Below are 54,840 nucleotides of genomic sequence, written 5' to 3' on the forward strand. Positions count from 1 at the left end.
GATCTCGCTCCGGCACCGCTGGCTCCGCCCGCGCCGGTCCCCCCGGCCCCGCCGGCCGACGGCGCGGTCGTCGCCGCCGAGAACTGGGACGTCGCGGCCCCGCCGGCACCCGACGCACCGCAGACCTGGTCGTTGAACGGCGCTCCGCTTCCGATGCAGCCGGCGCCCGTGCCGCCAGCTCCGGCTCCCGCGCCGGCTCCGGCTCCCGCGCCGGCTCCGGCTCCGGCCCCGGTCGCCGCCCCGGATCCGCTGGCCCCGCTCAACGCGGTCAACGTCCCGCAGCCGGTCTTCGACGCCGCCAACCAGGCGGTCAGCGGTGAGGTCCCGGCGATGCCGGCCGGCCTGCCGCCGGTGCCCGCCGAGATTCCGCACCTCGCAAGCCCGGAGAACCTGCCGCCCGGCACGACGGTCAACCCGGCTCAGGTCCCCGGCCAGAGCCCGAACGTCACCTACCTCAAGGAGCTGTGGCACGCGATCCAGACCCAGGAGGTCTCGGGTGCGGATGCGCTGCTGGCGCTGACCCAGCGTCCGCTCACCACCCCGGACACCCCGGGTGGCGCGGCGCCGATCCCCGTCGGCACGCCGCCGGCCCCGGCGCCCGCCCCGGGCGCACCGGTGCCGGCGCCCGCTCCGGTCCTGCCGCCCGCCTGATCGGGCTCAGGCCGAGTTCACCCACTCGTCGGAGCCGTCACCGAAGAACTGGTGCTTCCACACCGGAATCCGGTCCTTGACGACGTCGACGAGACGGGCACAGGTGTCGAACGCCGCCCTGCGATGGTCCGCTGCCACAGCGGCCACCAGGGCGGCGTCGCCTATCTCCAAGGGCCCGACGCGGTGGCTGACCGCGATGGCCCGCACACCGTCGGCCTCGGCCGCGACCTCCGCGGCCACCTCGGCTAGCACCGCCTCGGCGCTCGGATGCGCCGAGTACTCCAGCCGGGTGACGCCGCGGCCGCCGTCGTGGTCGCGCACCACTCCCGAGAAGCCGACCACCGCGCCGGCGGACTGGTGGGCCACCAACTCTTCGTGCTCGGCCAGGTCGATCGGATCCTCGGTGACGGCGGCGCGCAGCACGACGGGGTTCATCGCGGGTGATCCTTTCCGGCCAGTTGGTCGAGGGCATGGTCGAGGATGCCGGCGAGCACGGACAGCCCGTCCTTGACCCCGCCGGGCGATCCCGGCAGGTTCACGATCAGCGTCCGTCCGGCCACGCCGCAGAGCCCCCGGGACAGGACGGCGGTCGGCACCCTCGGCAGCCCGGCCCGCCGGATGGCCTCGGCCAGTCCCGGGATCTCGTAGTCGAGCACCGCGGCGGTGGCCTGCGGGGTGGCGTCGGTGGGCGAGATGCCGGTGCCGCCGGAGGTGATGAGGATGTCGACGCCGTCGGCGACCGCGGTGCGCAGCGCCGGCCCGACCGGGTCACCGTCAGCGACGACGACCGGGGCCGGCGTGGCGATTCCCCGGTCGGTGAGCCAGGCGACGATGAGCGGGCCGGTGCGGTCCTCGTAGATCCCGGCCGCGGCGCGGGTGGAGGCGATGACGACCCGGCCGGTGCGGGTGCTCACGTCGGGGTCCAGGTGCCGGTCTTACCGCCCTCTTTGCGCAGCACCGCGATGCCGTCGATGCGGGCGGCCGGATCGACGGCCTTGATCATGTCGTAGACGGTCAGCGCGGCCACGCTCACCGCGGTCAGCGCTTCCATCTCCACGCCGGTGCGGTCGGTGGTCCGCACGGCGGCGGTGATGCGCACCTGCTGGTCGCCGATCTCGAAATCGACGTCGACCCCGGTCAGCGCGAGCTGGTGGCACAGCGGGATGAGCTCACTGGTGCGTTTGGCGGCCATGATGCCCGCCACCCGGGCCGTCGCCAGCGCATCGCCCTTGGGCAGCCCGGCCGAAGCGATCAGCGCGACGACGTCCGGGCGGGTGTGCAGCGTGCCCGCCGCCACGGCGGTCCGTTTGGTGACGTCCTTGGCGCTGACGTCGACCATGTGTGCGGCACCCGACTCGTCGACGTGGGAGAGTCGTGGCAGATCAGGCGAGTGCCCGGCGGTCACTTACTTGTTGACGACCGTGACGGGGTGCGTGTACGGAAGCTCATCGGCCGGCAGCGGGAACGTGATGTCACCGAAGGGGGACAGTGCGCCGGTGCGGTCGGCGGCGAGCTCGCTGACGGCGTGCTCGTCGCCGTCGAGGTGCACGGGCCACCCGTTGTCGACGTAGTGCTTCTTCGATTTCTTGTCAGCCACGCCCTCATTGTGGCAAATGCCGCGCCCGATGGTGCGGTTGGGCGGCTGCTTTACGCTGGTCAGCAATGACCGAACACACTCCGCCCGCGGGCCGGAGCGACGCGACCCGGGGCCCGTCAGGCGTCCCGTTGGCCGCCTGGTTGGCCCACCTCCCCGACGAGCGGCTCATCCGGCTGCTGGAGGTGCGGCCCGACCTGACGCAGCCGCCGCCGGGCACCATCGCCGCGCTGGCGGCGCGCGCCACGTCGCGGCAATCGGTCAAGGCCGCCACCGACGAGCTGGACTTCCTGCGGCTGGCGGTGCTCGACGCGCTGCTGGTGCTGCACGCCGACACCACCGCGGTGCCGCTGACCAAGCTGGTCGAACTGCTCGGCGAGCGCGCGGCCGAGGCGGACGTGGCGGTGGCTGTCGACGACCTGCGGGCGCGAGCGCTGGTGTGGGGGGACGACGACGCGGTGCGGGTGGCCGCGGAAGCGGCGTCCGGGCTGCCGTGGTACCCCGGCCAGGCGGTGGTGGAGATCCCGACGCTGACCTCTGAGGAAGTCGCCGGAGCGCTGGCCGGCCTGGACACCGCCCAGCGGGATCTGCTGGACCGGCTGCTGGAGGGATCCCCGGTGGGGCGCACCCGCGACGCCGCACCCGGAACCCCCGCCGACCGTCCCGTGCAGCGGCTGCTGGCCGCGGGGCTGTTACGCCACCTCGACACCGACACCGTGATCCTCCCCCGGATCGTCGGGCAGGTGATGCGCGGCGAGACGCCGGGGCCGGTCGAGCTCACCCCGCCCGACGCTGTCGCGTCGACCACCGCGCAGGCCGACGTCGACGCGGTGGCGGCCGGCGCAGCGATCGATCTGCTGCGCGAGGTCGACGTGCTGCTCGAGACGCTGTCGAGCGCGCCGGTGCCCGAGTTGCGCAGCGGCGGCCTCGGCGTCCGCGACGTCAAGAGACTCACCAAGGCCACCGGCATCGACGATGCCCGGCTCGGCCTGATCCTCGAGATCGCCGCGGCCGGCGGCCTGATCGCGGCCGGCGTCCCCGAACCCGACCCGGGTGACGGCACGGGCACGTTCTGGGCGCCGACGGTGGCTGCCGACCGGTTCATCGAGTCCCCGACCTCGGTGCGCTGGCACCTGATGGCGTCGACATGGCTGGACCTGCCCGGCCGCCCCGGTCTCATCGGCAGCCGCGGACCCGACGGGAAGCCTTATGCAGCGCTGTCGGATTCGCTGTACTCCACGGCCGCGCCGCTGGATCGCCGGCTGCTGCTCGGCGTGCTGGCCGACCTGCCGCCGGGTGCGGGCGCCGACGCGGCGACCGCGTCGCGGGCGATGATCTGGCGCCGGCCGCGGTGGGCGGTGCGGCTGCAGCCCGAACCGGTCGCCGGCCTGCTCACCGAGGCCCACGCGCTGGGCCTGGTCGGCCGCGGCGCCATCGCCTCGCCGGCCCGCCGGATGCTCGCCGGCGAGCCCGTCGAGGACGTGGTCGCGGCGATGGCCAAGGTGCTGCCCGCGCCCATCGACCACTTCCTCGTACAGGCCGACCTGACCGTTGTCGTCCCGGGCCCGCTCGAACGCGACCTCGCCGAACAGCTCTCGGCGGTGGCCGCCGTCGAATCCGCCGGGGCGGCAATGGTGTACCGGGTCAGCGAGGCCTCGATCCGCCGGGCCCTGGACACCGGCAAGACCGCCAGCGAGCTGCACGCGTTCTTCGGGAGGCATTCGAAGACGCCGGTCCCGCAGGGGTTGACGTACCTGATCGACGACGTGGCCCGGCGCCACGGGCAGCTGCGCGTCGGGATCGCCGCCGCGTTCGTGCGGTGCGAGGATCCGGCACTGCTGGCCCAAGCGGTGGGCGCCCCGGCCACCGAGGCCGTCGAGCTGCGCCTGCTGGCCCCGACGGTCGCGGTGTCGCAGGCCCCGATCGCCGATGTGCTGGCCGCGTTGCGCGCCGCCGGGCTGGCCCCCGCCGCCGAGGACTCCTCGGGCGCGATCGTCGACATCCGGGCGCGCGGCGCGCGGGTGGCGGCCCCGCCCCGGCGGCGGGTCTACCGGCAGGCCGCGGCCCCGACGGGCCAGACGCTCAGCGCGATCGTCGCGGTGCTGCGTCGGGTGGCCGCCGCGCCGACCGGGAACATGCGGCTCGATCCGGGCGTTGCGATAACGCAGCTGCAGGAAGCGGCCCAGCGGCAGACATCGGTGGTGATCGGCTACGTCGACCCGGCCGGAGTGGCCACCCAGCGGGTCGTGGCCCCGGTCAACGTCCGCGGCGGGCAGCTGACGGCCTATGACCCGGCATCCGGGCGCGTGCGCGAATTCGCCATTCACCGCGTGACCTCGGTGGTGTCGGCCGACGCCGATTGACTCGGAATAATGGGGCGATGAGCTCCGAGGGAGAAGCATGACCTTTCAGCGAGGAACCGGGGCGGATCGCGCATGACTGACGGCCCCCTGATCGTGCAGTCCGACAAGACGGTGCTGCTCGAGGTCGACCACGAACAGGCCGGTGCGGCCCGCGCGGCCATCGCCCCGTTCGCCGAACTCGAGCGCGCGCCCGAGCACGTGCACACCTACCGCATCACGCCGCTGGCGCTGTGGAACGCCCGCGCGGCGGGGCACGACGCCGAGCAGGTGGTCGACGCGCTGGTCAGCTTCTCCCGCTACGCGGTGCCCCAACCGCTGCTCGTCGACATCGTCGACACCATGGGGCGCTACGGCCGGCTGCAGCTGGTCAAGCACCCGGCGCACGGGTTGACGCTGATCAGCCTGGACCGCGCCGTGCTCGAGGAGGTGCTGCGCAACAAGAAGATCGCCCCGATGCTGGGCGCGCGCATCGACGACGACACCGTGGTGGTGCACAACAGCGAACGCGGCCGCGTCAAGCAGATGCTGCTCAAGATCGGCTGGCCGGCCGAGGACCTCGCCGGCTACGTCGACGGCGAGAAGCACCCGATCGATCTGCAGCAGGACGGCTGGCATTTGCGCGACTACCAGGAGATGGCGGCCGACTCGTTCTGGTCGGGCGGGTCCGGTGTGGTGGTGCTGCCGTGCGGGGCCGGTAAGACGCTGGTCGGTGCGGCGGCGATGGCCAAGGCCGGGGCCACCACGCTGATCCTGGTCACCAACACCGTGGCGGGCCGGCAGTGGAAGCGCGAACTGGTGGCGCGCACGTCGCTGACCGAGGAGGAGATCGGCGAGTACTCCGGTGAGCGCAAGGAGATCCGCCCGGTCACCATCGCGACCTACCAGGTGATCACCCGCCGCACCAAGGGCGAGTACCGCCACCTCGAGCTGTTCGACAGCCGCGACTGGGGTCTGATCATCTACGACGAGGTGCACCTGCTGCCCGCGCCGGTGTTCCGGATGACCGCCGATCTGCAGTCGCGGCGCCGGCTCGGGCTGACCGCGACGCTGATCCGCGAGGACGGCCGCGAAGGTGACGTGTTTTCGCTGATCGGGCCGAAGCGCTACGACGCGCCGTGGAAGGACATCGAGGCCCAGGGTTGGATCGCACCGGCCGAGTGCATCGAGGTCCGGGTGACGATGACCGACAACGAGCGGATGCTCTACGCGACGGCCGAACCGGAGGAGCGCTACAAGCTGTGCTCCACCGCGCACACCAAGATCGCGGTGGTGCGCTCGATTCTCGAGAAGCACCGGGGTGAGCAGACGCTGGTGATCGGCGCGTACCTCGACCAGCTCGAGGAACTCGGTCAGGCGCTCGACGCCCCGGTCATCCAGGGGTCGACGAAGAACGCCGACCGCGAGGTGCTGTTCGACCAGTTCCGCCGCGGGGAGATCTCCACCCTGGTGGTGTCCAAGGTCGCGAACTTCTCCATCGATCTGCCGGAAGCGTCTGTGGCCGTGCAGGTCTCTGGCACCTTCGGGTCGCGTCAGGAGGAGGCGCAGCGGCTGGGCCGGCTGCTGCGGCCCAAGCACGACGGCGGCGGGGCGGTGTTCTACTCGGTGGTGTCGCGCGACAGCCTCGACGCCGAGTACGCCGCGCACCGGCAGCGGTTCCTGGCCGAACAGGGCTACGGGTACGTCATCAAGGACGCCGACGATCTGCTGGGCCCGGCCATCTAGTTCACGCGCGGAGCCGTGAGGCGCTAGCCTCGACAACCATGATCGGACGACTGCGCCACGTGGTGCTCGCCGGTGTGGCCGCCGGTGCGGGTGCGCTCGCGCTGGCAGCCACTGCCGCCGCCCAGCCCGCGCCCCCGCCGGGACCGCCCCCGGTCCCGGGCCAGCCGGTCGCGGTGGCCGCCGAGGGGCCGGTGCCCCCGCCGGCCCCGCCGCCGGTGGGTCCGCCGCCGGTGCCGCAGGTGCAGAACCCGGTCTACGGGTCCGGCGACGGCCCGCTGGGCTTCCTGCGCGACGCGTGGCATCAGGCCCGCGACCCGTACGGGATGGGCATGCCCGGCGGAACGCCGGTGATCACGCCTCCCCCGCCGGGCGCCGGTCCCCCGCCGCCGCTGCCGCCCGGGTACACGTCGTTCACCGCGCCGGAGTCGTCCACTCCGGCTCTCGCGCCGGAGCCGGGGGCAGAGCCGGCCGGACCGCCGCTGCCCCGGGGCTACTACCCGCTCGACGGGCCGCCGCCGCCCGGTTACTTCGACGCGCCGCCGGCTCCGGCCGCCCCGCCGGCACCACCCGCACCGCCGAAGATCATCGCCGGGCGCTGATCGCGCGTCAGGTGTAGGGGCCGACGGCCTTCACGACGGTCAGCAGCACCACCGAGTCCTCGAGCGCGGCCAGGTCGTGCCGGGCTTTCGGGATGACGATGAGGTCGCCGGCCGAGCCTTCCCAGTGCGACGTGCCGTCGCCCAGCCGGACCCGGCCCTGCACCACGTAGAGCGTGGCCTCCTCCGGCGCTTCGTGCTCGTCGAGCCCGTTGCCCCCGGCCAGCGCGATCAGCGTCTGCCGCAGCGAGTGTTCGTGCCCGCCGTACACCGTGTGCGCGCTGCGGCCGCTGTTGTGCGACCGAGCCAGTTCGAGGTGTTCGCGGGCCAATGCGGTGAGGGAGATTTTCTCCATGGGTGGATGATTTCCCACTCCGGGCCGATGCAATCGCAATCAGACGTTCGCGGTGGACAGCTGCGCCTTGACCGTGCGGGACAGGTCGTCGGCGAGGATCTCCGGTGCGCCGGCGAGCAGCCCGGCGACCGCCTGCTTGGCGACCAGCGCCGGATCGATCTTCTGATCGGCCGGAATGTAGCTGACCATGTCGGTGTCCATGTATCCGACGTGCAGCGCCGCGACGTGGATGTTGCGCGGCGCCAGTTCGGCGCGCAGCGCGTCGGTGAGCGCCCACGCGGCGGCCTTGGCGGCGGAGTACGCGCCGGAGGTGGGCGGATGAACCCAGGCCAGCACCGACAGGACGTTGAGGATCGCACCGCCGCCGTTGCCCTCGATGATCGGTACGAACGCCCGCGCCATGGCCAGCGTGCCGAAGAAGTGGGTGTCCATCTCCAGGCGGATCTCCTCGACCGTCCCGGTCAGCAGGCCCGCGCGGGTGGAGACGCCCGCGTTGTTCACCAGCACGGTGACGTCTTTCGCCGTCTCGGCGGCGCGCCGCACCGATTCGGGGTCGGTGATGTCGAGCTGGATCGGCACCACACCGGGCAGGTCGATGGTCTCCGGCTTCCTGGCCGCGGCGTAGACCTTGGCGCCGCGGGCGACGAGTTCGGCGGCGAGTTGGCGCCCGAGCCCGCGATTGGCCCCGGTCACCAGGGCGACGATGGTGTTGTCGGTCATGGGAGTGCTCCTCTTCTTCCGATCACGCTCTCCTGTTTCGCGACAACAGCGCGGACGGCGTTTCGCGTCCCGACCGGTGTGAGCCGCTTCCTCGCAGCTGCGAGCGCAGTGGTCGTGGCCGGTGCTGTCAGCCGCCGCGGTGGCCGCCGGTGCGGTACGGATCGTCGGCGGGCAGCCACACCGATTCGTCGCCCAGGCCCAGATCGCCGACACCGGAGGTGAATTCGTCGATCACGGCGTGTACCGCGGGATTGGTCTCCGCACGCCGCCACACCAGAGACCAGGTCCACACCGGTGACGGATTCACCACCGGGCGGCGCACCAGCCCGCGCGGCAGCGGATCGGTCTGCCCCTTCGGGTTGTTGAGGACGGGGCGGCGCAATTGGCGGACGTGCTCGAAGAAGGTCGGCCCGGTGACCCCGCCGTCGTCGGTGCGCATGACGCGCGCTCCGGTGGCCGAGGCGAACTGCTTGCCGTACCGATTCCACGACGACCAGCTGGCGGCGTCGGCGTCCACCAGCACCAGGACCTCGGCGGCGTCGACCGGCTGTTCCCCGCCGTCGACGTCGACGGCGTACAACCGGTCGGCGCCGAGCAGCCGGGCGCCCAGCGACAGCGCCTCGATGTCGGCCTTCTGCACCCAGCAGATCGCGAGGTCGAGGGTGCCGTCGGCGACGCGGGCGGCCTGTGCGTGCGAGGGCATGACCCAGGTGTCGACCCGGACCTGCGCGACACCGGCCGCCCGCTCGGCCCAGTCGGTCGGGCACCAGTTGACGTAGCCGATCCGCACCGGCTCCGACACCGCCAGACCCGTTGCGCGCCTGCGTAGCTGGTCCGCCTGCGCGATGAGCGCGCGGGCGTCGGGCAGCAGCGCGGTCCCGGCGGCGGTCAGGGTGACCGATCGGCGGTCCCGGTCGAACAGCGTCACCTTCAGATCTCGCTCGAGCGCCTTGATCTGCTGGGACAGCGACGGGCCGGCGATGCGCAGCCGTTCGGCCGCCCGGCCGAAGTTCAGCTCCTCGGCGACGGCCACGAAGTAGCGCAGCTGACGCAGCTCCACCGGTGCAGCGTAGTAGGCGAAGCCTTCCACCAGGGAGGTGTTTCGTCCCGGCGCGCGGACATGGCCGGCCCCGGCCGCGCGGTTGAGTCGGGTACCACTTCCGACGAAAGGGATCCCATGAACGCTTCGACACCCGTTGCCATCATCACCGGCGCCTCCCAGGGCATCGGCGCCGGCCTGGTCGCGGCCTACCGCGGGCTGGGCTACGCCGTGGTCGCCAACTCGCGAAGCATCGGTGACAGCGACGACCCCATGGTGCTGACCGTGGCGGGCGACATCGGAGAACCCGGTGTCGGACAACGCATCGCCGACGCCGCACTCGAGCGATTCGGCCGCATCGACACCGTGGTGAACAACGCGGGCATCTTCGTCCCGAAAGCGTTCACCGACTACACCGACGACGATTTCGACGCGGTGAGCGGTGTGAACGTACGCGGGTTCTTCGAGTTGACCCGGGCGGCGCTGGCGGCGATGACCGCCGGGGGTCTCGTCGTCAACATCTCGACCAGCCTGGTGGATCACGCCGATTCCCACGCGCCCTCGGCACTGGCCTCGCTGACGAAGGGCGGGCTCAATGCGGCGACGACGGCGCTGGCCGTCGAGTACGCATCCCGCGACATCCGGGTCAACACGGTGGCGCTCGGCGTCATCGACACCCCGATGCACGACCCGTCCACCCATGCCGCCCTGGCCGGACTCAACCCGATGGGACGGCTCGGCACGGTCGACGACGTCGTCGCGGCGGTGCTCTACCTGCAGTCCGCGACGTTCGTGACCGGTGACATCCTGCATGTGGACGGTGGTCAGAGTGCCGGGCGCTGAGGACAGCACCCGCATCCTCGGCGGTGTGCTCGACGAGTGGAGAGCCGGAATCGATGCGCACGACCCCGCCCGGGTGTCGGCGCTGTTCACCGACGACGCGATCTTCCAGGGTCTGCGCCCGTACACCGTCGGCACGGCCGGTGTCGCGCGGTACTACGACGCGCAGCCATCGGGATTGGCGGTGCGGTACCGGATTCTCGAGACCCGCCGCCCCAGCGCTGACGTGGTCCTCGGTTACCTGGCCGCCGACTTCTCCTTCGCCGACCGGGATCCGCTGCCGCTGCACGTGGCCGTGGTGGTGCTGCGCACCGCGCGGGGCTGGCGGATTGTGTCGTACCAGGCTAGCTCAGTGCCGGGATGACCTGCTTCTCGAACATCTCGATCCCGGAGCGGTCGTAAGCCGCCTCGGGGAAGTACAGAATCGCGTACTCGCAGCCGAGGTCGCGCATCCGGGTCAACTGTTCGATCGCCCGTTCGGGAGTACCGCTGGCCGACGACGGCGTGGTCACGCCCGACAGCATGCCGTCGACGGCGCCCTCGTCGGCCACCGCGACCAGCCGCTCACGCACCCGCTTGACCCGGTCGGCGACGTCGGCCTCGGAGTCACCGATCACGACGTTGAAGTTGGCCGACCGCACGATCGCGTCGAAGTCGGTGCCCACGTCGCGACAGTGGCCGGCCAACACGGTCGACTTGTGCTCGAAGCCCTCGGGATCGGACGTGTAGTTGGTGTACTGCGCGTACTTCGCGGCGATCCGCAGCGTGACCTTCTCGCCTCCGCCGGCGATCCACAGCGGAATACCGCCGTCCTGCAGTGGCTTCGGCTGCACGATCGCGTTGTCCACCTGATAGTGGCTGCCGTTGAGGCTGACCCGGCCGTCGCGCCAGGCGTCGCGCATGATCCGCACGCCCTCGTCGAGCCGGCCCAACCGCACGCCCGCCGTCGGGAAGCCGTAACCGTAAGCGCGCCATTCGTGTTCGTACCATCCGCCACCGATGCCCATCTGCACGCGGCCACCGGAGATGATGTCGACGGTGGCGGCGACCTTCGCGAGATAGGCCGGGTTGCGATAACTCATCGCCGTGCACATCTGGCCGAGTTTGATCCGCGACGTAATCGCCGCGTACGCCGACATCAGCGACCACGCCTCGTGGGTGGCCTCCGTGGTGGGCACCGGGACGGTGTGGAAATGGTCGTACACCCACAGCGAGTCCCACGCGCTGTCGTCGGCGTAGGCGACCAGATCGGACATCACCTGCCAGTGCTCCTCGGCGGGAATGCCGACGAGGTCGAGCCGCCAGCCTTGCGGGATGAACAGACCGAAGCGCATGGCACCCGACTCTAGCCCGCGCGGATGGGCAGCGACTCACATTCCGAGGGCGGCCAGTGCGCCGGTGACGACCGCGGCACGCAGCGCATCGGCGGGGGCGTCCGGGAACTGCAGGCAGCAGTCCTGCAGGCCGCCCAGGGCGATCACGGCGCGCGCCGCCTCGTCGAGCGACGGGTCGGGCCCGAAGAGCAACGCGCACAGGCGCTCCCGCCACGCCAGCATGCTGTCGATGAGGCCGAGGTCGGCGAGCGTGCTCAGCTCGGAGACCACCAGGACGAGATCGGCGCGGTGGCGGTAGTGGTAGTCGAAGTAGCCCTCGAGCAGTTCCCGGGGCGTGAGATCCCGCCGCTTCTCGCAGTCGCGCACATAGCGCTCACCGGCGTCGATCAGCGGCTGCACGATGCTGCGCACCAGGTCTTCGCGCGAGGAGAAGTGGTAGTAGAGCGCGGGTTTGGTGATGCCGAGCCGCGCGGCGATGTCCTGCAGGCTGGTGCGTTGCACTCCCTTGACGGCGAAGAGCTCGCGTGCCACCTCCTGGATCCGCTGGCGGGTGTCCGAACGAGGCATGGTCACGAAGCCACCATAACTGACCGATCGTTAAGTAAGCTGGCGGTGTCGCTTACCGATCGTTAAGTAAGGAGTCCGTCATGAAGGTCCTGGTTTCCGGTGCGAGCGTCGCCGGTCCCGTCGCCGCGTACTGGCTGAGCCGCCGTGGTGACGAGGTGACCGTCGTGGAGAAGGCGCCGGCGCTGCGCAAGACCGGCGGTCACGCCATCGACCTGTTCGGACCGGCCATGGCCATCGCCGAACAGATGGGCGTGAGAGACCGGGTGTTGGCCCGCGCCACCGGCACCTCTGCACTCGTGATGCATCGGGCCGGCGCAACTCGCCCGACTCGCATCGACTACCGCAAACTGTCGACCGCCATCTCCGACCGGCACGTCGAGATCATGCGCGACGACCTCAGCGAGATCTTCTACGACGCCGGCCGCGACGACGTCGAGTACGTGTTCGGTGACCACATCACCGCGATCGACGACGACGGAGGCGTCAGCTTCGCCCACTCCCCGGCCCGCCGGTTCGACATCGTGGTCGGCGCGGACGGCCTGCACTCCGGGGTCCGGCGCCTGGTGTTCGGCGAGGACGCCGGGTACACCGAGTTTCTCGGTGCATACCTTTCGGTGGTGTCGGTGCCCAAGGCGCTGGCCCGCGACGGCGAGATGAGCGGCTTCGTCGACGTCGACCGGATGGCGATGATCTACACCGCCGACCACCTCGACGACGCGCGGGCGGTGTTCATCTTCCGGCCCGCCGCGGCGTACCGCTCCGCCGCCGTAGACCACCACGACCACCGCGACACCGCTGCGCACCAGGCGCTTCTGCGGGACCGCTTCGCCGGGTTGTCACCGACCGTCGACCGGTGGCTCGGCGAGCTGGACCGCACGCCGGCGTTCTACTTCGATGCGGTGACCCAGTTGCAGCTGAACACCTGGACGCGCGGCCGGGTGGCGCTGGCCGGCGATGCCGGCTACTGCCCCGGTCCGGCGGTCGGCGGCAGCACCAGCCTCGCCGTCATCGGTGCCTACGTCCTGGCCGGCGAGTTGGAACGCGCCGGCGGCGACCCCGCTGCCGGTTTCGCGGCCTACGAACGGGTGATGCGCGAGCCGGTGCTGGGCAGCCGCGCACTGGCCAAGGGCGTGGCGAAGGCGATCCTGCCGTCCTCCGGGTTGGGTGTGCGGGCGCTGCTGGGCGTCGGCCGGCTCGTCTCGATCCTGCCCACCTCGGTGTCCGGCGCGCTGGCCCGACTCAATGACAAGGGAATCGGCCTGTACGACTCGATCGCGGTGCCCGACTATCCGCTGCCCGTCCGGTGAGCCCGCGGTGTCGGTCGGCCGGGTTAGCGTGAGCCCATGGCGCTCTCGAAAGACGACCGCGAACAGTTCCTGGCCGAACCCCACGTCGCTGCCCTGTCGGTGTCCGCAGGCGCGGGCCGCGGCCCGCTCACCGTGCCCATCTGGTACCAGTACTCGCCCGGCGGTGAGCCGTGGGTGCTCACCGGTGACGGCTCCCGCAAGCACGGGCTGATCGAGGCGGCGGGATTCTTCTCGCTGATGGTCGACCGGGTCGAGCCCACCACGCGCTACGTCGCGGTGGACGGCCCGGTCAGCCGCATCGAGCCGGCCACCGACGCCCAACTCGAGGAGATGACATACCGGTACCTGCCGGGCGAGGCCGGGCAGCGATACCTGGACTTCGCCCGAGCCAACCTCGGCGCCAACGTCGCGGTCTACCTGCGCCCGGAGCACTGGCTGTCGGCGGACCTCGGCGCGTTCTGAGGCCGCCGCGTCAGGCGCTCCGCCGTCGCGTGCCGGCCCACATTGCCCGTCGCCCCTGCGATCACGATCCTCATCTGTCGCCTCCGTTCGTTGTTCACGCAACGAACTCTCGCAGCGGCGGCGTTTCGGCGGACCCCGGGAAGTCCGTAGTCGCCGGTGCATACACGAAGCCCCCGCGACGCCGTTGTCGCGGGGGCTCGTGTGCCGGTTGACTACTTGGTGAGCGACTCCGGCGGGGTGAACCGGTCGCCGTAGCGCTCGGCCAGTTCCTTGGCGCGGGCCACGAAGGCCTCCTTGCCCGTACCCAGCGCACCCTGGTAGCCGACGATGAACTGCGCCGAACCACCGGTGTACGGCGGGAAGCCGATGCCCATGATCGAGCCGATGTTCGCGTCGGCGGTCGAGGTGAGCACACCCTCGTCGAGGCACTTCTGGGTCTCGAGCGCCTCGGCGAACAGCATGCGATCGATCATGTCCTGCAGCGGGATCTCGGCCTTTCCGGAGCCGAACGTCTCGCGCAGGCCCGGCCACAGGCCGGCGCGTTTGCCGTCGACGTACTCGTAGAAGCCGGCGCCCTTCAAGCGCGACGGGCGGCCGATCTCGATCATCTTCTCGACGACCGCCTCGGCCGGATGCGGCTCGTAGGTGCCGCCCGTCGACTCGACGCCCTTGCGGGTGGCCACGGCGATCTTGTGCATCAGCTCGAGGTTGAGCTCGTCGGACAGCTGCAGCGGCGCGGCCGGGTAACCGGCCTGCGCGCCCGCCGCCTCGATGCTGGCGGGCTCGACGCCCTCGCCGAGCATGGCCAGCGCCTCGTTGACGAAGGTGCCGATGACGCGGCTGGTGAAGAAGCCGCGGCTGTCGTTGACGACGATCGGGGTCTTGCCGATGGCCAGCGTGTAGTCGAACACCCGGGCCAGCGCCTCGTCAGACGTCTTCTCGCCCTTGATGATCTCCACCAGCGGCATCTTGTCGACCGGGGAGAAGAAGTGGATGCCGATGAAGTCCTCCTGGCGCTTCACGCCGGTCGCCAGACCGGTGATCGGCAGTGTGGAGGTGTTGGACCCGAGCAGCGCGTTGGGTTCGACGATGTCCTCGATCTCCTGGAAGACCTTGTGCTTGAGGTCCTGGTCCTCGAAGACCGCCTCGACGACGAAGTCGACGCCCTTGAGGTCCGCCGGATCACCGGTCGGGGTGATGCGGCCGAGCAGCGCGTCGGAGCGCTCCTGCGTGGTGCGTCCGCGCTCGAGCGCCTTGGCCTCCAGCTTCTCGGAGTAGCCCTTGCCCTTCTGCGCGGCCTCCAAGCTGACGTCTTTGAGCACCACCTCGAAGCCGGCCTTGGCCGACACGTAGGCGATGCCGGCGCCCATCATGCCCGCGCCGAGCACGCCGATCTTGCGGATCTCCTGCTTGGCGATGCCGTCGGGCCGCGAGGCGCCGCCGTTGATGGCCTGCAGGTCCAGGAAGAACGCCTGGATCATGTTCTTCGCGGTCTGACCCGTCACCAGCTGGGTGAAGTAGCGGCTCTCGATGCGGCTGGCCGAATCGAAGTCGACCTGCGCGCCCTCGACGGCGGCGTCGAGGATCGCCCGCGGCGCCGGCATCGGCGCACCCTTGAGCTGCTTCTTCAGCAGCGCCGGGAAGGACGGCAGGATGCTGGCCAGGCCGGGGCTGCTCGGCGTGCCGCCGGGCATCTTGTAGCCCTTCTGATCCCACGGCTGGGTGTGGGCCTCGGGATTGGCCTTGATCCAGGCCTTCGCGGCGGGGACGAGCTCCTCGACGCTGCCGACCAACTCGTCGACCAGGCCGGTGTCCTTGGCCTTGGCGGGCTTGAACCGGGTGCCCTGGCTGAGCACCTCCATGAACGCCTTCTGGATGCCGAACATGCGCACGGTGCGGGTGACGCCGCCGCCACCGGGCAGCAGACCCAGGGTGACCTCGGGCAGGCCGATCACCGAACCCTTGACGTCGGCGGCGATGCGGTGGTGACACGCCAACGCGATCTCCAGCCCACCGCCGAGCGCGGCGCCGTTGATCGCGGCCACGACCGGCTTACCGAGCGTCTCCAGCTTGCGCAGGTCCGCCTTGATGTACTCGACCTCGGCGAACGACTCGGCCGCGTTGTCGGGGCCGACGGTCATCATGCCCTTGAGGTCACCGCCGGCGAAGAAGGTCTTCTTCGCGCTGGTGATGACGACGCCGGTGATCGAATCCTTCTCCTCCACAAGACGTTCGACCGTCTTGTGCATCGACTCCTTGTAGTGCTCGTTCATCACGTTCGCCGAGCCGGTCGGGTCGTCGAGCGTGAGGGTGACGATGCCGTCGTCGTCCTTGTCCCACTTGATGGTGTTCTCTGCCATGGCTTCTCTCCTAGACGCGCTCGATGATGGTGGCCACGCCCATGCCGCCGCCCACGCACAGCGTGATCAGCGCGCGCCGCGCGTTGCGGCGCTCGAGCTCGTCGACCATGGTGCCGGTGATCATGGCGCCGGTGGCGCCGAGCGGGTGGCCCATCGCGATGGCGCCGCCGTTGACGTTGAGCTTCTCGTCGGGGATGTTCAAGTCCTTCTGGAACTTCAGAACCACCGAGGCGAACGCCTCGTTCAGTTCGAACAGGTCGATGTCGTCGACGGTCAGCCCGGCGCGGTCGAGCACCTTCTTGGTGGCCGGCGTCGGGCCGGTGAGCATGATGACCGGATCGGAGCCGCTCGTGGCGGTCGCGACGATCCGAGCGCGCGGGGTCAGGCCCTGCGACTGGCCCGCCCGCTCACTTCCGACGAGCACCAGTGCGGCGCCGTCGACGATGCCGGAGCTGTTGCCGCCGGTGTGGACGTGGTTGATCTTCTCGACGTAGTGGTACTTCTGCAGCGCCACGTCGTCGAAGCCGCCCATCGCGCCGATGCCGTCGAACGCGGTCTTGAGCTTGCCGAGGCTCTCGACGGTGGTGCCGGGCCGCATGTGCTCGTCGTGGTCGAGGATCACCAGGCCGTTCTGGTCACGCACCGGAACCACCGACTTGGCGAAGTAGCCGCCCGACCAGGCTGCCGCGGCGCGCTCCTGCGACCGCGCGGCGTAGGCGTCGACGTCCTCACGGGAGAAGCCCTCGATGGTGGCGATCAGGTCGGCGCCGATGCCCTGCGGGACGAAGCCGATGGTGTAGTTGGTCTCCGGATCGGTGGCCCAAGCGCCGCCGTCGGAACCCATCGGCACGCGGCTCATCGACTCCACGCCGCCGGCCAGCACCAGGTCGTCCCAGCCGGAGCGGACCTTTTGCGCAGCGGTGTTGACGGCCTCGAGGCCCGAGGCGCAGAAGCGGTTGAGCTGAACGCCACCGGTGGTGTCGGGCAGCCCCGCGGCCAGCACCGCGGTGCGGGCGATGTCGCCGCCCTGGTCGCCGACCGGCGAGACGACGCCGAGGATGACGTCGCTGATCAGGGTCTCGTCGAGGTCGGGATGGCGACGGCGGATCTCGTCGATGAGACCGGTCACCAGGTTGAGGGGTTTGACCTCATGCAGCGACCCGTTCTTCTGCTTGCCGCGAGGCGTACGAATCGCCTCGTAGATGAAGGCTTCTTCAGACATGCCCGCGAGCGTAACAGGCTAAACCAACCAGATGGTTGGGCGGTCCCCGCGTTCGCCGAGTGGCCACTCATCCGACGCCTACGCGACGATGGCGCGGCATAACTGGCCACTCGGTGAGGACTGTCAGGCGAGTCGGCTCTCGGCGTAGGCCAGCATCGCTTCCCGCAGATAGTCGGCCAGCCGCGGATCCTCGGCGTTGTAGTGCGAGCGCAGCTCCGACGGCTCTTGGAGCGCTTCGGCCAGGCCGATATAGCCGGCCTTGTCGGGGTTCGCCCGACACCCGGGCCACGTGCTGAATCGACCAACTCACCGGACCACAACCTCCCACGATGACCGCGTCTCACGCTAGAAGTTGCCGTAACGCGAAGGTCAAGAAGGCCTCTCGCGCGAGTAGACGCAAAAATGCCCCGAAAGCGACGTTTCGGGGCACTTCTGCGTCTGCTCGCGCGAGCAGGAACCGGTCAGGCCGACTTGGGCTCCGCCAGCTCAGCCAGCGTCGGGTAGTCGATGTAGCCGGCCGGACCGGGCGCGTAGAACGTCGCCACGTCCGGTTCGTTGAGGTCGGCGCCGACCCTCAGCCGCTCGATCAGGTCAGGGTTGGCCAGGAACGGGCGGCCCACCGCGGCGGCGCTGATCACGCCCCAGTCGGCGAGTTCCTCCAGCTGGCAGAAGCTGTCGTCGCGATCGCGGCCGGTGTTGAGCACCACCGGGCCGGGCCAGGCTCCGCGCAGCGCGCCGAAGGCGGGGTCCTCGGGGTGGATCAGCAGGTGCAGATACGCCAGACCGAGCGGGGCGATGCGCTCCAGCAGAGCGTCGTAGGTGCTCACGGTGTCGTTCTCGCGCATGTCCCCGGCGGTGTTTCCCGGTGAGATCCGCAGGCCGACGCGCCCGGCGCCGATCTCGGCGGCGACGGCCTCGACCACCTCCGCGGTCAGGCGGGCGCGGTTCTGCGGCGAGCCGCCGTAGGCGTCGGTGCGCTGATTGACCACATCGGACGAGAACTCGTGCAGCAGGTAGCCGTTGGCCCCATGGATCTCGACACCGTCCATCCCCGCGTCGATCGCCCGGCGCGCGGCGACCCGGAACTGGTCGACGATCGACTCGATCTCGTCGATCCGCAGCGCGCGCGGCACGGGGAGCGGCTGCTTGCCGGTGGGCGTGTGGGTCAACATGTCCGCGGCGATCGGTGACGGCCCCACCGTCTCGAATCCGCTGATCTCGGGGTGCGCCATCCGGCCGACGTGCCACAGCTGGACGAACATCTTGCTGCCGGCGTTGTGCACCGCGGAGGCGATCTCGGCCCACTTGTCCTGATGCCGGTCGGTGTAGATGCCGGGCGTGTTCATGTAGGCGCCGTTGGCCTGCTCGCAGATGGCGGTGGCCTCGCTGATGATCAGGCCCGCTTCGGCGCGCTGCGAGTAATACAGCGCCGCGAGGTCGGACGGCGCGCCGTCAGCATGGGCGCGGGACCGGGTCAACGGAGCCATGAAGATTCGGTTCTCGGCAGCGGTGTCACCGATCTGGATGGGCTTCAGCAATGCGGACTCGTCGGCCAGGGAGAAGGTCATGCTCGACTTAAGCGCAGCTTCGACGCGGTTCATTCCCGGGGAGCTCGCAGTCGCCGACGATCGCCGTCACCCGGATCTCGACCCGCATCTTCGGCGCTCCCAGTGCGGTGACACCGGTCTCGGTCCAGATCGGCGCCCGGTCGGGCATCCACTTGCGCAGCTGCGCGGTCATGACCTCGTTGTGCGCGTCGCCGATCTCGTCCGGTGCGCTCGCCACGCGCCGTGCGCCCGCCGAGCGCGTCCACCTACGCTCGCAACCATGACGGTCTCGAGGCTGCGACCCTACGCGGTGACGGTGTTCGCCGAGATGTCCGCGCTGGCGGCCCGCATCGGCGCGGTGAACCTCGGTCAGGGTTTCCCGGACGAGGACGGCCCACCGGCCATGCTCGAGCTCGCGCGGAAGGCGATCGCCGACGGCGTCAACCAGTACCCGCCGGGCCCGGGCATCCCAGCGCTGCGCGAAGCGATTGCGGCACAACGCAAACGACGGCACGGTGTCGACTACGACCCGGACACCGAGGTGCTGGTCACCGCAGGGGCCACCGAGGGCATCGCCGCGGCCGTCCTCGGCCTGGTCGAACCCGGGTCCGACGTCCTGCTCATCGAACCGTTCTACGACTCGTACTCACCCGTGATCGCCATGGCGGGGTGCCACCGCGTCACCGCACCCATGGTCGCCGACGGGCGCGGATTCGCGATCGACGCCGACGCGCTGCGCCGCGCCGTCACCCCGCGCACCCGGGCGCTGATCCTCAACACCCCGCACAATCCCACCGGTATGGTCGCCACGGAGGACGACCTCGCGGCGATCGCGGAGGTCGCGATCGCGCACGATCTGCTGGTGATCACCGACGAGGTGTACGAGCACCTCGTGTTCGACGGCGGCCACCACCGGCCGCTGGCCGCGCTGCCCGGGATGGCCGAGCGCACCGTCACCCTCTCGAGCGCGGCCAAGATGTTCAACGTCACCGGCTGGAAGATCGGCTGGGCCTGCGGACCGGCGGACCTGATCGCTGGAGTGCGGGCGGCCAAGCAGTACCTGACCTACGTGGGTGGGGCGCCGTTCCAGCCGGCGGTGGCGCACGCCCTGGACAACGACGACGCCTGGGTGGATGAGCAGCGGGCGTCGCTGCAGGCCCGTCGAGACACGCTGGCCGCGGCGCTGGCCGACATCGGTTTCGGCGTGCACGACAGCGCCGGCACGTTTTTCGTGTGCGCCGACCCGCGGCCGCTGGGCTTCGAGGACAGCACCGCGTTCTGCGCGCAGTTGCCGCACACGGTCGGCGTGGCCGCGATCCCGATGTCGGCGTTCTGCCGTCCCGACGCCGGTGAACTCAACCACCTGGTGCGCTTCACGTTCTGCAAGAAGCAGGACACCCTCGACGAGGCGATCCGCCGACTCGAAATGCTAAGGCGGCTCTAGGGCTTCAGGCCCCGAACACTGACGGACGGTGGTCCACACCGTCGGAACCACCATCGACGAGCAGCCGCGCCGTACTCGTTGACCGGCGGCGGAGCGTATCCGCCGCGCCCGAGGATCGGTTCCGCCGGAATTGCCGAATCCGGCACACGATGTCCGCGCAGGTCTACTCTCCCGCCATAGCGGTCGCGAGCTCCTCTCACCGGTCGCGAAGGGGGCAGCCATGCACACCACACAGCGCTTCGCCATCGCGCTTCTGCTTCCGGCTTTGCTACCCATCTCATCGGTGTTCACCGCACCCACCGCGCAGGCCGACTGCAGCAGCGCCGGGGGCGCCACCGTGTGCGCGCAGGGCGAGGTGCGCGGATCCGACGGGGTGCCGAGGGCGGCTACCCCGGTGGTGCCGTACCCGTGCGACTACGACTGGTACTGCGGCACCGACTGGGACCTCGACGTCGTCTGGGACCCCGGCCGCCCCGGCATCGGCGGTCCCGGCGGTCCCGGTGGACCGGGCGGTCCTGGTGCGCCCGGCCGGCCAGGGGGCCGCGGCGGCGGCGGACGACGTTGACCCCTCGAGGCATCACCCACCGGACGAAGGAGCCACCATGGTGCATCCAGTACGACTGCGCGTGTTGAGTGCGGCGATCGGCGCCGGAGCCGTCCTCCTCGGCGCCGCGAGCGCGGGAGCCCAACCGCTGCCGCCTCCCCCGGTTCCGCCACCGTGCACGGCAGCCGAACTGGCGCGCGTCATGTCCGGCGTCACGTTCGACACCTCTAACTATCTGACCACCCATCCTGACGTCAACAACTTCTTCACCAGCCTCAAGGGCCAGCCCAAGGATCAGATCGGGGAGCAGGTCCGCGTCTACCTCGATGCCAACCCGATGGTCCGCGACGAATTGCAACGGATCCGGCAGCCCTCGGTGGACTTCCGCCAACGCTGCGGCGTGCCCGCCACCCCGTGATCCATGGGCGGTCTGAACCTTCCGGGACTGTCGGCGTTCCTGGCGTTGGTGATCGCCGCCTCGATCGCACTGGCGGTGCTGAGTGTCTGGCTGGCGGACAGAACTGTCAACCGGCCGGGCGGGCGCAAGGAGACGGGCTCGCTGTCATCCTTCGTGACGACGGTGGCGCTGGTCTACGGCGCCCTGCTGGGCTTCACGGTCGTGGTGGCGTGGGAACAGTTTTCGTCGGCCGAGGAGAACGTCACCAACGAGTCGTCGACGCTGGCCACCATGTACCGGCAAACCGTCAGCCTGCCGGCGCCGCAACAGGAGACCATGCGCGGTCTGCTGCGCAGCTATACCGACGCCGTGGTGGCCGAATGGGATCACCAGGGCAACGCCTCCGCCAGTGCGGACGCCCGGGCCTCAATCACCGAGATGTACCGGGTCCTGGGCGGCCAGCCGTCGGTGACGTCGAATCCGATCGCCGGCGAGATGCGGGACCAGCTGAACACCCTTACGACCCAGCGCAACACCCGCATCCTCGACGCCGAATCCCGCATCCCCGGGCTGCTGTGGAGCGGTCTGCTGTTCGGCGCCGTGCTGTTGGTTGCGCTGACCGCGTCCAGCAGGCTCGACATCCGGCGCAACCACATGATCCTGGCGGCCGCGATCGCCGTCCTGCTCGGGTTGCTGCTGTTCCTGATCTTCTGGCTCGACCACCCGTTCGGCCGCCAGCTGGGAGTCACCCCCGCCTCGTACGACTACACCATCCAGGTCTTCGACGGGGTCGACCAGATGACCTGAGTCTTCCCGGCCCTCACCCGCCCTTGACCTTGAGCACCCGCTTGCGCAGTCCGTCGGTCGCGGTCTCCATCAGCCCCTTGGCGCCCTTCTTCACCAGGAAGCCGGGCAGCGGCACCGTCGGGTCGACGGTCAGCTCGAACCGCACGCGCGTCCTGTCGCCGTCCGCGGTCAGCGTGTACCGACCCTCCTGCGCCCGTTGCTGTTTGGAGGAGACCAGAGTCCAGCTGACGCCGTCGTCGTGGACGGTGTAGTCGAGCACCTGCTCGTCGCTGACACCGACGATCTTGACCACCTGACGCGAACGCTTCGGGCGGCCGTCGTCGTCGCGGGTGAGGATCTCGACCTCCTGGTGCGCCGAGGACCACTCGGTCAGCGACTCGAGATCGAACAGCACGTCCATGATGTCGTCGCGGCTCGCCTCGATGACGACCTCGCGGGATTCTGTGATGGCCATGGCAAGTTATGTGCCACTCTTCTTGACCTTCAAAACCTGTTTGCGCAGGCCGTCGGTCGCGGTCTCCATCGCGCCCTTCATCGCGCGCTTGAGCACGAAACCGGGCAGCGGCACCGACGGATCGACGGTGATCTCGAACCGCACCGTGGTCTTGCCGCCGTCCGGGGTGAGCGTGTAGCTGGCGTCCTGGCTCTTGAGCTGCCCGGCGCTCACCAACGTCCAGCTCGCCGACGTGTCGGTCCAGCTGTAGTCGACCACCTGCTCGTCGGTCAGGCCCGCCGCCTTGACTTTCATCTTCACCCGGTGCGGGCGGCCGTCGGGATGGGTCTCGAGCACCTCGGCGCTCTGGTACTGCGACGACCAGCTGGGCGTCGACTCGACATCGGCGATGACGTCGAGGATCTCCTCCGGCGTCGCCTCGATGACGACTTCACGTGAATCGCTGACTGCCATGCGGCTGACCCTAGCGGCAGACGCCGGTCACGTGGGGCGCTTGCGCAGGTCCAGCACGCGGCGGCGCAGCCCGACAGTGGCGGTGTCGAGCACTCCCCTGGCGGCCCGCCGCAGCAGGAACCCGGGTAGCGGCATCATCGGGTCGACGGTGACCTCGAACCGCACGCGGGTGCGGTCGCCGTCCGGGATCAGCGTGTAGCGCGCGTCCTGCGACCGCTGGTAGGTCGAGCGGACGAGCGTCCAGCTGTACCCGTCGTCGTGATAGCGCAGCACGATCTCCGCCTCGTCGGTCACGCCGACGGGCGTTTTGACCGTGGCGACGCTGCGCAACGGCCGACCCGCGTCGTCTCGTTCGAGGATGCTCGAGCTCAGGTGCGCATCGGACCATTCGGGCAGCGACTCGAGATCCAGCATCACGGCGAGGATCTCGTCCGCCGGCGCTTCGATCACCACTTCCCGGGACTCCCTGATCGCCACGGCGTCGACGCTACGCCCGGCGTAGGCTCCCGCACTATGACCGAGGTGATCGATCCGGCCGTGCCGCCGAGCGGGACGGGATGCGTGGAGTGCGATGCCGACGGCGGATGGTGGGTGCACCTGCGCCGGTGCGCGGCCTGCGGGCACATCGGCTGCTGCGACGATTCGCCGGCCAGGCATGCGTCGGCGCACTGGCGCGAATCCGGCCATCCCGTCATCCGGTCGTTCGAACCCGGTGAGGACTGGTTCTGGGACTACGCCACCGACAGCTACGCCGACGGCCCCGAACTCGCGCCGCCGCAGGCGCATCCGGCCGACCAGCCGGTGCCAGGACCCCGCGGCCGGGTCCCGCACGACTGGATGGCGCAACTGCGCCGCGGTGCGCACTGAGCCCGCCGTCGTTTCTGTGCCTCGCGGTGAGGGTATTCCGCCGCCGTGAGTGACAACACGCCGAAGACCACCGAATCCGACAATGCGCCCGCCGGCGCTGAGGACGATGTGATGAGCGATCCCGGGGAAGGCGCGGGCGACCGCACCGACTGGTCCAGCGAGGGCGGTGCCACGCCGAGCGGTCCGGCGGACACCGGCGACCACACGCAGTGACCCCTTAGCGCACCACCGAGGCCAGCGCCGAAAGCGTCTCGGCGCCGGTGTATCTCGGCGACCAGCCGAGCTCATTCTTGGCCTTGCTGATGTCCATCACCACCGATGTGCGCCCCGCGTGCAGCCACTCCAGCGCCGACGGCACATACGGTAGCCGGCCCATGACCTCCGAGGTGGCGACCGCCGCGATCTGCGGCACCCGAACCGGCCGGGCGCCGAGCGCCTCGGCGACATCCGACATCGACAGCACCCCGTCACCGGCGATGTTGTAGGCGCCGGGTGCCGCCGACGTGGTGACGGCCAGCGCGATGGCGCTGGCGACGTCGTCGTGGTGGACGAGTTGCAGCGGGGTGCCCGGATCGGGGAACGGCGGCTTGAGCAGCGGCAGCGCCTGGGTCACCCGGCGCACCGGGCCCGGTAACTGGTTCCAGGGCATCGCGTCGGACAGGGCCGTCGCCTTCGGACCCGCGACGATGCAGGGGCGTAGCACGTACACCTCCAGCGACGAGCCTGCGGTGACCTCGGCGAGCATGGCCTCGCACTCGGCTTTCTGCTGCGAGTAGTAGTGGGCGGCGGAACCGCGCGGCGGCACGTCCTCGTTGATCGGCACCGGGTTGTCGGAGTGGTAGCCGTAGGCGGCGACCGACGAGGTGTAGACCAACCGCCGCGGGCGTTGCGCTGCCACTGTCGCTTCGAAGACGTTGCGGGTCCCGGCGAGGTTGATCCGCGCGCTCTCCTCGCGAGACCCCATGATGATGAACGCCAGGTGCACCACCACGTCGGCGTCGGCGACGAGCGCGTCGACGGCGTCGCGGTCGAGGATGTCGCCCTGCCGGTAGCTGGTCTTGGTCCAGCCGCGCGCCGCCGGATCGAACGGCCTGCGGGCCATCCCGACGATCTCGGTGACGTCCGGATGGTCCTCGAGCGCTTCGATCGTCGAAATGCCGATCTCACCCGTGGGGCCGGTGACGGCGACGCGCAGTGACATGACGGTGAAGTTCCCGCCGAGTGCCTATCGAAACGTTGCCCGCGGCGGTCCGGGGGTAATACAAAGTAGTTCCACGAAGTAAAGGGGGCCGTAGTGAAGCTGATCTCGCCGACCGACTCGATGTTCCTGCTGGCCGAATCGCGAGAGCATCCGATGCACGTCGGCGGGCTGCAGCTGTTCGAACCGCCCGACGGCGTCTCCGGTGCGGACTTCCTGCGGGAGATACACCGGCAGATGGTCACCCAGACCGAGTTCCAGCCCACGTTCCGCAAGCATCCCGCGACCGTGCTCGGTGGCGTCGCGAACATCGCCTGGGCCGAGGACGACGAGGTGGACCTCGACTACCACCTGCGCCGCTCGGCGCTACCCGCTCCCGGCCGGGTTCGCGAACTGCTGGAGCTCACCTCGCGGCTGCACGGCACGCTGCTCGACCGGCACCGGCCGCTGTGGGAGGCGCATCTGGTGGAGGGGCTCAGCGACGGCCGGTTCGCGGTATACGTCAAGTTCCACCACGCCCTCATCGACGGAGTGTCGGCGCTCAAGCTGACCCAGCGCACCCTGTCGCCGGATCCGGACGACACCGAGCTGCGGGTGCCGTGGAATCTCAAGCCGCGCAGGCGCGCCGACCAGGGCGAGGACGAGTCGAAGTCACTACTGCGCAGCGTCGGTGAGCGAGTGGGATCGGTGGCCGCGCTGGCGCCCTCGACTCTGCGGCTGGCCCGGGCGGCGCTGCTCGAACAGCAGCTGCAGCTGCCGTTCGGCGCACCCAAGACGATGTTCAACGTGCCGATCGGCGGTGCCCGCCGGGTGGCCGCGCAGTCGTGGCCGCTGGACCGGATCCGGGCGGTCAAGCAGGCCACCGGTGCGACCGTCAACGACGTGGTGCTCGCGATGTGCGCGGGCGCGCTGCGGTACTACCTCCAGGAGCAGAACGCGCTGCCGGATGCGCCGTTGATCGCGATGGTGCCGGTCAGCCTGCGCACCGAGGCCGAAGCCGACACCGGCGGCAACATGACCGGTGTGGTGCTGTGCAACCTGGCCACCGACGACGCCGACCCGGCTCGCCGGCTCGACACCATCAGCCTGTCGATGCGCAACAACAAACAGGTGTTCTCCCAGCTGCCGCGGGTGCAGCAGCTCGCCCTGTCGGCGGGTCTGATCGGACCGCTCGGCCTCGGCGTCGTCCCGGGTTTCGTCGCCGCCACCCCGCCGCCGTTCAACCTCGTGATCTCCAATGTGCCGGGCAGCCGGGTGCCGCTGTACTGGCAGGGGGCACGGTTGGACGGCAACTATCCGCTGTCGATCGCGCTGGACGGTCAGGCGCTCAACATCACGCTGGCCAACAACGCCGACAACCTCGACTTCGGGCTGGTCGGCGCCCGCGGCAGCATCCCGCACCTGCAGCGCCTCCTCGGCCACCTCGAGGATTCGCTCAAGGAACTGGAGCGCGCGGTCGGGATGTGAGCGGTCAGTCCAGGTCGGCCAGCGCCGCGGTGGCGGCGTTGTAGCCGGGGATGAACGTGATGCCGGGACCGCCGTGGCAGCCGGCGCTGCCGAGGTAGAGGCCGTCGATCGGAAGCGGTTGGTCGACATGACCTTTCGGCCCGGGCCGGTGGGGCCCGAGTTGTTCGGGATGGATGAGGCCGTGGCAGTAGTCCCCGCCGGGGGCGCCGAACATCGTGGCCATGTGCCGCGGGGTGAAGGTGGTGTGCCGGGAGATCAGCCGCGCGAAGTCCGGGGCGATGCGGGTGATCTTGTCGATCACGCGGCGACCCATCTCGGTCTTCATCTCGCCGTAGCGGGCGTGGTCGGTCTCGACCGGGAACCACAGCGAGAACGCCGACGCCGCATGCTTTCCCGGCGGCGCGAGGGACGGGTCGTGCGCCGACGGGATCTGCAGGGCGATGGCCGGATCGGCGGGCACCACGCCGCGCCGGCAGTCCTCCCACTGCTGCTGCAGTTCCTCCGGCGTGCTGAACAGCCCGATGGCCGCCTGCATCGCGGGGTCGTTGAGCATTTCGTACGGTTCGGCGAACGTGGGACAGCCGTCGAGCGCGAAGTGCATCTGCAGATAGCTGCCGCGATGGTCGACGCGGCCGTAGCGCTCACGCAGGTCGGCGGGCACCGCCGCGGGGTCGAGCAGCGCGGTGACGGTCAGGTCGGGGGCGACGGCGGAGACGACCGCGGGCGCGCTGCGCACCGTCCCGTCGTCGAGCCGCACCCCGGTCACCCGGCCGTCGGCGACGGTGATCTCGGTGACCGTGCTGCGCAGCCGCAGCTGCCCGCCGGCGTCGATCAACAGCCGGCACAGGTGCTCGGTGAGCGCACCGATGCCGCCGCGCAGTTTCCGCATCAGCACGGCGTTCTCGTCGGGCACCGCCATCCCGAAGGCCAGCGCGGCGGCGCTGCCCGGGGTGGCCGGGCCGCGGTAGGTGGTGTTGACGGCGAGGAAGGCGAGCATGCCGCGCAGCGCGCCGTGTTTGTCGCGGTCGGGCAGATACCGGTCGAGCACGTCGCTGACCGAGCCGAACAGCAGATCGGAGATCGCCGCCCGGTCGAATTCGCTTGCGGCACAGGCATACATCTCGTCGAGCGTCTTCGGGGGCTGCCCGGCGTCGAACCGGCCGAGCGCACGGGTGGGCGCCTGGCTCCACGCCATCAGCCCGGCCATCCCGGTGACCGCGTCGGCGCCGTGCACTTCGCCGAGGTGGGTGAGCATCGCCATCGGATCGGTGTGGTAGACCACCGGCGGGTCGCCGATGCCGCGCAGTGACACCGACATCACCTCGAGGTCGACCGTCGGCAGGTCGTCGAGTCCGAGGTCCCGGCTGACCCGCGCCGAGGTGGGGAACTGCAGCGAGCCGGCGATCTCGAAGCGGTAGCCGTCGAACAGTTCGACCGTCGAGGCCATGCCGCCGGCGAACCGCTTGGCCTCCAGGCAGATCGTGCGCAGCCCGGCCTGTTGCAGCAGCACGGCCGCGGTGAGCCCGTTGTGCCCGGCACCGATGACGATCGCGTCGAAGTCCGTCATCAGCCGAGGCTGGCACCGGCGCAGAGTTTTGTCAATATTGACGAAACTCGAGCGACTCCAACGCGGTGCGGCACAACCGTGACAGCTCCGGCAGCGACCGTTGGTCGCCGAGCATCCACACCTCCATCGCCCCGAACACCGCCGCGGCGATGCACCGGGCCATCACCGTGGTGCGCAGCCGTGCGTCGATGTCGGTGCCGGGCGCGCGGTCCCGGGTCAGGTGCTCCTCGACGGCCTCGGCGAAGTCGGCCTCGACCTGCCGGATGTGGCGCACGATGCGGCCGGGGTCGAGTTCCTGCGCCCGCAGGGCGGCGATCTTGGTGACGGCGTCGACGTCGTAGGGGAACTCGAGGATCGCCGAGTGCACCGACTCGATCAGCGATTCGTCGGGCGACCGGTGGGCCAGCGCGGTGCGAAACCACCGCAGGCCCGCGTCGTAGTCGGCGAACAGCAGATCGTGCTTGGAGTTGAAGTGCCGGTAGAAGGTGCGCAACGAGACCCCGGCGTCGGCGGCGATCTGTTCGGCGGAGGTGTCCTCGACGCCTTGGGCCAGGAATCGCACCAGGGCGGCCTGGCGCAAGGCGTCGCGGGTGCGCTCGCTACGCGCGGTCTGCGCTGGTCGGACCATAGACGTAAATTACCGGTCTCAGGCCGGCCCGGACTCCACCGGGCGCAGCAGCGCGATCGACGCCGCGACGGCCTCATCGGTGATGTCGCTCATCTGGCCGCCGTCCTCGACGGTGATCGCGGTCAATTCCTGCAGGCCGCCGAGCAGCATGATGACCCGCGGCCGCGAAACGGGCCCGATGCCCGCGGAGTGGAATTCGTCGGTGTCGCCGAGCGCCTGCACCATCGTGATGAAGTTCTCGGTGACGTCGCGCTTGAGCGACCGGGCGGACTCACCGAGCGACGGCAGGTCGCGGATCGCGCTGACCATCAGCGGCGACCGCGACACCGCCGAGGCGATCCACGCCTCGATGGCCTGGCGCACCTGCACCCGCCACGGCGACTGGGCGTCGACGGCGGCCGAGATCTGGCGGACCTGGTCGGCGTAGGCCTCGGCGAGCAGCGCGAGATAACAGGCCTCGCGGCCGTCGAAGTGTTCGTAGAAGGTGCGCCGAGACGTCCGCGCGCGCCGCACGATGTCGGCGACCGTCGTCTTCTGGTAGCCGTCGTCGGCGATCGAGGATTCCAGCGCGGCCAGCAGCCGCTGCCGGAAACCGTTCTTGTCCTCATCGGCGGCAGGCGCCTGGACTGTCACGCAATACCTCTCATGTCAGCCAGTCATCGTACGGCTGACCAAGGGGTCGTCCACCCACATGGTGGCCAGGGCCGGGATCGAACCGGCGACCTTCCGCTTTTCAGGCGGACGCTCGTACCAACTGAGCTACCTGGCCGGAAGGCACCGGCCGGTCGTGCACCGAATGCCTCGCCACACTGTGGCGACCCTGACGGGACTCGAACCCGCGACCTCCGCCGTGACAGGGCGGCGCGCTAACCAACTGCGCCACAGGGCCTTACTGTGTGCGACCCAACGTACAGGTCGCTCGTACCCCCTACGGGATTCGAACCCGCGCTACCGCCTTGAAAGGGCGGCGTCCTAGGCCGCTAGACGAAGGGGGCCGGCCGAATCTCTCCGGGGTACTCGCAACGCTTCCGTTGGGAGCTTCGATAGCTTAGGGCACACGCGCCCGAATCCCCAAACGGGGGTGCGGCGGCCCGCGCAGTACCCTCTAGTACATTGCAGTCCACACTGCCCCTATAGCTCAGTTGGTAGAGCTACGGACTTTTAATCCGCAGGTCCCAGGTTCGAGCCCTGGTGGGGGCACCACGCTTCTCCCCTACGGGGTCACCCGTCGTCGTCGCCGCCACGCAGCCACGGCGGCCCGTTTCCGTTCCCCCAGCCGGGGTTCCGATCGAAGATCGGCGGGGGCTGGCTGGTCACGGGCGGTGGCGGGCTCGTGGCCGACGGCGCGGGCAGCGACGTGCGCGCCGGCGTCGGGGCGGGCGCCGGCGAGGTCGATTCCGCGCTGCTCTGTGCCACCAGCACCGCCAACCCAGCAACCAGCGCCACCAGGACCGCGGCGACGGCCAGCAGGCCGCCGTAGCGACGCATCGGCACCGGAGGTCCAGCGACCGGAGGAGGCGGGCCGCTGAACAACATCCCGGGTGGCACCGAACCGGTCAGCACCCGGGTGGGCGGACGCATCGGCGGCACCGGCGCCGCCGCGGCCGCCACCAGCGGTGCGGCGCCGACGGGCACCAGGCCGGCCAGCGCGTCGCGCATGGCCCGCGCATCGGTGAAGCGCCACTGCGGATCCCGCGACATCGCCCGTTCGATGGTCGTCGCGAGCGCGGGGTCGACGTCGGGCCGCAGCTGCGTCAGCGGCACGATCGGCTGTTCGCACACCGCCCGTGCCAGCTGGGCGAGGTTGTCCTGCGGGAACAGCCGCCGACCGGTGAGCGCCTCGTAGCCGACGACGCCGACGGCGTACAGATCGTCGGAGACGGTCGCGGGCCGTCCGGCGATGCGCTCCGGGCTGAGGTAGGCCATGGTGCCGAACACCTGACCCGACATCGTCTGGACGGAGTCCCCGCTCTTGGCGATGCCGAAGTCGGCCACCTTGGTGTCGCCGAGTTCGGTGAACAGGATGTTGGCCGGTTTGATGTCACGGTGCAGGAATCCGGCGGCGTGCGCGGCGGCCAACGCGGCCAGCACGTTGTCCAGCACCGCCCGCACCTGTCCGGGCGACATCGGCCCGCGGGCGATCACGTCGGCCAGCGTCCGGCCGGGCAGGCGCTCCATCACGATGAACGGCGTCCCGTCGTGGTCGCCGCAGTCGTGTACGGCGACGACGTTGGGGTGGTTGAGCGCCGCCGCCGAGCGTGCCTCGCATTCGAAGCGCTCCCGCTGCGTGGAGTCGGCACCGATCGACGGGTGCATGAGTTTGACGGCGACGGCCCGATCGAGCCGACGGTCCCATCCGTCGCGCACGACGGCCATCCCGCCGCGACCGAGGGTTCCCCGTAATTCGTAGCGGTCGCCCAGTATTTCCGGCGCCTGCATTATTGACGCGTGCCCCGGATATTTCGGTTGCAAACCTTCCGGCGGCATCCGATCACCGTACCGGCGCCGGATGCGTCGGCCACGGACGTGACGGCCCCCAGCGCCTCAGGTCGGGCAATTGTGGCCGCGAGACTGAACTGGCGCAGCGGACGTGCGAGTGGAGGCCTGCACGGCTTCAGTCTGGCCGCATGCCGAGCGCGGCATCCGATCAGCGCGCCGGCACCGTCGGCACGGCCGGGGTGGCGGGCCAGCAGCCCAGCGGGCTGATGCGGGCCTCACGCGCGGCGTCCAGGCACTTGCTGACCAACACGTTCGGATTGTCCGACACCGAGCCCGCCAGGATCTCGTTGGCCCGCGCCTCGGCTTCGGCGGTCTGGGCGCGCTGTTCGGCGATGCGGGTGTTGGCCTTCTCCACATTCAGCGCGTTGATCCGTTCCTGGGTGGCCTCGTCGTAGTTGACCAGCGGCACGATCACGTTGATCACCTCGATCTGGTCGCCCACCTTGGCGCGCAGCTTGTCGGCCACCTCGTCACCGAGGACCTGCACGTTGGCGCCCTCGGCGTTCTCGGGGGCCAGCGGGTCGAAGTCGGCGAACACCTCGTTGAGGGCGGCGCGCAGCTCGCGGGTCACCAGGTTGTCGCGCACGTTGTCGAAGTCGCGGTAGTCGAGGAACAGTTCATCGGCCGCCGCGGGCTGGATGCGCCAGCGCACGCTGTTGTCCACATACGCCGTCGAGTTGTTGCCCAGCCGCACCGTGGTGGCGTACTCGCCGACGTGGTTGTCGATCTGGATGGTGCCGTTCATCTCGGTGACTTTCTGCCACGGCGCCTTGACGTGCAGGCCGTTGGTCAGCGTGCCGCCGGGCCTGCCGAACGTGGTGACGACGCCGATGTTGCGGGTCGAGACGATGGTCGTGCACCCGGAGATCAGCACCAAGACCGTCAGCGCCCCGGCGCCGGCCGCGATCCGGGTGGCACGGGTCCTCGCGGCGTCGGCGCGCGCGGTGAACCGCACCGCCAGTGCGGCGGCGACCACGATCAGCAACAGGACAGCGGCGAAGATTTCCCAGGGCATCTGCGGTGCTCCTTTGCGACTCGACGGCGAACCGCCGAATCGTAAGCCGCCTCAGACCTCCGGGCAGTAGTGAATCGGTTTGCCGCGGTGCTCGACCGGCGGCAGGTTGCGCGCCGGGGTGTGCACCAGCGGGGCGTCGGCCGCGCCACGTCCGGTCGCCCGGTCCCACCCGGCGCGCGACCGCGGGTGGTAGCGCCGCCGCACCGGCACCGCCTTGAACGCCAGGTTCACCAGCCGCCCGAACAGCCAGTGCAGCCGTTCGTCACGGCGAGACCAGCTGTAGCCCATCAACTCCCGCACCGGCGGGTCGTAGAGGCCGACGGTCACCCACACCGCGAACGGGCCGAGCACCTTGAGGTGCAGGCGCCACGCCCAGTCCGGAACCCACTGCAGCGACGGGTGTTTCGGCATCGTCGACAGGTTGAGGACTTCGCGCGCGGCGTAGTTGTTCTCCAGCACGTTGCGACACATGTGATCCCAGTACTCCTGGAATGCCTCCCAGGTCTCGGGCACCGGTCGCATGCTCATGCCGTACATGCGGTACCAGGTGAGGTGCTCGTCGAACAGCTGCCGCTTCTGCGCGTCGGTGAGGCCGTCACCGAAGTGCTCGGCGGTCAGGATCGTGCCCATGAAGAACGTCGAGTGCGCCCAGTAGAAGACGTCGGGGTTGAGCGCGCTGTACCGGCGGCCCTGGTCGTCGACGCCCTTGATCCCGATGTGGTAGTCGCGGACCTCCGCGCCGGTCTGCGGAGCACGGTCCCCGTCGAACACCACGCCGCCGATGGGGTACAGCGAGCGCAGCAGCCGGGGTAGGCGCTCGATGAAGAAGATGGAGTGCTGCTCGACGGCCGCCCCGAGCTGGGGGTGCATGTTCTGCATCGACCCGGCCCACGGCCCCTGCAGCAGACCCCGCCAGTCGCCGAACAACTTCCACGTCAGCGAGTCGGGCCCCAGCGGCGGCGGCCCGTCGTATCCGCCGGCGGACACCGGACAGCCGCTGGCGACCGGGGTGGATTCACTGGTCGCCGCGGGTATGGCGGAGATATCTTGGCTCACGGCGTACTCCCCCGTCGACGTCAGGAACGATTCTGACTACGTGCGTTGTCATCGCAGCTTAGGAGCAGAAGTGTCATCCGGTCAACGACGCGGCCGCTGGTCCGGCGTCCCCCTGCAGGACCGACAGGCGCTGCGCCGGGACGAGTTGATCGCCGCCGGGGTCAACCTGCTCGGCAGCGCGGGCGGGCCGGCGCTGACCGTGCGTGCGGTGTGCCGCGAGGCCGGGCTGACCGAACGCTACTTCTACGAGAGCTTCGTCGACCGCGACGAGTTCGTCGCCGCCGTGTACGACGACGTCTGCACCCGCGCGATGTCGACGCTGCTGCACGCCGAGACCCCGCGCGACGCGGTCGAGCGGTTCGTGGCGCTGATGGTCGACGATCCCGCCCGGGGCCGGGTGCTGCTGCTGGCACCGGAATCCGAGCCGGTCCTCGCCCGCTCCGGCGCGGAGTGGATGCCGAACTTCATCGAGCTGCTGCAGCGCAAGCTGACCCGCATCACCGATCCCGCCCGCCAGGCGATGGTGGCCACCGGGCTGATCGGGGCGCTGTCGGCGCTGTTCACCGCCTACCTCGACGGCCGGCTCGCCGCGTCGCGGGAGCAGTTCATCGACTACTGCGTCGACATGCTCATCAGCCGCGTCTCCACGCACTGACCCCACCCCCACCGGGGCGTCGGAGCCGGTGCGATCGGGTATCCGCATCGGTACGCGTGCTGTTTCGGCGCTGGTCCGGCGTGTCGTGACGCGCGTGACACCGGTTGGGTCAGACTTGAATGTCACCGGAATACACAGATATATTGAGTGCAACCAACAGGTACAGATAACTCCGACGGCTTTCCCGCACGCGAGGAGGACCCCCGCCCCATGCACGAGAACCTCACCGACCTCCACCTGCTCCACGAGCTGGAGCCGGTCGTCGAAACGCTGATGAATCGGCACATGAAGATGACCAAGGACTGGAATCCGCACGATTACATCCCGTGGTCCGACGGCAAGAACTACTACGCGCTGGGCGGTCAGGACTGGGATCCGGAGCAGTCCAAGCTGTCCGAGGTCGCCCAGACCGCGATGGTCCAGAACCTCCTCACCGAGGACAACCTGCCCGCCTACCACCGCGAGATCGCGATGAACATGGGCATGGACGGCGCGTGGGGCCAGTGGGTCAACCGGTGGACCGCCGAGGAGAACCGCCACGGCATCGCGCTGCGCGACTACCTCGTCGTCACCCGGTCCGTCGACCCGGTGCAGCTCGAGGAGCTGCGGGTCGAGCAGATGACCCGCGGCTTCTCCCCCGGCCAGAACCAGCAGGGCGACCTGTTCGCCGAGAGCCTGTTCGACTCGGTCATCTACGTGACGTTCCAGGAGCTCGCCACCCGCGTGTCGCACCGCAACACCGGTAAGGCGTGCGCCGAGCCCGTCGCCGACCAGCTGCTGCAGCGCGTCTCGGCCGACGAGAACCTGCACATGATCTTCTACCGCGATGTGTCCGAGGCCGGGTTCGACGTCGCCCCCGACCAGGCGATGCACTCGCTGCACCGGGTGCTGCGCAACTTCAAGATGCCCGGGTTCACGGTGCCGGAGTTCCGCCGCAAGGCCGTCATCATCGCCGTCGGCGGCGTCTACGACCCGCGGATCCACCTCGACGACGTCGTGATGCCGGTGCTCAAGAAGTGGCGCATCTTCGAGCGCGAGGACTTCACCGGCGAGGCCGCCCGCATGCGCGACGACCTCGGCGTGCTGGTCGAGGAGCTGCAGGAGGCCTGCGAGAAGTTCGAGGTGGCCAAGGAGCGCCGGCTCGAGCGTGAGCGCAAGATGGCCGAGAAGAAGGCCAGTAAGGTGCTCGCGTCATCAGCGTCGTAGCCCCGCCCGCCCAGACGGCCCGATCCGGATTACGGATCGGGCCGCTGGCGTTGGCCAGTCCGGTCGTCCTGGCCCCGATGGCCGGCGTCACCAACGTCGCGTTCCGCACCCTGTGCCGGGAGTTGGAGATCGCCAAGGCCGGGACGGTCAGCGGGCTGTACGTGTGCGAGATGGTGACCGCGCGCGCGCTCGTCGAGCGGCATCCGGTCACCATGCACATGACCACGTTCGCGCCCGATGAGTCGCCGCGGTCGCTGCAGCTCTACACCGTCGACCCGGACACGACGTACGCCGCGGCGAAAATGATCGTCGACGACGGTATGGCCGACCACATCGACATGAACTTCGGCTGCCCGGTGCCCAAGGTGACCAAGCGCGGCGGCGGGGCGGCCCTGCCCTACAAGCGGCGCCTGTTCGGCCGCATCGTGGCCGCCGCCGTGCGCGCGACCGAGGGCACCGACATTCCGGTGACGGTGAAGTTCCGCATCGGCATCGACGACGCCCACCAGACCCACCTCGACGCCGGCCGCATCGCCGCCGAGGAAGGCGCCGCGGCGGTGGCGCTGCACGCCCGCACGGCGGCGCAGCGCTATTCGGGCACCGCGGACTGGGAGCAGATCGCCGCGCTCAAGGCGCATGTGACCACCGTGCCCGTGCTGGGCAACGGCGACATCTTCGACGCCGACGACGCGGTGGCGATGATGGACGCGACCGGATGTGACGGTGTGGTGATCGGACGTGGCTGCCTCGGCCGGCCCTGGCTGTTCGCTGAACTGTCCGCACGATTCAACGGGCGCCCGATGCCGGTGCCGCCGACCCTCGGTGAGGTTGCGCAGATCATCCGCAGGCACGGGGACTTGCTCGCGGCGCACTTCGGCGAGGACAAGGGGATGCGCGACATCCGCAAGCACGTCGCCTGGTACCTGCACGGCTTCCCCGCCGGCTCCGATCTGCGGCGTGCGCTCGCGCTGGTCAAGACCCGCGCCGAACTCGACGCCCTGCTCGGCGAGCTGGACCCCGACGTGCCGTTTCCGCCCGCGGCCACCGGCCCCCGGGGGCGCCAGGGGTCCGCGGCGTCGGTGTCGCTCCCGGAGGGGTGGCTGACCGATCCCGACGACTGCACCGTGCCCGCCGGTGCGGACATGATGCATTCCGGCGGCTGAGGTATCTCAGACCGAGACGTTCTCGAGACGTTCGCCGGGTGGCTGTCTCACAGGATGTCTCAGTACGATATGGGTCTCGTCGCAGCAGGCTTCGGTGGCGGAGCCGTCTATGTGCTGCTACAAGACTATGAGCGCAGAACGGTGCGCACCGCGCCGAGTCATCGGCGCGCGAGGAGAGCTTTGACGGAGTCGGAGGCCGCGAGGACATGAGTGACGGCGACAACGCCACTCCTGACCGTCGGCGACCGCAGGGACCCGACTCGGACAACGAATGGCTTACCCGATCCCCCCGGCGAACTCCAGGCGCCGCGCCGTGGGAGCGCCAGCCGGATCCCGAAGACGCCGCGGACGCTGCGGACTCCGGGCACGCCGCGTCCACGGGCAGCCACACCGACGGCGGGCTGACCGTCGCTGATCTCATCGCGAAGATGGCCGGGGAAGGCGGGACGCCCGAGACCGGGAAACGCCGCCGGGCCGAGCCGGAGCCCGAGTCGGGCAGGCGTCGGCGCGCCGAACCCGAACCCGAGCCGGAAGCCGAACCGGAAGCCGTCGAACCGCCCGCGCCGCCGACCGAGATCATCGACGCGATCGTCGATCCGATCCCGGAGCCGCGGGAATTGCCGGGCCCGAATCCGGACCGGGAGGACACCGAGATCATCCCGGCCGCCGTCGGGGCCTACCGGGACGATCTGCCCGCGCTGACCGTCGAGTACCGCGACGAGCGTCCGCTGCCGGTGCGTTTCGGCGACCCCGCGCCGGTCATTCACGAGGCGCCCCGGCGCCGCCGCCGCACCGCGATGGTCGTCGGCCGTGCCGCCGCCGCGCTGCTGGCCGTGCTCGCGCTGGTCCTCACCGGCGGCGCCTGGCAGTGGCAGTCGTCGAAGAACAACAGCCTCAACAAGGTGTCCGCGCTGGACCAGGACTCCCGCGACATCGTCGACCCGAATGCGCAGTTCGGGGACGAGAACTTCCTGATCGTCGGCGTCGACAGCCGCATCGGCGAGAACAGCGACATGGGTGCGGGCACCACCGACGACGCGGCGGGCGCCCGGTCCGACACCGTCATGCTGGTGAACATCCCCGCCAACCGGAAACGGGTGGTCGCGGTGTCCTTCCCGCGCGACCTGTCGATCGATCCGATGGAATGCGAACCGTGGGACCCGCAGACCGGGGCGTACGGGCCGATCACCGATCCGGAATCCCCGATGTACGGGCGCGAGACCGTCTACACCGAGTACAAGCTGAACTCCGCGTACGCGGTGGGCGGGCCGAAGTGTCTGGTGAAGGTGGTCCAGAAGCTGTCCGGCCTGTCGGTCAACCGCTTCATGGCCGTCGACTTCGCCGGTTTCGCCAAGATGGTGGACGCGCTCGGCGGCGTCGAGGTGTGCAGCACCACCCCGCTCGAGGACTACGAGCTGGGCACGGTCCTCCCCACCGCCGGCCGCCAGATGGTCGACGGGCACACCGCGCTGAACTACGTCCGCGCCCGTCAGGTCACCACGGAGATCAACGGCGACTACGGTCGCATCAAACGCCAGCAGCTGTTCCTGTCGTCGCTGCTGCGCTCGCTGATCTCCAAAGAGGTGTTCTTCTCGCTGTCCAAGTTGAACAACGTGGTCAACATGTTCATCGACGACAGCTACGTCGACAACATCGACACCCGCGACCTGGTCACCCTCGGCCAGTCGATCCAGGGCGTGAACGCGGGCCGGATCTCGTTCGTCACCGTCCCCACCACCGGCTACGCCGACGAGTGGGGCAACGAGACGCCGCGCACCGACGACATGAAGGCGCTGTTCAGCGCGATCATCACCGACAGCCCGCTGCCCGGGGAGAAGAACGCCGACAACACCCCCGTGCCCGGCACGCCCGAGTCGTCGACCTCGCAGACGTCCACCCCGCAGACTTCGCCCGCACCGGCCGACGAGGCCGCGGCGCACCTGGTCGACGCCGTCACCACCGCACCGGGCGACGTGACCGTGCAGGTGTCGAACTCCACCGGGCAGGACGGCCTCGGCGCGACCACCGCCGATGCGCTGCAGCAACACGGCTTCAACGTCACCACCCCCGACGACTATCCGAGCGCGCTCGACACCACCACGGTCTTCTTCTCCCCCGGTAACGAGGAGGCCGCCGCGACGGTCGCGTCGTCGTTCGCGAACCCGACCATCGAGAGCGTGACCGGGATGGGTGACGTCGTGCAGGTGGTGCTCGGCAGTGATTTCCAGTCCGTCGCGGCCCCCACCCCGAGCGGTTCCCCGGTGCAGGTGAACGTGTTACACGGCGCCGACAGCACGCCCGCACCACTGCCCGAGGACCTCAACGTCACCAACGCCGCGGACACCACCTGCGAGTGAGCCCGCAGCAACATCACAGCAGCGTTGCCGCAGGTGGCATTCACCGTCAGTTCACCTGCGCCATCGTGACGTCGCCCGCCGCTACCTCTAGGCTTGGTTCATGCGAACCGCGTACCACGAGCAACTAGAGGCCCTCACCGAACAGCTCGGTGAGATGTGCGGCCTGGCGGGCGGCGCGATGGAACGCGCGACCCAGGCCCTGCTGCAGGCCGACCTCGTTCTGGCCGAGCAGGTCATCTCCGACCACGACCAGATCGCCGCGATGAGCGCGCGCGCCGAGGAGGCGGCGTTCGTGCTGCTGGCGCTGCAGGCGCCGGTCGCCGGCGACCTGCGGTCGGTCGTCAGCTCCATCCAGATCGTCGCCGACGTCGACCGGATGGGCGCCCTGGCGCTGCACGTCGCCAAGATCGCCCGGCGCCGGCACCCCCAGCACGTGCTGCCCGAAGAGGTCAACGGCTACTTCGCCGAGATGGGCCGGGTGGCGGTCGAGCTGGGCAACGCGGCCAAGGAGGTGCTCGAGACCCGCGACCCCGAGAAGGCGGCCCGCATCCAGGAGGAAGACGATGCGATGGACGATCTGCACCGCCACCTGTTCACGGTGCTGATGGACCGGGAGTGGAAGCACGGCGTGACCGCGGCGGTCGACGTGACGCTGCTGAGCCGGTTCTACGAGCGCTTCGCCGACCACGCCGTCGAGGTCGCGCGTCGGGTGATCTTCCAGGTCACCGGCAGTTACCCGGCCGAGGAGGTCATCGCGACGCCGCGCTGACCCCGCGAACACGAGAATGGCCCCCGCCGAGGCGGGGGCCATTTTCTGTTGGTGTGATCAGCCGAAGCGGCCCGAGATGTAGTCCTCGGTGGCCTTCTGCGTCGGGTTCGAGAAGATCTTCTCGGTGTCGTCGATCTCGATCAGCTTGCCGGGCTTGCCGGTGGCCTCGAGATTGAAGAACGCGGTCTGGTCGCTCACCCGCGCGGCCTGCTGCATGTTGTGCGTGACGATCACGATCGTGAAGTCCTGCTTGAGCTCCGAGATCAGGTCCTCGATCGCCAGCGTCGAGATCGGGTCCAGCGCCGAGCACGGCTCGTCCATGAGCAGCACGTCGGGCTGCACGGCGATCGCCCGGGCGATGCACAGACGCTGCTGCTGACCGCCGGACAGGCCGCCACCCGGCTTGTCCAGCCGGTCCTTGACCTCGTTCCAGAGGTTCGCGCCCTTGAGCGAGCGCTCGGTGACCTCGTCGAGGGTCTTCTTGCCGCGCACGCCCTGCAGCTTCAGCCCGGCCACCACGTTGTCGCGGATCGACATCGTGGGGAACGGGTTGGGCCGCTGGAACACCATGCCGATGGTCTTGCGGACGCCCACCGGATCGACGCCGGCGCCGTAGATGTCGTCACCGTCGAGCAGGACCGAACCCTTGACGTAGGCGCCGGGGATGACCTCGTGCATGCGGTTGAGGGTGCGCAGCACGGTCGACTTGCCGCAGCCGGACGGACCGATGAACGCGGTCACGCTGCGCGGCGGCACGGACAGCGACACGTCGGAAACCGCGTGGAACGCACCGTAGTAGATGTTGACGTCTTTGAGGTCGAGCCGCTTGGCCACTGGAGGTCTCCTAAACCTTCTTGGGGGCGAAGAATTTCGCGAGGAACCGCGCGCCGATGTTGAGCAGCGCGATGAGGACGATCAGGGTGAACGCCGCACCCCAGAGGCGGTCGGTGGGCACCGGGTTGGCACCGGCGCCTGCGGAGACCTGGTCGTACATCATGCCCGGCAGCGAACCCATGAAGCCGCCGAAGATGTCGAAGTTCATGGCTTGGGCGTAGCCCACCAGGATCAGCAGCGGCGCCGTCTCACCCATCACGCGGGCCAGCGCCAGCATGATGCCGGTGACGATGCCCGACAGCGCCGTCGGGATCACGATGGCCGAGATGGTCTTCCACTTCGGCACGCCCAGCGCGTAACTGGCCTCGCGCAGGTCCATCGGGACGATGCGCAGCATCTCCTCGGTGGAGCGCACGATCACCGGGATCATCAGCAGCACCAGCGCCAGCGACACCGCGAAGCCGGAACGCTCGAAGCCCAGCGTCGCCACCCACAGCGCGTAGATGAACAGCGCGGCCACGATCGACGGCACACCGGTGAGGATGTCGACCATGAACGTCGTGATCTTGCCCAGCCGGGTGCCGCCGCCGTACTCGACGAGGTAGATGCCGACGAACACACCGATCGGGATCGAGATCAGCGCGCACACCAGCCCCTGCAGCAGGGTGCCGATGATGGCGTGGTAGGCACCGCCGCCGGCCGCGAACGCGGTCATGCCGGCCTGCGAGTTGAACCACCAGGTGCTCGAGGTCACCGCGCCGAAGCCCTTGACGAGCACCGTGACCAGCACCCACACCAGCGGAATGACGGCGACCAGGACCGACAGCGTCACCAGCACGGTCGCGAGGTTGTTGGTGAATTTCCGCCGTCCGCTGACGCCCTGGAACGTGGGGACCTTGACGGGACGGTCCAGTGCTGAGGTCGTCATGAGGCAGACCTGTCCTTTCCGGCGACCGCGGCACGGGCCAGCGAGTTCACCACGAACGTCAGGATGAACAGCACCAGGCCCGCCGCGATGTAGGCGCCCGCCTTGTACTGGTCGTTGAACTCGGAGGCCGCCGCCGCGATGAGGCTGGCGAACGTGTAGCCGCCGTCGAAGAGCGACCAGCCGAAGGCGGCCTGCGTACCGCGCAGGATGATGAGCAGCGCGATGGTCTCACCGAGCGCGCGGCCCAGGCCGAGCATCGCGCCGCTGATGTAGCCGGACATACCGAACGGCAGCACGGTGGTGCGCACGACCTCCCAGCGGGTGGCGCCCAGCGCCAACGCGGCCTCGATCTGGCCGCGCGGCGTCTGGACGAACACCTCGCGGGTGACCGCGGTGATGATCGGGAGGATCATCACCGCCAGCACGATGCCTGCGGTGAAGATGGTGCCGCCGCCGGCCACCGACGCGGTGCCGGTCTGGAACAGGAACAGCCAGCTCAGGTTCTCGTTGAGCCACACCGCGAACGGCCGCAGCACCGGGGCCAGCACGTACAGGCCCCAGACGCCGTAGATGATCGACGGCACCGCGGCGAGCAGGTCCACCATGTAACCCAGCGGACCGGACACCCGCCGCGGCGCGTACTGCGTGAGGAAGATCGCGATGCCCAGCGCGACCGGCATGGCCAGCACAAGCGCGAACACCGAGACGAACACCGTCACCTGCAGCAGGTCGAAGATGCCGAACTGCATGGCGGAGGTGTCGGTGGTGACCCAGTTCCCGCCGTAGAGGAAGAAGTTCTCCTCGTTGCGCATCAGGGCGGGAACTGCGCGCCACACCAGGAAGAACCCGATCGCGGCGATCAGGGCGACGACGAAGAGGCCCGAACCCTCCGACAACCACCGGAAGATGCGGTCCCCCGGGCGGACCTTGGCACCCCGCCCGGGGTCGGTGGAGATGGGCTCCGGCTCGGGGAAGGGCGCAGAGATCGCCGCGCCCGACCCCGCTTCAGTTGGATTCGGTTCTGTCACATCGACCCTGTCGGTCATCGCTGTCGCATCCCATCCTCGCCGCAGTGTTGCTTTTCCGCCAGGGGAACTAGGCGGTCGACGCGATGGCGTCGATCGAGCCCGTCAGGCGCTCCTTGAACCGGTCCGGCAGCGGGACGTAGCCGGCGTCGGAGAGACCCGCCTGGCCGTCGTTGGCCGCGACGGTCAGGAAGGACTTCACGGCCTCGGCGGTCTCGGCGTCGTAGCCCTTCGAGCAGACGATCTCGTAGGTGGCCAGCACCAGCGGGTAGGCACCCGCCTCCTTGGTCGCGTACAGCGAGTCGAGGTTGAGCACCAGGTCCTCGCCCTCACCGGCGAACGTGGCGGCGTCGATGGCCTTACCGGCCGACTCGTCGGTCAGCTCGACCGCGCCGCCGCCGTTGTCGATCTGCGCGAACGGCAGACCGGCCTGCTCGGCGAAGCCCTTCTCGACGTAGCCGATGGCACCCGGCGTGGCCTGCACGGCCTGCACGACGCCCGAGGACTTCTGGGCGCCCTCGCCGGCGCCGCCCTGGAACTCGCTGCCGTCACCCTTGGTCCAGGCCTGCGGCGCCGCGGCGGTCAGGTACTTCTGGAAGTTGTCGGTGGTACCCGAGGAGTCCGACCGGTAGATCGGGGTGATGTTCTGGTCGGGCAGCGTCTTGCCCTCGTTGAGGCCGGCGATCGCCGGGTCGTTCCACTTGGTGATCTGGCCCTGGAAGACCTTGGCCAGCAGGTCGGCGTTCAGCACGAGGCCTTCGACACCCTCGACGTTGTAGGCCATCGCGATGGGGCCGAACACCAGCGGGATGTGCCACGCGGGGTTGCCACCGCAGCGCTCGGCGGCCTGGGGCACCTGCTCCTCGGACAGCGGCGAATCGGAGCCGGCGAAGTCGACGTTGCCCGCGATGAACTGCTGGCGCCCCGCGCCCGAACCGGTCGGGTTGTAGGAGAGATTCTTGCCCTGGCAGACCTGACCCCAGACCTGGTTGAACACCGCGACGGCGTTCTGCTGTGCGGAGCTGCCCTCGGCGTTGATGGTGGCTTTGCCGCCGCAGTTCTCGGCGCTCGCAGACCCCGAACCGGTGGCGCCGGACCCGCCGGAGGTGCCGGTGTTGTTGTCACTGCCGCAGGCGGTCAGGGTCAGCGCGGCGATCGCCGTCGCGGACAACACCTTGCCCATGCTGTTGAGCTTCACTTATCCCACTTTCCGTTGACGGCTTCGAACTCCACGGCAACGTATGCGCCGCTGGTGGACGGATCGCGGATCGCGGGTTAACGGAGGGTGAACAGGTTCAGTGAACTCACAGGTTGCCGGGTCCGGGGGCCGCATAGGCCGCATCGACGCTGAACACCTCAAAGCCCAGTCGCGCATAGGTTTTCACCGCGGCGGCGTTATCAGACTCGACGTAGAGCATCACCACCGGCTGTGAGGAACCCGACAACCGGTCCGCCAGGTGGTGCAGACCGGTCAGCGTCAGCGCGCCGCCGAGGCCCCGGCCCTGCGCCGCCGGATCGACGCCCACGACGTAGACCTCGCCGAGATCGTCGTCGTGCACCTTCGTCCAGTGAAAACCGAGAAGTTTGCCGGATGTTGTATCGAAGGCCATGAACAGGCCGGCCGGGTCGAACCAGGACTCCGTGCGCCGCGCGGCGATGTCGTCGGTGGTCCAGCCGCCCTGCTCGGGATGCCACGCGAACGCGGCGTTGTTGACCCGCAACAACTCCGCGTCGTCCTGCGGTCCGGCGTAGGTCGTCATTCGCACGCCGTCGGCCGCGGTCACCGGCGGTAGCTCGGTCAGCGGTCGGCGCATCTGCAGTAACTCCCGCACCACGCGCAGGCCGAGCGAGCGGGCGGTGGCCTGCGCCGCCTCGAGATTGCCGTGGGCCCAGATGCGGGCGTCGCCGCCGCCGGCAGCCAGCCCCGTGCGGACCATCTCGGCGCCGATGCCGCGGCGGCGGGCCTCGGGGTGTACCACCAGCTCCGCCATCGCCGACGCCTCACCCTCGGCGGGTGCCAGGTTGAGATACCCGACCACCCGGCCGCCGGCCGCGTCGACGGCCAGCAGGTGCCGGGTCCGGTCGGCGGGCAGTTCGCGCAGCACCTGATCCCCGACCGGTGCCACGCCGTCATGCCGCGCCGCGACGTCGATGAGCTCTCGGACGTCGCGCTGCTCGGCCGCGGACAGCGCCGCGCGCCACTCGATCGCCGTCACTGCGCGCGCAGGGGATCCGCCATGGACGGCGGCACGCGGTCGGGGGTGTCGAACTCGTCGTCCTCGTCGTCGATCACCGCGGCGTCGGCGGCGGGCGGCCGGCCGCGGGCCGGGCGCACCGCTTTGTAGCCGACGTTGCGCACGGTGCCGATCAGCGACTCGTACTCCGGACCGAGCTTGGCCCGCAGCCGCCGGACGTGCACGTCGACCGTGCGGGTGCCGCCGAAGAAGTCGTAACCCCACACCTCCTGCAGCAGCTGCGCGCGGGTGAACACCCGGCCGGCGTGCTGGGCCAGGTACTTCAGCAACTCGAACTCCTTGTAGGTGAGGTCGAGCGGCTTACCGCGCAGCCGCGCGGTGTAGGTGCCCTCGTCGATCACCAGCTCGCCGAGGCTGATCTTGCCGACGTTCTCCTGGTTGGCCACACCCCCGCGCCGGCCGACCAGCAGCCGCAGTCGCGCGTCGATCTCCGCGGGCCCGGTGCCGGGCAGCAGAATCTCGTCGAGCCCCCACTCGTGGTTGACCGCGACGAGGCCGCCCTCGTTGACCACCGCCACCACGGGCACCGAGGTTCCCGTGGTGCCGAGCAGCCGGCACAGGCCGCGCGCGGCGGCCAGATCGGTGCGGGCGTCGACGATCGCGACGTCGGCGGTGCCCGCCTCGAGCAGTGACGACACCTCGGTCGGTGCCGCGCGCACGGTGTGCGCGAGCAGCGACAGCGACGGCAGAACCGACTCGGGGTGCGGGTCGACGGTCAGCAGCAGTAGATCCACAGGCCCTCCAGCAGTCCGGGGGCATCGACCCGACAGCGATGTCTGCGGTGATCTCCCAGATTCATGCCTGACACGAAGCCGTTACCGGCCGTTAGTGCATTCACGATAGCGCGCCACCTGCGAATAGGCCGCGCCAAGACCAGCGGTGCGGAGCGCGTGCGCCAGAATGTGGCGGTGCGCAAGGTGCTGATCGGGCTCGTCGCGACGGTGCTCGCCGTGGTGCTCGGCGCGGTCGGCACCGACTTCGGCGCCGCGATCTACGCCGAATACCGCTGGTCACGCACGTTGCGGTCGGTCGCGAACCTCGACTCCGACCCGTGGGTGGGCATCATCGGGTTCCCGTTCATTCCGCAGGCGGCCGACCACCGCTACGACGAGATGGAAATCCGGGCCAGTGGCGTTCATCACCCCGTGCTCGGTAAGGCGTCGCTGGAGTCGACGCTGCACGACGTCGGCCTCGCCGACGCGTCGTGGCTGGTGCGGCCGGGTGCCGCGTTGCCCGTCGGCAAGGTCGAGAGCCGCATCATCCTCGACTCCACTCACGTCGGCCGGTTCATGGGCATTCCGGATCTGCTGGTCGAGGCGCCGACGCGGGAGAGCAACGACGCCACCGGCGGCACCACCGAATCGGGGATCTCCAGCAACACCGGGGTGGTGTTCACCGGGACCCCGGCCGTCGACGGAGTCGAGGAGAAGGTGTCGGTCGCCGTCGACCTGACCATCTCCGGTTCCGATCGCACCACGCTGGTGGTGACGGCCACCGACGTGCTCACCGGGGCGGGCACCGCCGACCAGGAGGTGCCCGAGGACAAGTTGGCCGCGGTGCTCGAAGCGTTCAGCACGGCCATGCCCGGCCTGAGACTCCCGTTCGCGATTGCGCCGACCGCCCAGGGCGCGCGCGGTTCAGATGTCATCATCGAGGGCATCGCTGACGACAGGACCCTCACGCTCGACGGATTCCGGCAGCCATGAGCTCGTCGTGGATCGTGGTGATCGCCGTGCTGATCGCGGTGGTGGGGGTGGCGCTGGTCGCTGGACGCCTGATCAGCCTGCGGGCCGGTCTGCAGAAGGGTGAGGCCGCCGCCGCGAACATCGACACCTCCGGGCTGGGCCTGTCGGATACCGGCCCGACCGTGCTGCACTTCACCGCGGAGTGGTGCGGTCCGTGTGAACAGGTGCGCCGCGTGGTCGAACAGGTCTGCCGGGAACTGCCGTCGGTCGCGCACGTCGAGATCGATCTCGACGCCAATCCGGAAGCGGGAAGACGGCTTTCGGTGCTGTCCCTGCCGACGACGATCGTTTTCGACGGGCACGGCCGCCCCCGCTACCGCACCTCGGGCGTCCCCAAGGTCGCTGACCTGCGGTCCGTGCTCGAACCGCTGTTGGCCTGATCACCCTCATTGGGTAGGCTGTCGGCGTGTCCGCCCGCCTCGAGCAGCTGCTCACCAAGCGCCGCGCAGTCGATCTGTGCCGCGTCGCGGGTTGTTTCTGTTGTTCTTCCAGCTGCTGAGCGCGCTCGCGCCGCGATGCGCTCCTGCGGAGCAGCCGTTCCCGCCTGCCCGCGATCAGACCGCCGACACAACAGGAGTATGACCTCATGTCCACGCAGACCGATGCCACCCCGTCGGCTACCGGTTTCGCCGTGCCTGTTCCCTCCATCCCCTAGCGCCTCCGCAAGCAACCGAAAGGATCATCGATGGCTCGCTCCGACGTCCTGGTCAGCACCGACTGGGCCGAGAGCAATCTCAACGCGCCGAACACCGTGTTCGTCGAGGTCGACGAGGACACGTCGGCCTACGACATCGGACACATCGAAGGTGCCGTCAAGCTCGACTGGAAGACCGACCTGCAGGACCCCGTCCGGCGCGACTTCGTCGACGCCCAGCAGTTCTCGAAGCTGCTGTCCGACCGCGGCATCGCCAACGATGACACGGTGATCCTCTACGGCGGCAACAACAACTGGTTCGCCGCCTACGCCTACTGGTACTTCAAGCTCTACGGCCACGAAGACGTGAAGCTGCTCGACGGCGGCCGCAAGAAGTGGGAGCTCGACGGCCGGCCGCTGTCCTCGGAGACCGTCAGCCGCCCGGCCACCAGCTACACCGCCAAGCAGCCCGACAACTCGATCCGCGCCTTCCGCGACGAGGTCATCGAGGCCATCAACGTCAAGAACCTCGTCGATGTGCGCTCCCCCGACGAGTTCTCCGGCAAGATCCTGGCGCCCGCGCACCTGCCGCAGGAGCAGAGCCAGCGGCCGGGGCATATCCCGGGCGCCATCAACGTTCCGTGGAGCAAGGCGGCCAACGAGGACGGCACCTTCAAGTCCGACGAGGACCTCGCGAAGCTCTACGCGGATGCGGGCCTGGACGGCGAGAAGGAAACCATCGCGTACTGCCGGATCGGTGAGCGTTCCTCGCACACCTGGTTCGTGCTGCGGGAGCTCCTCGGGCACCAGAACGTGAAGAACTACGACGGCAGTTGGACCGAGTACGGCTCCCTGGTGGGGGCCCCGATCGAGTTGGGAAATTGAGATATGTGCGCTCCTCCTAAGCAAGGCCTGGCCCTGCCCGCCAGCGTCGACCTGGAGAAGGAAACCGTGATCACCGGCCGTGTGGTCGACAGCTCCGGCCAGGCGGTCGGCGGCGCGTTCGTCCGCCTGCTGGACTCCTCGGACGAGTTCACCGCCGAGGTCGTCGCGTCGGCGACCGGTGACTTCCGGTTCTTCGCCGCGCCGGGCACCTGGACGCTGCGGGCCCTGTCGAAGGTGGGCAACGGCGACGCCACCGTCGCCCCGTCGGGCGCCGGGATCCACGAGGTCGACGTCAAGGTCGCGTAGTCGCGGAGATCGCCGATCGGCACGCCGGACGCCTTATGCGGCCGGCGTGCCGATCGGCGTTTGCGGCACCTGAGAGGTGTGGGAAAGCCCTCAGGCCGCCCGGTCGGGAGCCGGTGTCACAGCGGTTAGACTGGGCGTGTGGTCCTGTTCTACGAACTCCTGCTGGTGGCGTGCACCCTGCTGATCACGTGGTTCGCGCTGTACGCGCTGTACCGCCTCATCACCGATGAGTCGTGACCTCGCCGGACGAGTCTGACCAGGCCGCCGGTTCGATCTTCGCGACATCCGGCGACCGCGCCGTCGCCGAGGCCGCCGAGCGGGCGAAAGCCACTGCCGCGCGCAACATTCCGGTCTTTCAGGACCTTCCGCTGCCCGCCGACACCGCGAACCTGCGGGAGGGCGCGGACTTCAACGACGCCCTGCTGGCGCTGCTGCCGCTGGTCGGTGTGTGGCGCGGTGAGGGTGAGGGCCGCGGGCCGCACGGGGATTACCGATTCGGCCAGCAGATTGTGGTGTCCCACGACGGCGGCGATTACCTGAACTGGGAGGCCCGCTCCTGGCGGCTCACCGAGGACGGCGAGTACGAGCGGCTGGGCTTGCGCGAGACCGGGTTCTGGCGCTTCGTCGACGATCCGTCCGACCCCTCGGAGTCCCAGGCGATCGAACTGCTGCTGGCGCACTCCGCGGGCTACATCGAACTGTTCTACGGCCGGCCCCGCAATCAGTCGTCGTGGGAGCTGGTGACCGACGCGCTGGCCCGGAGCAAGTCCGGGATGCTGGTGGGCGGCGCGAAACGCCTCTACGGCATCGTCGAGGGCGGCGACCTGGCGTACGTGGAGGAACGCGTCGACGCCGACGGCGGCCTGGTGCCGCATCTGTCGGCCCGGCTGTCCCGGTACGCGGGCTAGTGCGGCGGTGGGCGGCCGCGGCCGGTGTGGCCGCGGCGGCACTTCTGGCGGCCTGCGGGTCCGAGGCCGCGCCGCAGGAATCGGAGACCTCGCCGGCCGGGTCCACCGGGCACGGCTCCTACGCCCAGTGCCTCCAAGCCCACGACGTCGCGGCGCCGCCGGGTCCGGTGTCGGCTCCCCCGTCCGGTGTGGACGAGCAGGCGTGGCGCGAGGCGATGGCGTCCTGCGCATCGCTGGCACCGGGCCCCGCCTGAGCCATCCTCCCCCGGATATGAAGCGGCCCCCGAGCCGTTGGATCCTGGTTGGACGGACCGAGGGGCTCGGGGGCCGGGTGACTGCGGGGAATTCGCCAGCGCACTCAGCTCAGTGCTGGACTTCCCCGGTGCCGCTAGCGCGCAGCCACCTCACATGTCCATAAGTCACTCAATTTGTCGGACCACCTCCCTTCCTGTGTACGAGCGACCGTACCCGCGGATCTCCGGTCCGACAAGGCAATTACTGTTCGCGCTCAGCGATCGCTGACGATGGCGGAGTCGACCAGCTCAGCGACGTCCGACGCCAGCGCCGTCGGGCGCAGCGGCACCCCGTCCAGCGTGTGCACCCGGGCCGCCAGCGTGATGCTCGAGACGAGCCAGACACCGTGTGCGGCAGTGAGATCCGCCGGCCGCAGCGCACGGTAGTCGCAGTCGTACCCCTTGTTCCTGGCCACCTCGAACAGCGCCTGCTGGGTGGTGCCGCGCAGGATCGGATACCACGGCGGCGGGGTGAGCAGCCCGAGCCGGCCGTCGTCCATCTCGGTGGCGATCACCACCGTCGAACGCGGGCCCTCGAGGATCTGCCCCTCGGCGCTGACGAAGATGACGTCGCCGGCACCATGCCGTTCGGCGTGCCGCAGTGCGGCCATGTTCACCGCGTACGACAGCGTCTTCGCCCCGGCCAGCAGCCAGGGCAGATCGGCCGCGTCGGTCGACAATCCCCGCGCCAGCGTCAGCGCGGCGACGCCGTCGCGGCGCGCGGCCGCGACCCGCGCCGGCAACGCCCCGATCGTCAGGTAGGCCGTCGGCGGCCCGCCGCTCTCCCGGCCCCGGCTGTACACCAGGCGCAGCACACCTTCGCCATCGCCGCCCTCGGTCCAGTGACGCACCCCGGCGGCGACCGCTGCACGCCACTGCGCCAGATCGGGGGCGGGTAGGTCCACCATTCGCGCCGACTGCGACAAGCGGCTCAGGTGCGCCTCCAGCAGGCACGGTCCGCCGTCGCGCACCAGCAGCGTCTCGAAGATGCCGTCACCGCGCACCGCGGCCAGATCGTCGGCATGCAGCAGCGGCTCATTCGCGTCGTGCAGTTCACCGTCGAGGGTGACGATCACACCCGGTCCGCTCGCCATGGCCCCTCAGCGTAGCCCCGTAGAGTTGACGTATGTCAGCAGTTCTCGCGCCCGAAGGTGGACCGGACGCCGGCGCCGTCTGGCACTACGGCGACCCGCTCGGCGAGCAGCGTGCCGCGACCGACGCCGGCGTGGTCGTCGACCGCGCACACCGCGCCACGCTGGTCCTGACCGGTGCCGAGCGACGGTCGTGGCTGCACAACATCTCGACTCAGCATGTGAGCGATCAGGCCGACGGCACCGTCACCGAGAACCTCAGCCTCGACGGCCAGGGCCGCGTCGAGGACCACTGGGTACAGACGGAGCTGGACGGGGTCCTGCACCTCGACACCGAACCGTGGCGTGGCGAACCGCTGCTGACCTACCTGCGCAAGATGGTGTTCTGGGCCGACGTGTCCATCGAACCCGCGGAGCTTGCGGTGCTGTCCCTGCTCGGGCCGCGGGTGGCCGACACGCCGTTGCTCGGCGCCCTCGGTCTCGATGCGCTGCCAGCGGAATCGACCGCGGTGGCGCTGCCCGGTGGCGGGTTCGTTCGCGGGATGCGCGCTGACGGCGTCGAGGTGGACCTGCTGGTGCCCCGCGCTCAGCGCGACGAGTGGCACAGCCGGTTGACCGCGGCCGGCGTCCGGCCGGCGGGGGTGTGGGCGTATGAGGCACACCGGGTGGCGACGCTGCGGCCCCGGCTGGGGGTGGACACCGACGAGCGCACGATTCCGCACGAGGTCGGGTGGATCGGCCCCGCGGTGCACCTGGACAAGGGCTGCTACCGCGGCCAGGAGACCGTCGCGCGGGTACACAACCTGGGTAAACCGCCGCGGATGCTGGTGCGGCTGCAGCTCGACGGGTCGAGTGACCGGCCGGCGACGGGTGATCCGGTGCTGGCCGGTGGCCGTGCCGTCGGGCGCCTGGGCACCGTGGTCGAGCATGTCGACGACGGCCCGGTCGCGCTCGCGTTGCTCAAGCGCGGGCTGCCCGCCGACACCGCGCTGACCACCGGCGGCGAGGTCGCGGTCGCCGCGGCGATCGATCCGGATTCGATGCCCGCGGCCGACGCCGTGGGCGCCGGCCGGCTGGCTGTGGATCGGCTGCGCGGCGCGGCGCGGTGAGTCTGGTCACCGCGGGCGAGGGCCTGCCAGCGCGCGGCGATCCGGCACGGTAAAGTATGGGCAGGACAATAACGACACTAGGAATCGGAGCCGCCTGTCTACGGGCCGCTCCGTTATTGCGCGAGGGGGTCCCCCATGGGCCGCGGCCGGGCGAAGGCAAAGCAGACGAAGGTCGCTCGCGACCTGAAGTACAGCTCGCCTCAAACTGATTTCGAGCGGCTCCAGCGCGAGCTGGCCGGTGGGTCGGGCGACACCGACACCCGCGACGGCGTAGCCGACGATGAGTGGGCGCCCGAGGACGACTGGCGCCGCTGACCCGTCGCGGTCCTAGAACCGCGGGTGCTGGCCCACCAGCTGTGCCCGCGGCTCTTCTTTGCCGCCCTTCTTGATGGTCCCGAGGGTCCAGCAGTCCAGGTGGCGGGCAGTGAGAATCGCCAGTGCGCGGTCGGTGTCCTCCGGCGCGACGACGGCGACCATCCCGACGCCCATGTTGAACGTCTTCTCCATCTCGGCGCGGTCGATCCGGCCACGCTGGGCGATCATGCCGAACACCGGTGCGGGCGTCCAGGTGCCGCGGTCGAGCTCGGCGACCAGACCGTTGGGGACGACCCGTTCCAGGTTCCCGGCCAGCCCACCACCGGTGACGTGGCAGAACGTCCGGACCTGGGTCTCGGCCGCCAGCGCCAGGCAGTCCTTGGCGTAGATGCGGGTGGGTTCGAGCAGCTCTTCGCCCAGCGTGCGACCGAACTCCTCGACGTGGCCGGCGAGGTTCATGTGGTCGATTTCGAGTAGCACGTGGCGGGCCAGCGAGTAGCCGTTGGAGTGCAGGCCGGTCGAGGCCATCGCGATCACGACGTCGCCGGGACGCACACGGTCGGGACCGAGCACGTCGTCGGCCTCCACGATGCCGACACCGGTGGCGGAGATGTCGTAGTGGTCGGGCGCCATCAGCCCCGGATGTTCGGCGGTCTCGCCACCCAGCAGGGCGCATCCGGCGAGGACGCAACCCTGGGCGATCCCGGACACCAGCTCGCTGACCCGCTCGGGGACGGTGCGCCCCACCGCGATGTAGTCCTGCAGGAACAGCGGTTCGGCGCCGCAGACCACGAGGTCGTCGACCACCATGGCGACGAGGTCGAGGCCGACGGTGTCGTGTTTGTCCATCGCCTGGGCCACGGCCAGCTTGGTGCCCACGCCGTCGGTCGACGAGGCGAGGACGGGCTCACGGTAGCCGCCGCGCAGGGCGAACAGGCCGGCGAAGCCGCCCAGCCCGCCGCGCACCTCGGGCCGCGTGGCCTTGGCGGCCAGCGGCTTGAAGAGTTCGACGGCTCGGTCACCGGCTTCGATGTCCACCCCGGCCGACGCGTATGAGATGCCGTGTTGTTCGGCGCGCTCGGTCATCGAGTAGAAGGCTACCGTTCCGCACCAGCCGTTGGTAAACGCCCGTCGGCGATCGCTGCCTGCGCGTTTCCCGTTCGCGGGTTTGCCGGACCCATCCGAGGGTCATCCTTGCCCCCACCGGCTCCGAATGCCTGGTGTGTCGGTTGTCGAAGGATGGAGGCCCGGTGCCCGCTGAACTGATCCGCTGCCTGGTGACGGGTGCCACCGGCTATATCGGCGGCCGCTTGGCGCCGGCCCTGCTCGACCGCGGCCATCAGGTGCGGGCGATGGCGCGCACCCCGGAGAAGCTGGACGACGCGCCGTGGCGCGACCGGGCCGAGGTGGTCAGGGGCGATCTCACCGATGCCGATTCCCTGGCGGCGGCGTTCGAGGACGTCGACGTCGTCTACTACCTGGTGCATTCGATGGGCACGTCCGACAACTTCGTCGCAGAGGAAGCCGAGTCGGCGCGCAACGTGGTGTCGGCGGCCCGCACGGCGGGGGTACGCCGGGTGGTGTACCTCAGCGGCCTCCATCCGGACGGCACGGAACTGTCCCGGCATCTGGCGTCGCGGACCGAGGTGGGCGAGATCCTCATCGACTCCGGTGTCGAGACCGTGGTGTTGCAGGCCGGCATCGTGATCGGTTCCGGCTCGGCGTCATTCGAGTTGATCCGGCATCTCACCGACCGGCTGCCGATCATGACCACCCCGAAGTGGGTGCACAACAAGATCCAGCCGATCTCGATCGACGACGCGCTCCACTACCTGGTGGAGGCGGCCACTGCGCGGGTGCCGGAATCGCGGACATGGGACATCGGCGGCCCGGATGTGCTCGAGTACGGCGAGGCGATGCAGGTCTACGCCGACGTGGCGGGTTTGCGACCGCGGCGGTTCGTGGTCCTGCCGTGGTTGACCCCCACCCTCGCGAGCCGTTGGGTGGGGCTGGTGACGCCGATTTCCGCGGGACTGGCGCGGCCGCTGGTGGAGTCGCTGGAATGCGATGCCGTGATGGGTGACCACGACATCGACACGGTGATCGCGCCGCCCGACGGCGGCCTGACCGGATTCCGGGACGCGGTCGCCGAGGCGCTCGGGCGAAACGGCACCGCGGCCAGGAACGGCCGACGCCACCTGCTGCGGTTCAGCCCGGCCGTGGCGACCTGAGCGCGACGCTCAGGGGCGCCGCAGCGCCGAGACGTTGTCGTTGTCGGACTGCAGCGGGATGCCGGTGCGCGCGGCGGTGGCCAGCATGTGCTCGATGACGTTCTTGCCGAGCGCCGATTCGCCGGGCAGTTCGATCGGGTAGTTGCCGTCGAAGCATGCCGAGCACAGCCGCGAGGCGGGTTGTTCGGTGGCGGCGATCATGCCCTGTTGGGAGATGTAGCCCAGCGTGTCGGCGCCGATCGCGCGGCGCACCGCCTCGAGCATCTCGTCCTCGTCCTCGACGGCATTGGCGATCAGCTCGGCCGGGGTGGCGAAGTCGATGCCGTAGAAGCACGGCCACTTCACCGGCGGTGAGGCGATCCGCACGTGCACCTCGACGGCGCCGGCTTCGCGCAGCATCCGGATCAACGCCCGCTGGGTGTTGCCGCGCACGATCGAGTCGTCGACGACGATCAGCCGCTTGCCGCGGATGACCTCTTTGAGGGGGTTGAGCTTGAGCCGGATACCGAGCTGGCGGATGGTCTGCGACGGCTGGATGAACGTGCGCCCGACGTAGGCGTTCTTCATCAGTCCCTGCCCGTACGGGATGCCGGAGCCCTGGGCGTAGCCGACGGCGGCCGGGGTGCCCGATTCCGGGACGCCGATCACCAGGTCGGCCTCGACGGGCTTCTCACTGGCCAGCCGGCGCCCGATCTCGACGCGGGTGGCGTGCACCGAACGCCCGCCGATGGTGCTGTCCGGGCGGGCCAGGTACACGTATTCGAAGACACACGCCTTGGGGCTGGGGTTGGCGAAGCGGGTGGAGCGCACGCCGTCGGCGTCGATGGCCAGCAGCTCCCCGGGTTCGATGTCGCGGACGAACGAGGCGCCGACGATGTCGAGCGCGGCGGTCTCCGAGGCGACGACCCAGCCGCGGTCCAGCCGGCCCAGCGACAGCGGCCGCACCCCGTACGGGTCGCGCGCCGCGTAGAGGGTGTTCTCGTCCATGAAGGTCAGGCAGAACGCGCCGCGCACGGTCGGCAGCAGCTCGAGCGCGGCCTGTTCGAGCGTGGCGTC

At 69.9% G+C, this 54,840-nt stretch carries 60 protein-coding genes, 4 tRNA genes and 2 pseudogenes (1 of these 66 only partly in view); 31 read left to right on the forward strand and 35 right to left on the reverse strand.

Features of this window, described 5'->3' with window-relative positions:
- Positions 1-651: pseudogene (locus E4P42_RS16035) on the forward strand (transglycosylase); the annotation flags it as partial.
- 6 nt (positions 652-657) lie between these two features.
- Here the strand turns inward: E4P42_RS16035 and E4P42_RS16040 are convergent.
- Genes E4P42_RS16040 through E4P42_RS16055 form a run of 4 tightly spaced genes read right to left on the reverse strand, consistent with a single transcriptional unit; the run spans position 658 to position 2,248 of the window.
- Positions 658-1,086, reverse strand: coding sequence for a molybdenum cofactor biosynthesis protein MoaE (locus E4P42_RS16040; protein WP_135127073.1), 429 nt, complete (start codon positions 1,084-1,086; stop codon positions 658-660).
- Complete coding sequence (locus E4P42_RS16045) at positions 1,083-1,565, reverse strand: molybdenum cofactor biosynthesis protein B (protein ID WP_135127074.1); 483 nt, start codon at positions 1,563-1,565, stop codon at positions 1,083-1,085. The genes E4P42_RS16040 and E4P42_RS16045 overlap by 4 nt, the downstream gene beginning before the upstream one ends.
- A complete protein-coding gene (moaC, locus tag E4P42_RS16050; RefSeq protein WP_256371158.1) occupies positions 1,562-2,056 on the reverse strand; it encodes a cyclic pyranopterin monophosphate synthase MoaC in 495 nt (164 codons plus the stop codon). The genes E4P42_RS16045 and moaC overlap by 4 nt, the downstream gene beginning before the upstream one ends.
- Positions 2,057-2,248 (reverse strand): hypothetical protein, encoded by a 192-nt coding sequence (locus tag E4P42_RS16055; RefSeq protein WP_209305789.1) that lies wholly within the window; start codon positions 2,246-2,248, stop codon positions 2,057-2,059.
- A gap of 65 nt (positions 2,249-2,313) precedes the next feature.
- Here E4P42_RS16055 and E4P42_RS16060 point away from each other — a divergent pair, with 65 nt between their 5' ends.
- From E4P42_RS16060 to E4P42_RS16070, 3 genes are all read left to right on the forward strand, one after another.
- Positions 2,314-4,608, forward strand: a complete 2,295-nt coding sequence (locus E4P42_RS16060) for a helicase-associated domain-containing protein (protein WP_135127076.1) — start codon at positions 2,314-2,316, stop codon at positions 4,606-4,608.
- Positions 4,609-4,680: 72 nt separating this feature from the next.
- Positions 4,681-6,330 carry a DNA repair helicase XPB gene (locus E4P42_RS16065; protein WP_135127077.1) on the forward strand — a complete coding sequence of 550 codons (1,650 nt, stop codon included), beginning with the start codon at positions 4,681-4,683 and terminating at the stop codon, positions 6,328-6,330.
- Between the two features lie 38 nt (positions 6,331-6,368).
- A complete protein-coding gene (locus tag E4P42_RS16070) occupies positions 6,369-6,929 on the forward strand; it encodes a hypothetical protein (protein ID WP_135127078.1) in 561 nt (186 codons plus the stop codon).
- 7 nt (positions 6,930-6,936) lie between these two features.
- Here the strand turns inward: E4P42_RS16070 and E4P42_RS16075 are convergent, their stop codons facing one another.
- The 3 genes from E4P42_RS16075 to E4P42_RS16085 form a co-directional block, all read right to left on the reverse strand.
- Positions 6,937-7,281 (reverse strand): cupin domain-containing protein, encoded by a 345-nt coding sequence (locus E4P42_RS16075; RefSeq protein WP_135127079.1) that lies wholly within the window; start codon positions 7,279-7,281, stop codon positions 6,937-6,939.
- Positions 7,282-7,320: 39 nt separating this feature from the next.
- Complete coding sequence (locus tag E4P42_RS16080) at positions 7,321-8,001, reverse strand: SDR family oxidoreductase (protein WP_135127080.1); 681 nt, start codon at positions 7,999-8,001, stop codon at positions 7,321-7,323.
- A gap of 127 nt (positions 8,002-8,128) precedes the next feature.
- The gene (locus E4P42_RS16085) at positions 8,129-9,061 is read right to left on the reverse strand and encodes a LysR family transcriptional regulator (RefSeq protein WP_135127081.1); all 933 of its coding nucleotides are present in this window, start codon (positions 9,059-9,061) and stop codon (positions 8,129-8,131) included.
- A 117-nt stretch (positions 9,062-9,178) separates the two neighbouring features.
- Here E4P42_RS16085 and E4P42_RS16090 point away from each other — a divergent pair, with 117 nt between their 5' ends.
- Both E4P42_RS16090 and E4P42_RS16095 read left to right on the forward strand, forming a co-directional pair.
- Positions 9,179-9,883 (forward strand): SDR family NAD(P)-dependent oxidoreductase, encoded by a 705-nt coding sequence (locus E4P42_RS16090; RefSeq protein ID WP_135127082.1) that lies wholly within the window; start codon positions 9,179-9,181, stop codon positions 9,881-9,883.
- Complete coding sequence (locus E4P42_RS16095) at positions 9,870-10,244, forward strand: nuclear transport factor 2 family protein (protein WP_245234056.1); 375 nt, start codon at positions 9,870-9,872, stop codon at positions 10,242-10,244. The genes E4P42_RS16090 and E4P42_RS16095 overlap by 14 nt, the downstream gene beginning before the upstream one ends.
- On the opposite strand, the gene E4P42_RS16100 is transcribed toward E4P42_RS16095, so the two are convergent.
- The gene (locus E4P42_RS16100) at positions 10,225-11,214 is read right to left on the reverse strand and encodes an LLM class F420-dependent oxidoreductase (protein WP_135127084.1); all 990 of its coding nucleotides are present in this window, start codon (positions 11,212-11,214) and stop codon (positions 10,225-10,227) included. The two genes, E4P42_RS16095 and E4P42_RS16100, sit on opposite strands and share 20 nt — an antisense overlap.
- A gap of 36 nt (positions 11,215-11,250) precedes the next feature.
- The gene (locus E4P42_RS16105; protein WP_209305790.1) at positions 11,251-11,787 is read right to left on the reverse strand and encodes a TetR/AcrR family transcriptional regulator; all 537 of its coding nucleotides are present in this window, start codon (positions 11,785-11,787) and stop codon (positions 11,251-11,253) included.
- A 74-nt stretch (positions 11,788-11,861) separates the two neighbouring features.
- Between E4P42_RS16105 and E4P42_RS16110 the strand changes: the two genes are divergently transcribed.
- Both E4P42_RS16110 and E4P42_RS16115 read left to right on the forward strand, forming a co-directional pair.
- The gene (locus E4P42_RS16110) at positions 11,862-13,088 is read left to right on the forward strand and encodes an FAD-dependent monooxygenase (RefSeq protein WP_135127085.1); all 1,227 of its coding nucleotides are present in this window, start codon (positions 11,862-11,864) and stop codon (positions 13,086-13,088) included.
- A 36-nt stretch (positions 13,089-13,124) separates the two neighbouring features.
- Positions 13,125-13,550, forward strand: a complete 426-nt coding sequence (locus E4P42_RS16115; protein ID WP_135127086.1) for a pyridoxamine 5'-phosphate oxidase family protein — start codon at positions 13,125-13,127, stop codon at positions 13,548-13,550.
- 212 nt (positions 13,551-13,762) lie between these two features.
- Here the strand turns inward: E4P42_RS16115 and E4P42_RS16120 are convergent, their stop codons facing one another.
- From E4P42_RS16120 to E4P42_RS16135, 4 genes and pseudogenes are all read right to left on the reverse strand, one after another.
- Positions 13,763-15,910: a 3-hydroxyacyl-CoA dehydrogenase NAD-binding domain-containing protein gene (locus E4P42_RS16120; protein ID WP_135127087.1), complete on the reverse strand. Its 2,148-nt coding sequence runs from the start codon at positions 15,908-15,910 to the stop codon at positions 13,763-13,765.
- Positions 15,911-15,920: 10 nt separating this feature from the next.
- On the reverse strand, positions 15,921-17,132 hold the full coding sequence (locus E4P42_RS16125; protein WP_135127088.1) for an acetyl-CoA C-acetyltransferase: 1,212 nt from the start codon (positions 17,130-17,132) through the stop codon (positions 15,921-15,923).
- Between the two features lie 461 nt (positions 17,133-17,593).
- The gene (locus E4P42_RS16130; protein WP_135127089.1) at positions 17,594-18,700 is read right to left on the reverse strand and encodes an alkene reductase; all 1,107 of its coding nucleotides are present in this window, start codon (positions 18,698-18,700) and stop codon (positions 17,594-17,596) included.
- Positions 18,701-18,707: 7 nt separating this feature from the next.
- Positions 18,708-18,911: pseudogene (locus E4P42_RS16135) on the reverse strand (hypothetical protein); the annotation flags it as partial.
- A gap of 48 nt (positions 18,912-18,959) precedes the next feature.
- Between E4P42_RS16135 and E4P42_RS16140 the strand changes: the two are divergent.
- The 4 genes from E4P42_RS16140 to E4P42_RS16155 all read left to right on the forward strand — a co-directional run bounded on the left by E4P42_RS16140 (position 18,960) and on the right by E4P42_RS16155 (position 21,871).
- Positions 18,960-20,123 (forward strand): pyridoxal phosphate-dependent aminotransferase, encoded by a 1,164-nt coding sequence (locus tag E4P42_RS16140; protein WP_135127090.1) that lies wholly within the window; start codon positions 18,960-18,962, stop codon positions 20,121-20,123.
- A 220-nt stretch (positions 20,124-20,343) separates the two neighbouring features.
- Complete coding sequence (locus E4P42_RS16145) at positions 20,344-20,688, forward strand: hypothetical protein (protein ID WP_209305791.1); 345 nt, start codon at positions 20,344-20,346, stop codon at positions 20,686-20,688.
- Positions 20,689-20,725: 37 nt separating this feature from the next.
- Positions 20,726-21,085 carry a heme-binding protein gene (locus E4P42_RS16150; RefSeq protein WP_135127091.1) on the forward strand — a complete coding sequence of 120 codons (360 nt, stop codon included), beginning with the start codon at positions 20,726-20,728 and terminating at the stop codon, positions 21,083-21,085.
- Positions 21,086-21,088: 3 nt separating this feature from the next.
- Positions 21,089-21,871 carry a DUF4239 domain-containing protein gene (locus tag E4P42_RS16155; protein WP_135127092.1) on the forward strand — a complete coding sequence of 261 codons (783 nt, stop codon included), beginning with the start codon at positions 21,089-21,091 and terminating at the stop codon, positions 21,869-21,871.
- A 13-nt stretch (positions 21,872-21,884) separates the two neighbouring features.
- Here E4P42_RS16155 and E4P42_RS16160 read toward each other — a convergent pair whose 3' ends face one another.
- Genes E4P42_RS16160 through E4P42_RS16170 form a run of 3 tightly spaced genes read right to left on the reverse strand, consistent with a single transcriptional unit; the run spans position 21,885 to position 23,255 of the window.
- Positions 21,885-22,325, reverse strand: a complete 441-nt coding sequence (locus E4P42_RS16160; RefSeq protein WP_135127093.1) for an SRPBCC family protein — start codon at positions 22,323-22,325, stop codon at positions 21,885-21,887.
- A 6-nt stretch (positions 22,326-22,331) separates the two neighbouring features.
- Entirely contained in the window at positions 22,332-22,778 is a 447-nt protein-coding gene (locus E4P42_RS16165; RefSeq protein WP_135127094.1) for an SRPBCC family protein, read from the reverse strand.
- Between the two features lie 27 nt (positions 22,779-22,805).
- On the reverse strand, positions 22,806-23,255 hold the full coding sequence (locus E4P42_RS16170) for an SRPBCC family protein (RefSeq protein ID WP_135127095.1): 450 nt from the start codon (positions 23,253-23,255) through the stop codon (positions 22,806-22,808).
- A 36-nt stretch (positions 23,256-23,291) separates the two neighbouring features.
- On the opposite strand from E4P42_RS16170, the gene E4P42_RS16175 reads away from it, so the two are divergent.
- Both E4P42_RS16175 and E4P42_RS27010 read left to right on the forward strand, forming a co-directional pair.
- Positions 23,292-23,645 (forward strand): UBP-type zinc finger domain-containing protein, encoded by a 354-nt coding sequence (locus E4P42_RS16175; protein ID WP_135127096.1) that lies wholly within the window; start codon positions 23,292-23,294, stop codon positions 23,643-23,645.
- 45 nt (positions 23,646-23,690) lie between these two features.
- Positions 23,691-23,858, forward strand: a complete 168-nt coding sequence (locus E4P42_RS27010; protein WP_167759509.1) for a hypothetical protein — start codon at positions 23,691-23,693, stop codon at positions 23,856-23,858.
- Between the two features lie 4 nt (positions 23,859-23,862).
- On the opposite strand, the gene E4P42_RS16180 is transcribed toward E4P42_RS27010, so the two are convergent.
- Entirely contained in the window at positions 23,863-24,846 is a 984-nt protein-coding gene (locus E4P42_RS16180) for an NAD-dependent epimerase/dehydratase family protein (protein WP_135127097.1), read from the reverse strand.
- Positions 24,847-24,939: 93 nt separating this feature from the next.
- Between E4P42_RS16180 and E4P42_RS16185 the strand changes: the two genes are divergently transcribed.
- Positions 24,940-26,310, forward strand: coding sequence for a wax ester/triacylglycerol synthase family O-acyltransferase (locus E4P42_RS16185; protein WP_135127098.1), 1,371 nt, complete (start codon positions 24,940-24,942; stop codon positions 26,308-26,310).
- A gap of 4 nt (positions 26,311-26,314) precedes the next feature.
- On the opposite strand, the gene E4P42_RS16190 is transcribed toward E4P42_RS16185, so the two are convergent.
- The 6 genes from E4P42_RS16190 to E4P42_RS16215 all read right to left on the reverse strand — a co-directional run bounded on the left by E4P42_RS16190 (position 26,315) and on the right by E4P42_RS16215 (position 29,500).
- Positions 26,315-27,877, reverse strand: a complete 1,563-nt coding sequence (locus E4P42_RS16190; protein WP_135127099.1) for an NAD(P)/FAD-dependent oxidoreductase — start codon at positions 27,875-27,877, stop codon at positions 26,315-26,317.
- Between the two features lie 31 nt (positions 27,878-27,908).
- On the reverse strand, positions 27,909-28,505 hold the full coding sequence (locus E4P42_RS16195; RefSeq protein WP_135127100.1) for a TetR/AcrR family transcriptional regulator: 597 nt from the start codon (positions 28,503-28,505) through the stop codon (positions 27,909-27,911).
- A gap of 18 nt (positions 28,506-28,523) precedes the next feature.
- Positions 28,524-29,138, reverse strand: a complete 615-nt coding sequence (locus E4P42_RS16200; protein WP_135127101.1) for a TetR/AcrR family transcriptional regulator — start codon at positions 29,136-29,138, stop codon at positions 28,524-28,526.
- Positions 29,139-29,197: 59 nt separating this feature from the next.
- A tRNA-Phe gene (locus E4P42_RS16205) sits at positions 29,198-29,274 on the reverse strand.
- A 43-nt stretch (positions 29,275-29,317) separates the two neighbouring features.
- Positions 29,318-29,394 (reverse strand) — tRNA-Asp (locus tag E4P42_RS16210).
- A 33-nt stretch (positions 29,395-29,427) separates the two neighbouring features.
- Positions 29,428-29,500: transfer RNA gene (locus tag E4P42_RS16215), tRNA-Glu, on the reverse strand.
- A gap of 132 nt (positions 29,501-29,632) precedes the next feature.
- Between E4P42_RS16215 and E4P42_RS16220 the strand changes: the two genes are divergently transcribed.
- Positions 29,633-29,708 (forward strand) — tRNA-Lys (locus tag E4P42_RS16220).
- Positions 29,709-29,726: 18 nt separating this feature from the next.
- On the opposite strand, the gene E4P42_RS16225 is transcribed toward E4P42_RS16220, so the two are convergent.
- The 3 genes from E4P42_RS16225 to E4P42_RS16235 form a co-directional block, all read right to left on the reverse strand.
- Entirely contained in the window at positions 29,727-30,944 is a 1,218-nt protein-coding gene (locus E4P42_RS16225; protein ID WP_135127102.1) for a serine/threonine-protein kinase, read from the reverse strand.
- Positions 30,945-31,152: 208 nt separating this feature from the next.
- Entirely contained in the window at positions 31,153-32,019 is an 867-nt protein-coding gene (locus E4P42_RS16230; RefSeq protein WP_135127103.1) for an SPFH domain-containing protein, read from the reverse strand.
- A gap of 51 nt (positions 32,020-32,070) precedes the next feature.
- On the reverse strand, positions 32,071-33,075 hold the full coding sequence (locus E4P42_RS16235; protein WP_209305792.1) for an oxygenase MpaB family protein: 1,005 nt from the start codon (positions 33,073-33,075) through the stop codon (positions 32,071-32,073).
- 70 nt (positions 33,076-33,145) lie between these two features.
- Between E4P42_RS16235 and E4P42_RS16240 the strand changes: the two genes are divergently transcribed.
- The 5 genes from E4P42_RS16240 (at position 33,146) to phoU (ending at position 39,225) form a co-directional block, all read left to right on the forward strand.
- Positions 33,146-33,730, forward strand: a complete 585-nt coding sequence (locus tag E4P42_RS16240) for a TetR/AcrR family transcriptional regulator (protein ID WP_135127104.1) — start codon at positions 33,146-33,148, stop codon at positions 33,728-33,730.
- 210 nt (positions 33,731-33,940) lie between these two features.
- Entirely contained in the window at positions 33,941-34,936 is a 996-nt protein-coding gene (locus E4P42_RS16245) for an acyl-ACP desaturase (protein WP_135127105.1), read from the forward strand.
- Positions 34,924-36,099, forward strand: coding sequence for a tRNA dihydrouridine synthase DusB (dusB, locus tag E4P42_RS16250; RefSeq protein ID WP_135127106.1), 1,176 nt, complete (start codon positions 34,924-34,926; stop codon positions 36,097-36,099). The genes E4P42_RS16245 and dusB overlap by 13 nt, the downstream gene beginning before the upstream one ends.
- Before the next feature lie 206 nt (positions 36,100-36,305).
- Positions 36,306-38,456: an LCP family protein gene (locus E4P42_RS16255; protein WP_135127107.1), complete on the forward strand. Its 2,151-nt coding sequence runs from the start codon at positions 36,306-36,308 to the stop codon at positions 38,454-38,456.
- A 100-nt stretch (positions 38,457-38,556) separates the two neighbouring features.
- Positions 38,557-39,225: a phosphate signaling complex protein PhoU gene (gene phoU, locus E4P42_RS16260; RefSeq protein WP_135127108.1), complete on the forward strand. Its 669-nt coding sequence runs from the start codon at positions 38,557-38,559 to the stop codon at positions 39,223-39,225.
- Between the two features lie 57 nt (positions 39,226-39,282).
- Here the strand turns inward: phoU and pstB are convergent, their stop codons facing one another.
- The 6 genes from pstB to E4P42_RS16290 form a co-directional block, all read right to left on the reverse strand.
- Positions 39,283-40,059, reverse strand: a complete 777-nt coding sequence (pstB, locus tag E4P42_RS16265; RefSeq protein ID WP_135127109.1) for a phosphate ABC transporter ATP-binding protein PstB — start codon at positions 40,057-40,059, stop codon at positions 39,283-39,285.
- 10 nt (positions 40,060-40,069) lie between these two features.
- Positions 40,070-40,987, reverse strand: coding sequence for a phosphate ABC transporter permease PstA (gene pstA / locus E4P42_RS16270; protein WP_135127110.1), 918 nt, complete (start codon positions 40,985-40,987; stop codon positions 40,070-40,072).
- Positions 40,984-42,033 carry a phosphate ABC transporter permease subunit PstC gene (gene pstC, locus E4P42_RS16275; protein WP_135127111.1) on the reverse strand — a complete coding sequence of 350 codons (1,050 nt, stop codon included), beginning with the start codon at positions 42,031-42,033 and terminating at the stop codon, positions 40,984-40,986. Before pstC ends, pstA begins: the two co-directional genes overlap by 4 nt.
- Positions 42,034-42,082: 49 nt before the next feature.
- Entirely contained in the window at positions 42,083-43,210 is a 1,128-nt protein-coding gene (pstS, locus tag E4P42_RS16280) for a phosphate ABC transporter substrate-binding protein PstS (RefSeq protein ID WP_135127112.1), read from the reverse strand.
- Between the two features lie 106 nt (positions 43,211-43,316).
- On the reverse strand, positions 43,317-44,228 hold the full coding sequence (gene mshD / locus E4P42_RS16285; protein WP_135127113.1) for a mycothiol synthase: 912 nt from the start codon (positions 44,226-44,228) through the stop codon (positions 43,317-43,319).
- Positions 44,225-45,001, reverse strand: coding sequence for a response regulator transcription factor (locus E4P42_RS16290; protein WP_135127114.1), 777 nt, complete (start codon positions 44,999-45,001; stop codon positions 44,225-44,227). The genes mshD and E4P42_RS16290 overlap by 4 nt, the downstream gene beginning before the upstream one ends.
- A 156-nt stretch (positions 45,002-45,157) precedes the next feature.
- Between E4P42_RS16290 and lmeA the strand changes: the two genes are divergently transcribed.
- The 7 genes from lmeA (at position 45,158) to E4P42_RS16330 (ending at position 48,999) form a co-directional block, all read left to right on the forward strand.
- Entirely contained in the window at positions 45,158-45,973 is an 816-nt protein-coding gene (gene lmeA, locus E4P42_RS16295) for a mannan chain length control protein LmeA (RefSeq protein ID WP_245234058.1), read from the forward strand.
- A complete protein-coding gene (locus tag E4P42_RS16300) occupies positions 45,970-46,392 on the forward strand; it encodes a thioredoxin family protein (protein WP_135127115.1) in 423 nt (140 codons plus the stop codon). The genes lmeA and E4P42_RS16300 overlap by 4 nt, the downstream gene beginning before the upstream one ends.
- 26 nt (positions 46,393-46,418) lie before the next feature.
- A complete protein-coding gene (locus tag E4P42_RS27725) occupies positions 46,419-46,511 on the forward strand; it encodes an Ms5788A family Cys-rich leader peptide (protein ID WP_371287044.1) in 93 nt (30 codons plus the stop codon).
- Positions 46,512-46,697: 186 nt separating this feature from the next.
- Positions 46,698-47,531 (forward strand): sulfurtransferase, encoded by an 834-nt coding sequence (locus E4P42_RS16310; RefSeq protein WP_135127117.1) that lies wholly within the window; start codon positions 46,698-46,700, stop codon positions 47,529-47,531.
- A 3-nt stretch (positions 47,532-47,534) separates the two neighbouring features.
- A complete protein-coding gene (locus E4P42_RS16315; protein ID WP_135127118.1) occupies positions 47,535-47,837 on the forward strand; it encodes a DUF1416 domain-containing protein in 303 nt (100 codons plus the stop codon).
- Positions 47,838-48,070: 233 nt separating this feature from the next.
- Positions 48,071-48,745 carry an FABP family protein gene (locus E4P42_RS16325; RefSeq protein ID WP_135127120.1) on the forward strand — a complete coding sequence of 225 codons (675 nt, stop codon included), beginning with the start codon at positions 48,071-48,073 and terminating at the stop codon, positions 48,743-48,745.
- Positions 48,745-48,999 (forward strand): hypothetical protein, encoded by a 255-nt coding sequence (locus E4P42_RS16330; RefSeq protein WP_135127121.1) that lies wholly within the window; start codon positions 48,745-48,747, stop codon positions 48,997-48,999. Before E4P42_RS16325 ends, E4P42_RS16330 begins: the two co-directional genes overlap by 1 nt.
- 254 nt (positions 49,000-49,253) lie before the next feature.
- Here the strand turns inward: E4P42_RS16330 and E4P42_RS16335 are convergent, their stop codons facing one another.
- Positions 49,254-50,132, reverse strand: a complete 879-nt coding sequence (locus E4P42_RS16335) for an aminodeoxychorismate lyase (RefSeq protein WP_135127122.1) — start codon at positions 50,130-50,132, stop codon at positions 49,254-49,256.
- Between the two features lie 32 nt (positions 50,133-50,164).
- On the opposite strand from E4P42_RS16335, the gene E4P42_RS16340 reads away from it, so the two are divergent.
- Entirely contained in the window at positions 50,165-51,238 is a 1,074-nt protein-coding gene (locus tag E4P42_RS16340) for a folate-binding protein YgfZ (RefSeq protein ID WP_135127123.1), read from the forward strand.
- 135 nt (positions 51,239-51,373) lie between these two features.
- Positions 51,374-51,553 carry a DUF3073 domain-containing protein gene (locus tag E4P42_RS16345; RefSeq protein WP_135127124.1) on the forward strand — a complete coding sequence of 60 codons (180 nt, stop codon included), beginning with the start codon at positions 51,374-51,376 and terminating at the stop codon, positions 51,551-51,553.
- A 12-nt stretch (positions 51,554-51,565) separates the two neighbouring features.
- Here E4P42_RS16345 and purM read toward each other — a convergent pair whose 3' ends face one another.
- A complete protein-coding gene (gene purM, locus E4P42_RS16350) occupies positions 51,566-52,639 on the reverse strand; it encodes a phosphoribosylformylglycinamidine cyclo-ligase (RefSeq protein WP_135127125.1) in 1,074 nt (357 codons plus the stop codon).
- 164 nt (positions 52,640-52,803) lie between these two features.
- Between purM and E4P42_RS16355 the strand changes: the two genes are divergently transcribed.
- Positions 52,804-53,784, forward strand: a complete 981-nt coding sequence (locus E4P42_RS16355; RefSeq protein ID WP_135127126.1) for an NAD(P)H-binding protein — start codon at positions 52,804-52,806, stop codon at positions 53,782-53,784.
- A gap of 9 nt (positions 53,785-53,793) precedes the next feature.
- Here the strand turns inward: E4P42_RS16355 and purF are convergent, their stop codons facing one another.
- Positions 53,794-54,840, reverse strand: partial view of an amidophosphoribosyltransferase gene (gene purF / locus E4P42_RS16360; protein WP_135127127.1) — the 3' portion only. Its footprint extends 486 nt past the window's final position; the window shows 1,047 of its 1,533 coding nt (coding positions 487-1,533); the start codon falls outside the window, past its right edge; it ends in the stop codon at positions 53,794-53,796.

It is taken from the genome of Mycobacterium sp. PS03-16, from assembly GCF_004570325.1.
Lineage (GTDB): Bacteria > Actinomycetota > Actinomycetes > Mycobacteriales > Mycobacteriaceae > Mycobacterium.

Coding starts and splice junctions, on each gene's coding strand:
- E4P42_RS16130 (WP_135127089.1), bottom strand. CDS start 18,700: ATGACCTTCTCCCTGGCCGACGAGTCCGCATTGCTGAAGCCCATCCAG.
- E4P42_RS16165 (WP_135127094.1), bottom strand. CDS start 22,778: ATGGCAGTCAGCGATTCACGTGAAGTCGTCATCGAGGCGACGCCGGAG.
- E4P42_RS16040 (WP_135127073.1), bottom strand. CDS start 1,086: ATGAACCCCGTCGTGCTGCGCGCCGCCGTCACCGAGGATCCGATCGAC.
- E4P42_RS16175 (WP_135127096.1), top strand. CDS start 23,292: ATGACCGAGGTGATCGATCCGGCCGTGCCGCCGAGCGGGACGGGATGC.
- E4P42_RS16155 (WP_135127092.1), top strand. CDS start 21,089: ATGGGCGGTCTGAACCTTCCGGGACTGTCGGCGTTCCTGGCGTTGGTG.
- E4P42_RS16140 (WP_135127090.1), top strand. CDS start 18,960: ATGACGGTCTCGAGGCTGCGACCCTACGCGGTGACGGTGTTCGCCGAG.
- E4P42_RS16180 (WP_135127097.1), bottom strand. CDS start 24,846: ATGTCACTGCGCGTCGCCGTCACCGGCCCCACGGGTGAGATCGGCATT.
- E4P42_RS16090 (WP_135127082.1), top strand. CDS start 9,179: ATGAACGCTTCGACACCCGTTGCCATCATCACCGGCGCCTCCCAGGGC.
- E4P42_RS16100 (WP_135127084.1), bottom strand. CDS start 11,214: ATGCGCTTCGGTCTGTTCATCCCGCAAGGCTGGCGGCTCGACCTCGTC.
- pstC (WP_135127111.1), bottom strand. CDS start 42,033: ATGACCGACAGGGTCGATGTGACAGAACCGAATCCAACTGAAGCGGGG.
- E4P42_RS16110 (WP_135127085.1), top strand. CDS start 11,862: ATGAAGGTCCTGGTTTCCGGTGCGAGCGTCGCCGGTCCCGTCGCCGCG.
- E4P42_RS16245 (WP_135127105.1), top strand. CDS start 33,941: ATGCACGAGAACCTCACCGACCTCCACCTGCTCCACGAGCTGGAGCCG.
- E4P42_RS16160 (WP_135127093.1), bottom strand. CDS start 22,325: ATGGCCATCACAGAATCCCGCGAGGTCGTCATCGAGGCGAGCCGCGAC.
- E4P42_RS16150 (WP_135127091.1), top strand. CDS start 20,726: ATGGTGCATCCAGTACGACTGCGCGTGTTGAGTGCGGCGATCGGCGCC.
- E4P42_RS16300 (WP_135127115.1), top strand. CDS start 45,970: ATGAGCTCGTCGTGGATCGTGGTGATCGCCGTGCTGATCGCGGTGGTG.
- E4P42_RS16080 (WP_135127080.1), bottom strand. CDS start 8,001: ATGACCGACAACACCATCGTCGCCCTGGTGACCGGGGCCAATCGCGGG.
- E4P42_RS16075 (WP_135127079.1), bottom strand. CDS start 7,281: ATGGAGAAAATCTCCCTCACCGCATTGGCCCGCGAACACCTCGAACTG.
- E4P42_RS16060 (WP_135127076.1), top strand. CDS start 2,314: ATGACCGAACACACTCCGCCCGCGGGCCGGAGCGACGCGACCCGGGGC.
- E4P42_RS16340 (WP_135127123.1), top strand. CDS start 50,165: ATGTCAGCAGTTCTCGCGCCCGAAGGTGGACCGGACGCCGGCGCCGTC.
- pstA (WP_135127110.1), bottom strand. CDS start 40,987: ATGACGACCTCAGCACTGGACCGTCCCGTCAAGGTCCCCACGTTCCAG.
- E4P42_RS16225 (WP_135127102.1), bottom strand. CDS start 30,944: ATGCAGGCGCCGGAAATACTGGGCGACCGCTACGAATTACGGGGAACC.
- E4P42_RS16125 (WP_135127088.1), bottom strand. CDS start 17,132: ATGTCTGAAGAAGCCTTCATCTACGAGGCGATTCGTACGCCTCGCGGC.
- E4P42_RS16255 (WP_135127107.1), top strand. CDS start 36,306: ATGAGTGACGGCGACAACGCCACTCCTGACCGTCGGCGACCGCAGGGA.
- E4P42_RS16335 (WP_135127122.1), bottom strand. CDS start 50,132: ATGGCGAGCGGACCGGGTGTGATCGTCACCCTCGACGGTGAACTGCAC.
- purM (WP_135127125.1), bottom strand. CDS start 52,639: ATGACCGAGCGCGCCGAACAACACGGCATCTCATACGCGTCGGCCGGG.
- E4P42_RS16310 (WP_135127117.1), top strand. CDS start 46,698: ATGGCTCGCTCCGACGTCCTGGTCAGCACCGACTGGGCCGAGAGCAAT.
- E4P42_RS16145 (WP_209305791.1), top strand. CDS start 20,344: ATGCACACCACACAGCGCTTCGCCATCGCGCTTCTGCTTCCGGCTTTG.
- E4P42_RS16345 (WP_135127124.1), top strand. CDS start 51,374: ATGGGCCGCGGCCGGGCGAAGGCAAAGCAGACGAAGGTCGCTCGCGAC.
- E4P42_RS16065 (WP_135127077.1), top strand. CDS start 4,681: ATGACTGACGGCCCCCTGATCGTGCAGTCCGACAAGACGGTGCTGCTC.
- E4P42_RS16195 (WP_135127100.1), bottom strand. CDS start 28,505: ATGGTCCGACCAGCGCAGACCGCGCGTAGCGAGCGCACCCGCGACGCC.
- E4P42_RS16190 (WP_135127099.1), bottom strand. CDS start 27,877: ATGACGGACTTCGACGCGATCGTCATCGGTGCCGGGCACAACGGGCTC.
- E4P42_RS16120 (WP_135127087.1), bottom strand. CDS start 15,910: ATGGCAGAGAACACCATCAAGTGGGACAAGGACGACGACGGCATCGTC.
- phoU (WP_135127108.1), top strand. CDS start 38,557: ATGCGAACCGCGTACCACGAGCAACTAGAGGCCCTCACCGAACAGCTC.
- E4P42_RS16070 (WP_135127078.1), top strand. CDS start 6,369: ATGATCGGACGACTGCGCCACGTGGTGCTCGCCGGTGTGGCCGCCGGT.
- E4P42_RS16315 (WP_135127118.1), top strand. CDS start 47,535: ATGTGCGCTCCTCCTAAGCAAGGCCTGGCCCTGCCCGCCAGCGTCGAC.
- E4P42_RS16115 (WP_135127086.1), top strand. CDS start 13,125: ATGGCGCTCTCGAAAGACGACCGCGAACAGTTCCTGGCCGAACCCCAC.
- E4P42_RS16230 (WP_135127103.1), bottom strand. CDS start 32,019: ATGCCCTGGGAAATCTTCGCCGCTGTCCTGTTGCTGATCGTGGTCGCC.